This window comes from Actinoplanes sp. NPDC023801 (assembly GCF_040639655.1).
In the GTDB taxonomy this organism is placed as follows: domain Bacteria; phylum Actinomycetota; class Actinomycetes; order Mycobacteriales; family Micromonosporaceae; genus Actinoplanes.
Genome location: NZ_JBFAAI010000009.1, coordinates 55504 through 112419, shown reverse-complemented (window position 1 = coordinate 112419; position 56916 = coordinate 55504). Strand labels below are relative to the sequence as shown.

51 protein-coding genes and 2 pseudogenes (1 of these 53 only partly in view) are annotated in these 56916 nt (G+C 69.6%); 13 read left to right on the top strand and 40 right to left on the bottom strand.

Features of this window, described 5'->3' with window-relative positions:
* The 11 genes from AB0G04_RS18535 to AB0G04_RS18485 all read right to left on the bottom strand — a co-directional run.
* A protein-coding gene (locus tag AB0G04_RS18535; protein WP_360983560.1) for a C45 family peptidase crosses the window boundary here: on the bottom strand, positions 1–338 show its 5' portion. It extends 733 nt beyond the left edge of the window; 338 of the gene's 1071 nt are visible here — the first part of the coding sequence; the start codon lies at positions 336–338; the stop codon falls past the left edge of the window.
* A complete protein-coding gene (locus AB0G04_RS18530; RefSeq protein WP_360983558.1) occupies positions 335–949 on the bottom strand; it encodes a GNAT family N-acetyltransferase in 615 nt (204 codons plus the stop codon). The genes AB0G04_RS18535 and AB0G04_RS18530 overlap by 4 nt, the downstream gene beginning before the upstream one ends.
* 1 nt (position 950) lies before the next feature.
* The gene (locus AB0G04_RS18525) at positions 951–1211 is read right to left on the bottom strand and encodes a phosphopantetheine-binding protein (RefSeq protein ID WP_360983556.1); all 261 of its coding nucleotides are present in this window, start codon (positions 1209–1211) and stop codon (positions 951–953) included.
* Positions 1201–2739, bottom strand: coding sequence for an AMP-binding protein (locus AB0G04_RS18520; RefSeq protein WP_360983554.1), 1539 nt, complete (start codon positions 2737–2739; stop codon positions 1201–1203). The genes AB0G04_RS18525 and AB0G04_RS18520 overlap by 11 nt, the downstream gene beginning before the upstream one ends.
* Entirely contained in the window at positions 2736–4751 is a 2016-nt protein-coding gene (locus tag AB0G04_RS18515) for a class I tRNA ligase family protein (RefSeq protein WP_360983552.1), read from the bottom strand. The genes AB0G04_RS18520 and AB0G04_RS18515 overlap by 4 nt, the downstream gene beginning before the upstream one ends.
* Positions 4748–5824, bottom strand: a complete 1077-nt coding sequence (locus AB0G04_RS18510; RefSeq protein WP_360983550.1) for an FAD-binding oxidoreductase — start codon at positions 5822–5824, stop codon at positions 4748–4750. The genes AB0G04_RS18515 and AB0G04_RS18510 overlap by 4 nt, the downstream gene beginning before the upstream one ends.
* A 3-nt stretch (positions 5825–5827) precedes the next feature.
* Positions 5828–7123 carry a SidA/IucD/PvdA family monooxygenase gene (locus AB0G04_RS18505; protein WP_360983548.1) on the bottom strand — a complete coding sequence of 432 codons (1296 nt, stop codon included), beginning with the start codon at positions 7121–7123 and terminating at the stop codon, positions 5828–5830.
* Positions 7116–8333, bottom strand: a complete 1218-nt coding sequence (locus AB0G04_RS18500; protein ID WP_360983545.1) for an acyl-CoA dehydrogenase family protein — start codon at positions 8331–8333, stop codon at positions 7116–7118. The genes AB0G04_RS18505 and AB0G04_RS18500 overlap by 8 nt, the downstream gene beginning before the upstream one ends.
* Before the next feature lie 360 nt (positions 8334–8693).
* Positions 8694–9572, bottom strand: a complete 879-nt coding sequence (locus AB0G04_RS18495; RefSeq protein WP_360983543.1) for a 3-oxoacyl-ACP synthase — start codon at positions 9570–9572, stop codon at positions 8694–8696.
* A gap of 192 nt (positions 9573–9764) precedes the next feature.
* On the bottom strand, positions 9765–10214 hold the full coding sequence (locus tag AB0G04_RS18490) for an acyl carrier protein (RefSeq protein ID WP_360983542.1): 450 nt from the start codon (positions 10212–10214) through the stop codon (positions 9765–9767).
* A gap of 243 nt (positions 10215–10457) precedes the next feature.
* Positions 10458–11099 carry a GNAT family protein gene (locus tag AB0G04_RS18485; protein ID WP_360983540.1) on the bottom strand — a complete coding sequence of 214 codons (642 nt, stop codon included), beginning with the start codon at positions 11097–11099 and terminating at the stop codon, positions 10458–10460.
* A gap of 237 nt (positions 11100–11336) precedes the next feature.
* Here AB0G04_RS18485 and AB0G04_RS18480 point away from each other — a divergent pair, with 237 nt between their 5' ends.
* On the top strand, positions 11337–11735 hold the full coding sequence (locus tag AB0G04_RS18480) for a hypothetical protein (protein ID WP_360983538.1): 399 nt from the start codon (positions 11337–11339) through the stop codon (positions 11733–11735).
* A 200-nt stretch (positions 11736–11935) separates the two neighbouring features.
* On the opposite strand, the gene AB0G04_RS18475 is transcribed toward AB0G04_RS18480, so the two are convergent.
* On the bottom strand, positions 11936–13336 hold the full coding sequence (locus tag AB0G04_RS18475) for a GGDEF domain-containing protein (protein WP_360983536.1): 1401 nt from the start codon (positions 13334–13336) through the stop codon (positions 11936–11938).
* Between the two features lie 260 nt (positions 13337–13596).
* On the opposite strand from AB0G04_RS18475, the gene AB0G04_RS18470 reads away from it, so the two are divergent.
* Positions 13597–15093 (top strand): GGDEF domain-containing protein, encoded by a 1497-nt coding sequence (locus tag AB0G04_RS18470; RefSeq protein WP_360983534.1) that lies wholly within the window; start codon positions 13597–13599, stop codon positions 15091–15093.
* 27 nt (positions 15094–15120) lie between these two features.
* Here the strand turns inward: AB0G04_RS18470 and AB0G04_RS18465 are convergent, their stop codons facing one another.
* The 3 genes from AB0G04_RS18465 to AB0G04_RS18455 are packed head-to-tail and all read right to left on the bottom strand — an operon-like array spanning position 15121 to position 17770.
* A complete protein-coding gene (locus AB0G04_RS18465; RefSeq protein ID WP_360983533.1) occupies positions 15121–15780 on the bottom strand; it encodes a response regulator transcription factor in 660 nt (219 codons plus the stop codon).
* Complete coding sequence (locus tag AB0G04_RS18460) at positions 15777–16934, bottom strand: histidine kinase (protein ID WP_360983531.1); 1158 nt, start codon at positions 16932–16934, stop codon at positions 15777–15779. Before AB0G04_RS18460 ends, AB0G04_RS18465 begins: the two co-directional genes overlap by 4 nt.
* Entirely contained in the window at positions 16931–17770 is an 840-nt protein-coding gene (locus AB0G04_RS18455; protein ID WP_360983529.1) for a CPBP family intramembrane glutamic endopeptidase, read from the bottom strand. Before AB0G04_RS18455 ends, AB0G04_RS18460 begins: the two co-directional genes overlap by 4 nt.
* A gap of 258 nt (positions 17771–18028) precedes the next feature.
* Here AB0G04_RS18455 and AB0G04_RS18450 point away from each other — a divergent pair, with 258 nt between their 5' ends.
* Together AB0G04_RS18450 and AB0G04_RS18445 are read left to right on the top strand one after the other, a co-directional pair.
* A complete protein-coding gene (locus AB0G04_RS18450) occupies positions 18029–19273 on the top strand; it encodes a multidrug effflux MFS transporter (protein ID WP_360983527.1) in 1245 nt (414 codons plus the stop codon).
* A 139-nt stretch (positions 19274–19412) separates the two neighbouring features.
* Positions 19413–19505: pseudogene (locus tag AB0G04_RS18445) on the top strand (IS5/IS1182 family transposase); the annotation flags it as partial.
* Positions 19506–19542: 37 nt separating this feature from the next.
* Here the strand turns inward: AB0G04_RS18445 and AB0G04_RS18440 are convergent.
* The 5 genes from AB0G04_RS18440 to AB0G04_RS18420 form a co-directional block, all read right to left on the bottom strand.
* Entirely contained in the window at positions 19543–20427 is an 885-nt protein-coding gene (locus tag AB0G04_RS18440) for a UbiA prenyltransferase family protein (RefSeq protein WP_360983525.1), read from the bottom strand.
* 116 nt (positions 20428–20543) lie between these two features.
* On the bottom strand, positions 20544–23513 hold the full coding sequence (locus tag AB0G04_RS18435) for a hypothetical protein (protein WP_360983523.1): 2970 nt from the start codon (positions 23511–23513) through the stop codon (positions 20544–20546).
* Positions 23501–24505: a hypothetical protein gene (locus AB0G04_RS18430; RefSeq protein ID WP_360983521.1), complete on the bottom strand. Its 1005-nt coding sequence runs from the start codon at positions 24503–24505 to the stop codon at positions 23501–23503. Before AB0G04_RS18430 ends, AB0G04_RS18435 begins: the two co-directional genes overlap by 13 nt.
* 26 nt (positions 24506–24531) lie before the next feature.
* A complete protein-coding gene (locus AB0G04_RS18425; protein ID WP_360983519.1) occupies positions 24532–25461 on the bottom strand; it encodes a hypothetical protein in 930 nt (309 codons plus the stop codon).
* 131 nt (positions 25462–25592) lie between these two features.
* Positions 25593–26063 carry a DUF4352 domain-containing protein gene (locus AB0G04_RS18420; protein ID WP_360983967.1) on the bottom strand — a complete coding sequence of 157 codons (471 nt, stop codon included), beginning with the start codon at positions 26061–26063 and terminating at the stop codon, positions 25593–25595.
* 461 nt (positions 26064–26524) lie between these two features.
* Between AB0G04_RS18420 and AB0G04_RS18415 the strand changes: the two genes are divergently transcribed.
* Positions 26525–26881, top strand: a complete 357-nt coding sequence (locus AB0G04_RS18415) for a hypothetical protein (protein ID WP_360983517.1) — start codon at positions 26525–26527, stop codon at positions 26879–26881.
* Positions 26878–28443: a GGDEF domain-containing protein gene (locus AB0G04_RS18410; RefSeq protein WP_360983515.1), complete on the top strand. Its 1566-nt coding sequence runs from the start codon at positions 26878–26880 to the stop codon at positions 28441–28443. The genes AB0G04_RS18415 and AB0G04_RS18410 overlap by 4 nt, the downstream gene beginning before the upstream one ends.
* A gap of 24 nt (positions 28444–28467) precedes the next feature.
* Here the strand turns inward: AB0G04_RS18410 and AB0G04_RS18405 are convergent, their stop codons facing one another.
* The 7 genes from AB0G04_RS18405 to AB0G04_RS18375 all read right to left on the bottom strand — a co-directional run bounded on the left by AB0G04_RS18405 (position 28468) and on the right by AB0G04_RS18375 (position 39694).
* Positions 28468–32136, bottom strand: coding sequence for a SpoIIE family protein phosphatase (locus AB0G04_RS18405; protein WP_360983964.1), 3669 nt, complete (start codon positions 32134–32136; stop codon positions 28468–28470).
* Between the two features lie 56 nt (positions 32137–32192).
* Positions 32193–35291, bottom strand: a complete 3099-nt coding sequence (lanM, locus tag AB0G04_RS18400) for a type 2 lanthipeptide synthetase LanM (protein WP_360983513.1) — start codon at positions 35289–35291, stop codon at positions 32193–32195.
* A 5-nt stretch (positions 35292–35296) separates the two neighbouring features.
* Positions 35297–35965, bottom strand: coding sequence for a hypothetical protein (locus AB0G04_RS18395; protein ID WP_360983511.1), 669 nt, complete (start codon positions 35963–35965; stop codon positions 35297–35299).
* Positions 35917–36570, bottom strand: a complete 654-nt coding sequence (locus AB0G04_RS18390) for a cation:proton antiporter (protein ID WP_360983509.1) — start codon at positions 36568–36570, stop codon at positions 35917–35919. The genes AB0G04_RS18395 and AB0G04_RS18390 overlap by 49 nt, the downstream gene beginning before the upstream one ends.
* Positions 36564–37010 (bottom strand): hypothetical protein, encoded by a 447-nt coding sequence (locus AB0G04_RS18385; RefSeq protein WP_360983507.1) that lies wholly within the window; start codon positions 37008–37010, stop codon positions 36564–36566. The genes AB0G04_RS18390 and AB0G04_RS18385 overlap by 7 nt, the downstream gene beginning before the upstream one ends.
* Positions 37011–37160: 150 nt before the next feature.
* On the bottom strand, positions 37161–38747 hold the full coding sequence (locus AB0G04_RS18380) for a GGDEF domain-containing protein (protein WP_360983505.1): 1587 nt from the start codon (positions 38745–38747) through the stop codon (positions 37161–37163).
* Positions 38748–38893: 146 nt separating this feature from the next.
* The gene (locus AB0G04_RS18375; protein WP_360983502.1) at positions 38894–39694 is read right to left on the bottom strand and encodes a PRC and DUF2382 domain-containing protein; all 801 of its coding nucleotides are present in this window, start codon (positions 39692–39694) and stop codon (positions 38894–38896) included.
* Positions 39695–40056: 362 nt separating this feature from the next.
* On the opposite strand from AB0G04_RS18375, the gene AB0G04_RS18370 reads away from it, so the two are divergent.
* Entirely contained in the window at positions 40057–41037 is a 981-nt protein-coding gene (locus AB0G04_RS18370) for a hypothetical protein (RefSeq protein ID WP_360983500.1), read from the top strand.
* A 151-nt stretch (positions 41038–41188) separates the two neighbouring features.
* On the opposite strand, the gene AB0G04_RS18365 is transcribed toward AB0G04_RS18370, so the two are convergent.
* From AB0G04_RS18365 to AB0G04_RS18350, 4 genes are all read right to left on the bottom strand, one after another.
* A complete protein-coding gene (locus tag AB0G04_RS18365) occupies positions 41189–41725 on the bottom strand; it encodes a YsnF/AvaK domain-containing protein (protein ID WP_360983498.1) in 537 nt (178 codons plus the stop codon).
* A gap of 169 nt (positions 41726–41894) precedes the next feature.
* Positions 41895–42656: a PRC and DUF2382 domain-containing protein gene (locus AB0G04_RS18360; RefSeq protein ID WP_360983496.1), complete on the bottom strand. Its 762-nt coding sequence runs from the start codon at positions 42654–42656 to the stop codon at positions 41895–41897.
* Positions 42657–42799: 143 nt separating this feature from the next.
* Positions 42800–44041 carry a GAF domain-containing sensor histidine kinase gene (locus tag AB0G04_RS18355; RefSeq protein WP_360983494.1) on the bottom strand — a complete coding sequence of 414 codons (1242 nt, stop codon included), beginning with the start codon at positions 44039–44041 and terminating at the stop codon, positions 42800–42802.
* A 129-nt stretch (positions 44042–44170) separates the two neighbouring features.
* Positions 44171–45418 (bottom strand): PP2C family protein-serine/threonine phosphatase, encoded by a 1248-nt coding sequence (locus AB0G04_RS18350; RefSeq protein WP_360983492.1) that lies wholly within the window; start codon positions 45416–45418, stop codon positions 44171–44173.
* Positions 45419–45821: 403 nt separating this feature from the next.
* Here AB0G04_RS18350 and AB0G04_RS18345 point away from each other — a divergent pair, with 403 nt between their 5' ends.
* The gene (locus AB0G04_RS18345) at positions 45822–46025 is read left to right on the top strand and encodes a cold-shock protein (protein ID WP_360417608.1); all 204 of its coding nucleotides are present in this window, start codon (positions 45822–45824) and stop codon (positions 46023–46025) included.
* Here AB0G04_RS18345 and AB0G04_RS18340 read toward each other — a convergent pair whose 3' ends face one another.
* The 4 genes from AB0G04_RS18340 to AB0G04_RS18325 form a co-directional block, all read right to left on the bottom strand.
* Positions 46026–46352 carry an RCC1 domain-containing protein gene (locus tag AB0G04_RS18340; RefSeq protein WP_360983961.1) on the bottom strand — a complete coding sequence of 109 codons (327 nt, stop codon included), beginning with the start codon at positions 46350–46352 and terminating at the stop codon, positions 46026–46028.
* 234 nt (positions 46353–46586) lie between these two features.
* Positions 46587–46886 carry an ANTAR domain-containing protein gene (locus AB0G04_RS18335; protein WP_360983490.1) on the bottom strand — a complete coding sequence of 100 codons (300 nt, stop codon included), beginning with the start codon at positions 46884–46886 and terminating at the stop codon, positions 46587–46589.
* Positions 46887–46912: 26 nt separating this feature from the next.
* Positions 46913–47344: a hypothetical protein gene (locus AB0G04_RS18330; RefSeq protein WP_360983488.1), complete on the bottom strand. Its 432-nt coding sequence runs from the start codon at positions 47342–47344 to the stop codon at positions 46913–46915.
* A 111-nt stretch (positions 47345–47455) separates the two neighbouring features.
* Positions 47456–48292, bottom strand: coding sequence for an ATP-binding protein (locus tag AB0G04_RS18325; protein WP_360983958.1), 837 nt, complete (start codon positions 48290–48292; stop codon positions 47456–47458).
* A gap of 20 nt (positions 48293–48312) precedes the next feature.
* Here AB0G04_RS18325 and AB0G04_RS18320 point away from each other — a divergent pair, with 20 nt between their 5' ends.
* On the top strand, positions 48313–48585 hold the full coding sequence (locus AB0G04_RS18320) for a hypothetical protein (protein WP_360983976.1): 273 nt from the start codon (positions 48313–48315) through the stop codon (positions 48583–48585).
* Positions 48586–48973: 388 nt separating this feature from the next.
* Here AB0G04_RS18320 and AB0G04_RS18315 read toward each other — a convergent pair.
* Positions 48974–49336 (bottom strand): annotated as a pseudogene (locus tag AB0G04_RS18315) (GAF domain-containing protein); the annotation flags it as partial.
* A 413-nt stretch (positions 49337–49749) separates the two neighbouring features.
* On the opposite strand from AB0G04_RS18315, the gene AB0G04_RS18310 reads away from it, so the two are divergent.
* The 3 genes from AB0G04_RS18310 (at position 49750) to AB0G04_RS18300 (ending at position 51343) form a co-directional block, all read left to right on the top strand.
* Positions 49750–50091: an STAS domain-containing protein gene (locus tag AB0G04_RS18310; protein ID WP_360983486.1), complete on the top strand. Its 342-nt coding sequence runs from the start codon at positions 49750–49752 to the stop codon at positions 50089–50091.
* Between the two features lie 240 nt (positions 50092–50331).
* Positions 50332–50739 (top strand): response regulator, encoded by a 408-nt coding sequence (locus tag AB0G04_RS18305; RefSeq protein ID WP_360983484.1) that lies wholly within the window; start codon positions 50332–50334, stop codon positions 50737–50739.
* A 79-nt stretch (positions 50740–50818) separates the two neighbouring features.
* Complete coding sequence (locus AB0G04_RS18300) at positions 50819–51343, top strand: GNAT family N-acetyltransferase (RefSeq protein ID WP_360983482.1); 525 nt, start codon at positions 50819–50821, stop codon at positions 51341–51343.
* 67 nt (positions 51344–51410) lie between these two features.
* On the opposite strand, the gene AB0G04_RS18295 is transcribed toward AB0G04_RS18300, so the two are convergent.
* Positions 51411–52790, bottom strand: a complete 1380-nt coding sequence (locus AB0G04_RS18295; RefSeq protein ID WP_360983480.1) for a M20/M25/M40 family metallo-hydrolase — start codon at positions 52788–52790, stop codon at positions 51411–51413.
* 231 nt (positions 52791–53021) lie between these two features.
* Positions 53022–53981 (bottom strand): diacylglycerol kinase family protein, encoded by a 960-nt coding sequence (locus tag AB0G04_RS18290; RefSeq protein ID WP_360983478.1) that lies wholly within the window; start codon positions 53979–53981, stop codon positions 53022–53024.
* 555 nt (positions 53982–54536) lie between these two features.
* Between AB0G04_RS18290 and AB0G04_RS18285 the strand changes: the two genes are divergently transcribed.
* Positions 54537–54890 (top strand): hypothetical protein, encoded by a 354-nt coding sequence (locus tag AB0G04_RS18285; protein ID WP_360983475.1) that lies wholly within the window; start codon positions 54537–54539, stop codon positions 54888–54890.
* 248 nt (positions 54891–55138) lie between these two features.
* On the opposite strand, the gene AB0G04_RS18280 is transcribed toward AB0G04_RS18285, so the two are convergent.
* Positions 55139–55834, bottom strand: coding sequence for a cutinase family protein (locus tag AB0G04_RS18280; protein ID WP_360983473.1), 696 nt, complete (start codon positions 55832–55834; stop codon positions 55139–55141).
* Positions 55835–56205: 371 nt separating this feature from the next.
* Positions 56206–56442, bottom strand: coding sequence for a hypothetical protein (locus AB0G04_RS18275; RefSeq protein ID WP_360983471.1), 237 nt, complete (start codon positions 56440–56442; stop codon positions 56206–56208).
* Positions 56443–56916: the final 474 nt, after the last annotated feature.

The following is a 56916-nucleotide window of genomic DNA, read 5'->3' as shown; positions in this document are numbered from 1 at the left end:
GTGCAGTCGCCCCGCGCCGGGATCTTCCGGTAGCCCAGGATCTCCCGGCGCAGTTGCAGCAGCATCGCCTGGTCGCGGTGGATCCCGATCCCGTCGGCGAGTCCGGTGATCTCCTCGGCCAGCCGGGGCAGCTCTGCCGTGATCACCTTGTCGAACGCCGACAGCACCGGTTCGAGGCCGGCCATCGTGACCGGTTCGTCCAGAAGCAGGTTGAGGCGACAGAGCGAGTCGCCGACGAACCCACGCAGCGGACCGGCGAGAGCTGCCCCGTGCTGCAGGCCGACCTCATAGGGATCGCCGCAGAGATGCAGACGGGCGACGCCCGCTCCCCCGTTCACACCGCCATGCCCTGACGGGTGACCTTCGCATTGGTGGCCAGCTCGCCCTTGAGCCAGGACCACTCACCGCGCAGCACGCTGTAGTAGACAGCGTCCCGGCGCCTGCCGCCCGGCATCGGGTTGAAGCTGCGAAGGACGCCCTCCTCCACGGCGCCGATGTTCCGCAGACCGGCCCGGGCCTGGGCGTTGAGCTGGTCCGTCTTGAACTCCACGCGTTCGGCGCCCAGGTTCTCGAAGGCGTGCTCGAGCAGGAGGTACTTGGCCCAGCGGTTGATGCCACGGCCCTGGAAGGCGACGCCCAGCCAGGACCAGCCGATCTCCAGGCGCCGGTCGGCCTCGGCGAGGTTGCCGAAGCTCATACTCCCCGCGCATCGCCCCGTCGTCTTGTCGGTGATGTGGAAGACCACCCGCCTGCCTGCCGCATGGTCGGCGACCATGCCCCGGAAGAAGGCGTCGAAGTCCTCCTCCGTCTCGACCAGGCTCACGAAGTAACGCCAGATCACCGGGTCCATCGCGATGTCGTGGATCGACTCGCGGTCCTCCGGGCTGATCGGGCGCAGCCTCACGTGGTCGTTCTCCAGGGTGGCCGCGGCCAGCTCTGCCCAGCTCACTCTAGGAAGCCTTTCCGGCGTAGCGGGACAGTGTGTCGACGACATCGTGGAGCGTGCGCATCTCCGCGACGTCGCGCTCGGTCAGATGTGCGAGGTCGACCGCGAGGTCCTCGCAGAGCCGGGTCAGGAACAGGACCTTCTGCAACGAGGTCAAGCCGTAGTCGGTCAACTCGAGGTCGAGTTCGAGCTCGTGCGGATCCGCGGCCGGCTGGAGCGCGGCTGACAGGTTGTCCCGCGCGATGGTCTCGACGTCACTGGGCATGGATACCGTCCTGGTTGTTCATGATCTCCGCCTGGAAGGCGGCGAAGATTGCCTGTCGTTTCGGCTTGAACTGCGAAGTGAGCATTCCGTTGGCGATACTGGGCCGCGGGCTCGCGACCACGATCTTGCGAATCTGTTCGTCACGGCCGAACGCGGCGTTGGTACGGGCCAGTTGTCCGGCGATCGCCTCGAGGTCGGCCGGGTCGGAGGCCGGCGAGACCACCGCCACCAGTGACGTCTGCGCGGGGCAGAACACCACACACTCCTCGATCGCCGGACTCGTCCGCATGTGCTCCTCGATCGGCCGGACGATCACCTTCTTGCCGTTGCCCAGCACGATGACGTCGTCGGCGCGCCCTTGGATGAACAGGAAGCCGTCCTCGTCCACGTAGCCGAGGTCCCCGGTGCGCACCACCCCGTCCGCGACGAACATCCGCTCGGAGTCACCGGGGCCGGCGAACTCGTAGCGCTGGTTCACCGGGTGCTCGCTTCGTACCAGGATCACGCCGTCGGCGTCGAAGAGCACCTCCTTGCCCCGCAGAACCCGTCCCACGCTGCCCTGCCGGTGGGCGCCGGGATGGTTCTTGCTGACGATGCACGTCTCGTTCAGCCCGTAACCCTCATAGATGGGAAGGCCCGCGTCGGTGAGGTAACGCAGCACCTCCCGGTCCGCGGGCGCCGATCCCGTCCACAGGTAGCGGATCCGATCGCCGAACAGCCGCCGCGCGGCCGTGCGGCGAGCCGTGTCCGGCGCGATGCCGTCCGCGCGAGCGGCATCCCGGCTGATCTGCTGCCTGGCGGCTTCGAAGAACGCCGGTACACCCATCACCACGGTCGGCCGGGCCGTCGCCAGTGCGGCGAAGGCCGCCTCGTACGTGGTGACCGTCGCATCGTGGCCGAAGCAGAGGGCGGAGTAGAGCCAGTACCGCTGCTGCAGCAGCGACAGCGGAAGGAACACGAAGAGATCGTCGTCGCCGCGGTGCTCGAAGATCTCCTGGACAGCCTGCAGGGACGCGTCGATGCTGCCGACCGTGGCCCCGAGTCCCTTCGGCGCGCCGGTGCTGCCGGAGGTGAACTTGATCGTCGTCACCTCTCCGGGCTCGTACACGACGGGTCCGGGCGGGTCCGGCCACGCCCGTGCCGCTGCCCCGGCGACCTCGGTGAAGGTCCGGACAGCCGCCGGCGCGTTCGCCGGTACGTCCCGGTCGGTGAACAGGACCGTGAGCCCGTAACGTGCCACCAGCTCTGCGGCATCGGTGAACTTGCCCGGCTCGAAACCGGCGACCACCACCTTGAGCCGCAGCGCGGCGAGGTCCAGCAGAACCCATTCCAGGCTGTTGGCGGCCAGGATTCCGATGCGGTCCCCGGCCTCGACGCCGAGGCTGCGAAGGTACGCGGCGACGTGGCCCGACTGTTCGTACAGCTCGGTCAGGTCCAGGGTCCTGCGGCTGCCGAGCCGGATGAAGGAGATCCGGTGGCCGGGTGCCGGCGGCCCCGCCACCAGGCGGTTGATCACCGAGTCGGTCATGCCGTGGCTCCCCCGGCGAGCGGCCAGTCCGACGGCAGTGCCGCGAAGTAGGACTGTTTGTCGAGGCCGATCCGGGTGCCGGGGGTGACCAGCCCGACCTGGGAAGGCCAGGACGATTGGTCGGTCGTCCCCAGCGCGCGGGCGAGCCGGGCAGCGAATCGAGGCATGATCGGCGTGGCCGCGCGGGCCAGCAGTTGCGCCGCGGCCAGTTCCAGCGCGACGGCCGTCCGGGCTTCGTCCTTCCAATCGGCGATCAGCGCGGTCCGTGTCTCTGCTTCGGCGAACCGCCGGGTGTCGGTGACGATCCCGTCCAGTTCCGCGGCCGCACGGTTCAGCGAGAATCCGTCCGGCCCGAGGCTGTCGGCGACGGCGGCGAGACGTATTCCCAGGCGATTGAGGAACCCTGTGTGCTCAGGGGTCCAGACGCCGGCGTCGGGGGCGATCCCGCCGTACTGCCCCGCGACCCGTACGCCCAGGTCGTTGAGCCATGCCTGCCAGCCGTCCACCAGGACCCGCTGAACGGTCTCCCTGTATTCCTCGAGTTCGAAGTTGGTCCGCCGCCGTTCCGGACGCGTGAGCGACAGGTAGAAGCGCACCGCGTCCACGGTCTCCGGCCGGAGGATCTGCTTGCCCCAGATGGCATGGCGCCTGCTGGTGGAGAACTTGCCGTTCTCCAGCAGGTAGAACTCGTTGACGTGGTAATCGATATCGGGATTCCACCGCGGGTACGCCGACCGGTAGAGAGCCGGGTAGACCACGGCATGGTAGAAGCTGTTGTCGTAGCCGAAGAAGTGGACGAACTTCCAGTCCTGCTCGGGGGTCCCGGCTTGCCAGTCACGGCCCAGACGCCCGCCGAGGGCCTCGATGCCGTGGAGAAAGCCGTAGGACATCTCCGGCCAGACCCAGATCACCTGCCCGTCCACAGTCGTGTCCGCGGGCGCGACGCCCCAGTCCGAGGGGTGGGTCACGGGAATGTCGAGCCGGGTACGCGCGAACACCCGGTCGGCCAGTTCGCGGAGCCGGGCCGGGACCCGTCCGAGACGGTGGTGATCGGCGATCTCGCTGCCGAACTCGTGGAGGGGCAGGACGTAGCGTGCGACGGGCCGCTGCTCCGGAGGCGCCTGCGACCGGCTGCTGCGCGGGTCGACCAGGTCGACGCAGACGTTCGGTTCGCCGCACTCCTCGCAGATGTTGCCGCTGGTACCGCCCCCGCATCCGGGGCAACCGCCGGAGACGTCCACCTCGTAGAGGTAGGCGCCCGTCTCGGCGTCCACCAGGGCGGCCGTCTGCTGGACGGTGACCGCCCCCGAGCCGACCAGCTTCGAGAAGTATCGCTGTAGACCGTCGCGGTAGCCGGGGTCCTCGTTGGTCACCGTGTACTGGTCGACGTCGATGTCCATCAGCCGCAGCGTCGCGGCGATCTCGGCACTGTAGTGCCCGGCGGTCCGCGCCGGATCGCGCTCCTCACGGCGGGCGCAGTCGACCACGTAGCTCTGGAAGTCGTCGCTGCCGGTGAGGTGCCACACCTCGGTGCCCCGCATGCGTTGGAACCGGACGTAGGCGTCGGCTCCCAGGTAGGGACCGGACAGGTGACCGAGGTGGAGGTCGCCGTTGGGAGTGGGCGGGGTCGAGAAGACGAAGACCGGCCTCTCATGGAACCGGCGGCGCGTACCACCTGCCGCTGCGGCCTGGGCTGCGCGCGCCGGGTCGCGCCAGTACAGGTCGAAGAAGACCAGGTCGACGTCTCCGTCGTTCTCGACGACGTGGGTCTCGAAGGGCTCGAACTGGCACACCGTCCCCGGCTCCACCCGGACACGGCGGCCGTCGAAGGCCACCCATCCGGCTCCGGCGACGACGACGAACATCTCGATCTCGTCGTGCTGGTGCGGATCGGAGGTGACGCCCGGTGCGACCCGGCCCCAGCCGGCTCCGGCACTCATCTCCTCCACGGAGCTCATCTCGATGCCGAATGCCTGGTGCAGTTCCTCCGTGGAGAAGACGCTCACGTTCATCGGTGGCTCCCTTGGTCGGAAACTTTCTCAACGGAGGTACGGAGCAGGTGTGCCGCCTCGGCGGCGACGGCGGGTGCGAGCCGGTAGCCGGAGCCGTTGGCGGCACCCGCGAACACCAGTCCGCCCTCCTCGTCCAGAGCGCGCACCAGCGGCTCCCGATCTTGGCTGTACGCGTCGCAGAACACCCGTCCGCTGCGGGCGGAGCCGGCCAGGCCGGGAGCGCGCCGGTTCAGCACCTCGCGAGCCTCGGCCATGTCCTGCGGGGAGACAGCGCCGGTGAGCCGGTCGGGGTCGACGTCCCAGGTCTGACTGGTGTAGCTGAAGAGCCAGCGCCCCTGCTCGTGCAGCGGGAGCAGGAATGCGTCCTCGTCGTGGAAGACGACGACTCCGGCGCCGGCCGGCGGCGGCTGTTCGATGTGCAGCGCGACGACCTTCTTCACCCGGGCACCGAGGGGGATGAGCCGTTCCCGCCAGGCCGGTGCGGCCAGCCACGGGCCGGGTGCGAGCACGACCGAGCGGGCCGTGACGCGTTCCCCGGTGCCGAGCCTGAGTTCGTATTCGCTCCCGGCCCGGTCCAGCGAGTCGACGGAGACGCCTTCCCGGAAACTCGTCCGTGGCCGCAGCGAGCGCGCCAATGCCCGGGTCAACGCCCCGACATCGGCGTACTGGCAGCCCTCGCCCGTCCAGGCCGCCGTCTCGTCGGACAGTGGCGGCAGCCAGTCCGGCAACGCGTCCACGCGGGACAGGCCGGCCTCGTCGAGATAGGCCGTCTCCACCTGCTCCGCGGACCCCCGTGCGGACACCACCAGCATGGGGACCGGATGAATGGGCAACGCCGGATCCGCGTCGAGCAGCGCCCGGTAGTACGCCTGGCTGTAGCCGGTCATGCGGCGTACACGCTCGGTCGCGCCACGAGGGAAATGCAGACCGGCCGACCGGCGACTGGCTCCGGACCCGACGGCGTCTTTTTCAAGCACCAGCACGGAGGCGTACGGATGCCGGAGCGCCAATTCCCGCGCGATCGTGCACCCGAGGATTCCCCCACCGACGACGGCGAAGTCGACATGCGTCATGGTTCACCCCACGCTCTCGTCCGAGCTGAGCTTCGCCGACCATTCGATGAACGAGGGGGCCGGATCGTCACTGCGAACGCACCGGACGCGGTCGATGATGCGCTGGCTCCGCCAGGCGAGCAGACTGAGGTTCTTGTCCGCCAGCCCGCGCTGTTGCAGAGCCGCGTTCTGCAGGAAGATGTTCCGGTTCGACGGGCCGTCCCACCGCACGGCGAAATCACCGTCGATGCGGTACTCGTCGCCCTCACGCTCGAGCCGGTCCGCGATCGGCGCGAGAAAGTCGGGCGCGACGGTACGGAACCCGGTCGCCCAGACCACCACATCGGCGTCGACCTGCCCGCGGACCCCCGGATGGTTGCTGTTGTACAGCCTCAACGACCACGCGTTGTCGGAGGCGGAGACCGCCATCACGTTCCGGTTCGGGTACAGCGAGACCAGGTCGGTGTTGCCGTGGATGAACCGTTCGGCGTAGATACGCTGGTAGATCTCGCGGAGGGTGCCCTCGGAGATGCCGTCACTGGTGAGGACGTGTCCCCGGTTCAACGATTCGCGCGTCTCCTGGTCGAGCCGGGAGAAGTATTCCGAGTAGCCGGGCATGTAGAAGTCGTTGGTGAAGGGCGAGTCGTCGATGGGGTAGAAGTTGCGGCGGCGCGACACCCACGAGACCCGGCGCGGGCGCTCGGCGGACGGACGCGAGATGAGGTCGAGGAAGGCCTCAGCGCCCGACTGTCCGCCGCCGACCACGCAGACTCTCTTGCCCGCCACATCACGGCTGAGAGGTACGAACTCACTGACGTGGAACTGGGTGAGCCCGAGGTGGTCACGGGCCACCGCAGGCACCCAGGGATGCCGGCCGATGCCGATCGCCACGTTGTTCGCCGTGACGGTGCGCCGGTTGGTGCGCAGTACGAATGCGCCGTCGAAGTCGACGGACACCACCTCCTCGCCGAACACCACGTTGTGGTTGCGCCGGCTCGCCCATTCCAGGTAATTGCGGAACTCCTGCCGCGGCACCGCGCTGAACTGAGCATTGATGAAGTGGTACAGCCGCCCCTTGTCCTTCAGGTAGGACAGGAACGAGAAGGGACTGGTCGGGTCGGACAGGCTCACCAGGTCCTTGAAGATGGACACCTGGAGGGTCGCATCGGGGATCTGCTGTCCGTCATGCCAACTGAACACCTCACGCTTCTCAAGGAAGAGGTTCGGCAGCCCCGGACAACCGTGCAGCAGAGAGGCAAGACTCAGGTTCGCGGGGCCGACGCCTACGCCGACACACTCGTAGTGCTGTTCGTCACTCATGGCTCTCCCCGTGTGTGGATCGGCCCGTGCGCGGCCGTCGCCCCAGCGCGTCCGCGATGATCATCTTCTGGACCTCGGACGCTCCCTCGTAGATACGCAGGGATCTGACCTGCCGGTACAAGCGCTCGGGGACGCTGTCGGCGACCAGGCCGGCTGCCCCGTGGATCTGAACGGCGGCATCGACGATCTCCTGTGCGGCCTCGGTGGCGACCAGCTTGGCGATACTCGAATGTTTCGCGTAACCGGGATTGCCGTGGTCGAGCTCCCACGCCGCCCGCACGACCGACATCGCCGAACAGTTGAGCCTCGTCTCCATGTCGGCAAGCGCACCTTTCACCAGCTGGAGGTCCATCAGCCTGCCGCCGTGGATCCGTCGCTCACGGGCCCGCTGGACCGCCGAGTCGACCGCGCGCCGCGCAAACCCCACCGCCGCCGCCCCGACCGTCATCCGGAAGCGCTCCAGCAGGTCCGTCGCGATCACGAAACCCTGTCCGGGACGTCCGAGGACGCTCGACTCGGGGACCAGGCAGTCTTCGAAGGCCAGGTGTCCGAACGATCGTGGAGCAACCAGCCGCACCTCCTCCAGCACCCGGACTCCAGGCGTGCGTGCCGGCACCAGGAACGCCGTGAGCCCCAGCGCACCGGGTCCGCCGCCCGTTCGCGCGATCACGCAGTGCAGATCCGCGATGCCGGCATTGGCGATCCAGGCTTTCCGGCCGTTCAACAAGTAGCCGCCGGACACTCGGCCGGCAGTCAGAGCGACCGCTGAGATGTCGGAGCCGGCCTCCTCCTCCGAGATCGCGAACGATCCCGCGACCTCGCCCGACGCCATTCGCGGCAGATATTCCCGCTGCTGCGCACTGTTTCCGTATCGGACGATCGGGGTTGCTGACAGCGCTTGGATGGAGAAGGCGAAATCCGCCAGATCGTCGGCGTACGCAAGAATCTCCCTGGCCAGACAGATAGAGCGGTAGTCACCCGCGGTGGACCCGTTCGCGGGATCGAGGAATCCCAGCCAGCCGGCCGAGCCGAGCGCACTCAATATCTCCCGGCCCGCCTTTTCCGGGGTCTGCTCCAGAGGTCGTGACCACAGCCCGGCGTGGCCCGCGCACCAGTCGGCGAGTTCCACGGCCAAGGTGCGGTGCTGCTCCTCGTAGAACGGCAATGCCAGGATGCCCTCATCAAGACCACCGAAAAGCGCGTAAGTCATATCGACCTTTCAAATCCGCAGGTCAGCATCGGTCGAGACGGCCGCGAGCCCGGCGGTACCTTGATCAGGCGATGCTCGATAAAACCTAAGCGACCGGGGCACAGCCCCGCCAGATCCGCCGCCCTCCCCCGGCGCCATGCCCATTCCCCGCGCTGGGACGGGCCTTGCACCCGTCCGGAAAAGACATGGTCGTGGACTCATGGGCATGACAAAAGGCGCAATCGCCGACGTCGATTCCACATGTCGTGACGGCGATCCGCCTGCCGTTGTCGCCATGGGCCCGCTGCACGTGCCGGCCGGCGATTGTCTCGCCAGCGAGACAACGCCGCCGACGGCCATTCCGTGATGCCGGTTCGAGTGCTAGCGATTCTGCTTGCGCAGGAGAACCCCGTACCGCGCTCCGGGAACCGACGCGGCCAGCAGGTAATGGCCGTTGTCGCGAAGGCGGCCGGCTGCTGCGAGGTCCGTCAGGTTGATGATCGGGTCAGCGGCGAAGCAGTGGCCCACCCGCGCGATGTTGCCGGTGTACAACTGCGCTGCGGAGAATCCCGCCTGAAACTCTTTCATGACGATGATGGCTTCGAAGATATTGGTGTGCATGAGGATGTCGACCTGGTCGATTCCCATAGCCGCCCGTTTCATCAGCTGCGTGTTCACGCGACGGGACAGGTCCGGACTGATCTGGTTCGACCAGTCCAGGTCCTTCATCTCGTGCGCGGCGGCACTGGCGACGATCTCGTACTCCCCGTCGCCGTCGGACACCAGCACAGCGGCCGCGCCGTCGCTCAGCAGGGCGAACTTGGCCAGCCTTTCCGCCTCGACGGTGACTCGATCGGTGGTGACGACCAGAACCCGGCGATGGATTCCGGCAGTTACGAACGCCTCGGCGACTCGCAGGCCCGCGAGCATGTTCGTGCATCGATCGAGCGTGATGCCGAGGAAGTCGGTCTCGCCCGTTCCCAGCCCTTCCGAGATGGCCCGCACGAAACTGCCGTGGCTGTCCGCACCCCCGGGAAAACTGGTGCAGCACAGCACCAGTGCGTCGACGGAGGACGGGTCGACGCCGGCGGCGCGGAGAGTCGCCTTGCCCGCCTCGATCGCCAGGTCCTCCAGCGACTTGCGGCTGCGATGCACATGGCCCCATCCCCAGAGGTCCGGGGCATACGGCAATCCCAGCTCACCGGCTCGCACCTCCAGCTCCGGGGTCTCACTGTGGTGCGACGCGGTCTCTCCCAGCACGTACCGTGGTCCGCTCAGGAAGATGGAGGAGTAGGTCATCGAGGCTCCACAACGGGGTGTGTGATTGGCCGTCAAGCCACGGCAATGGCCGGCGCGGCCCGGGCACCCGCCGCCGATGCGCCCGGCCGGGCCGGGCGCGCGGCATTCCCTGACCCGGGTGCCCGGTCGAGGATTCTCAGGAGGAGGACGAGCTCAGTCCGCGGGCGTTGTCCCGGGTCCGAGTCCGGCCGCCAGACGCTCCATACCCGCGTCGTCCAGGCCGTCGAGGGCCGCCAGCAGCTGAGCGGCGGCCTCCGGAGAGGCGTCGTCGAGGTCAGCGGCAGGTCCGCCGGCTACCGGTCCGGAAGCGGACGCGGCGACAGACCCGCCCTCCGCCAGCACCCGGGCCGTGAGGCCGTCCAGGGTCAGATCCAGCAAATCGCCGGCCGGGACGTCCACACCGAGGTCGGTCCGCAGCCGGGCCCACAGCTCGATGGCCGCGAGCGAGTCGAACCCGAGCGAGACCAACGGGACGTCGGCGCTGAACGGGCTGGTCAGCCGGGCCCGGATCAGCCCGTCGAGATAACCGCGTACGGCCGGGATGCCGTCGCCGATGCCGGTCGTCACTTGCCCGCCGCCCCTCTGCCGCGACTCATCGGGCATCTTCCTGATCTTCGAATGGGTTCGCCACGACTCTCCTGTGCACACCATCGACAGTCGACTCCGACCGGCGGCCGACATCAGCCGGCCGCGGCCCGCGAATACTTCGCAGGCCCTCCCCATGCTGTGGCTGTCCCGCCAGCGAGACAACACCGCGCGGACCATCCCGGCGGGTGGGCTCGGCGGCTCCGGCGCGTTCGCCCAGGCGAGGCGCCCTTCAACCTCGGTAAGCCGCTGAGCGCCTAGTCAGATCCCGAAACAGGAGCGGCAGGCATCCACCCCGTCGACGGTGACCGGTGGGTGTCGCTGCTCCTGCCATCGCTCCCGGGTCAGGCGGAGCCGATCGGAGATCAGCGCCTCGGTACCGCGAGCGTCCACCGAGATGCCGTCCGGCTGGTAGCCGAGTTTGCGGGACACCCCCTGCGAGGCGTGGTTGTCCTGGAACACCTCGGTCCGTGCGGCATGTGCACCGAGGTGGTCGAAGGCGAGCGTGAGCAGGCCGATCCTCGCCTCGGTGCCGAATCCCTTGCCGTGGTGCTCCAGGCCGAGCCAGGAGAAGGTGGCCACCTCCCGTACCACCGGGAAGTCCTTGGCCCGCAGCGCCACCATGCCGAGCGGCTGCCCGGCCCGCAGCACCGCCAGTTGCAGACACCACGACGAGACGGTCCACTCGGCCAGGTCGGACCAGTACCCTTGCAGCACGTCGCGGGCACGGTCGGTGTACGTGCCATCGGTCCACGGGGTCAGAAACGGTCGCTCGCCCGGCGGGTGCACGCCCCGTCCGGCCAGGTCGGCCAGCTCGGCGAGCTCCGCTTCGTGGGGCAGCCGCAGTTCCAGGCGCGGCGTGGTGATCAGCAGTCCGTACGGTGGCCAGAGCTCAGCAAGCATGCGTTGGATCCTGTCAATCCCGGCTTCGGCGTCAACCGAATTCCGGGCTCGGCCAACGAGCACGCGCATCACCCCAACTTGTAACTTGATCTCATCAGGGTCATCGCGGACGTGCAGCCGAGCGCCTCACCTGGAGGCCTGGGCGGCTTTCCCCACCGCGCGACCGGATGAGTGGAGCAGGAGGCGACAACCGCGATGACGACGGGGAACAGCCGGTTCGGACCGCAAAGAACCCTCGTGGCGCGGTTCCTGGAGGAGGTGCGAACGAGGCAGATCGACTGGGCCGCGCATGCGGAGCTGGTGGACAACCCCGGGCTGTTGCCCGCGATGACGGCGATCGCCGAACTGCCTTGGGCGCCCAGGGTCCTGGATGCGGTGGACCGGGCCGGGCTGCAGACCTTCGGCTCGCTGGGACTGGCACGCTCCGACTTCGATGACCCGCTGTCCCTCGGGGACGTGAAGGTGAGCGTGCTGTCCGCGGTGAAGGCGATCGCGGCCGGCGGCCAACTCGCGATCGAGCATCGGCGGGTGCTGCTCGAGCCGTACGTGGCAGCGGGTTTCGAGTCGGCTGCCACCGCCCTGCACGAAGGCCCCGGACCGCAGCCGCTCGCTCCGCGATCGGATGAGAGGCGTTGAACGAGACGCTGGGAGAACGCGGCGCGCTCGTCGCACGATTCCTGAACGAGCGCCGCCGGCGGCACGGTGCGTCCCGATGCACGGCGGGTGCTGCTTCAGCCGTTCGCCGAGGCGGGGTTCGAGGCTGCCGGGGACGCGCTGCGCGAGCCGGCGGGTACGGGGTGACGGCAGGTCCGCATGAGCGCCGCTCACCTCGGGGATCAACCGTGGTGGACTCGACCGCGTCCGGCGCCCTTGGCGGCGTACATGGCGGTGTCGGCGCGACGCAGCTGGGCGTTGGGGTTGTCGCCCTGGGCTGCGGTGATGACGCCGATGCTGGCACCGATGTACACGGTTCGTTCGCCGAGCTCGAACGGCCGTGCGAGTTCCTGGACGATGCGTTCGGCGAGGACACCGGCAGTCCGGTCGTCGGTCCAGGGCAGGATGATCGCGAACTCGTCTCCGCCGAGGCGGGCAACGACGTCTCCGGCTCGTACGACTCCACGCATGCGATCAGCGACACCGAGCAGAATGCTGTCGCCGGCGTCGTGACCGAGTTTGTCGTTGACCGGTTTGAAGCCGTCGAGGTCGATGTACAACAGCGCGGTAGGGCCCACCTCGCCCGTCAGGGACTGCTGCCAGCTGGTGTGGAAGCGGCGGCGGTTGGCCAGCCCGGTCAGCTGGTCGGTGCTCGCCTGCACCTCGGTCGATCGCAGGGTGTCCGTGAGCAGGACGACCAAGCCGTGCAGGCGGGTGATGACCAGAAGGAAGAGGATCACACATCCGGATACGATCACCGGGATGTCGATCTCGGTGCCGCGCAGCCATTCGATCAGGAGCGCCGCGGGAGCCATGAGGCTCGCCAATGCCAGCGCGATCAGCCGCCGCATACCGATCGGGCCCTCGGCCACCGGGGTCGACAGCCGTGACAGGTTGCTCATCGTGGGGTGCAGCGCGGCCGCGCCGGCGAAGGCGTACATCAGCATCCAGGCCGCATCGATCGGGTCGCCCGCGTTGTAGCCGATCGTCAGCTCCATGAACCCGTAGACCACGTCACCGACGAGCATGGCGGCGATGGCCGCCATGAGGAGCCAGTACGCCGGTGGCTGATCTCCGCGTCCGGTGGTCAGCCGCACCAGCACCGCTACGAGCAGCAAGTCCGCGACCGGGTAGGCCAGCGATACCGCGCGCGCCCAGACATCGAGGTCGCTGGCGTGCACGTACGGCTCCATCAGGAAGACCCACGAGAGCATGGCGGCGCCGGTGGACAACACCAGTGCGTCCAGCAGCCCGGGCCGGTCCTTTCCGGGCCGGCGTGCCCGCACCAGGCCGAGCAGGCCCGCCGCGAGGAACGGGTAGGACATCAGGTAGAAGCCGTCAGCGATCGACGGGAAGGCGTCGCGGCCCAGTACTGAACTCAGAACCCAGTAGACGACGTCACCGGCGGCGAACAGCAGCCAGCCGATGGCCATGCAGTACCAGGGCCAGCGCACCGCCGGCCGGTGCCTTGCCACGCCCACCACGGTCGCCACCGTTCCGGCGACGCCCAGGAGTCCGGACAGAACCATTTTGACCGGCTCCCACGGTGCCAGGAAGACCGCCCCCATCACCAGCACACTCACCGTGAGGAATACGGACCATGCCTGACGAGCGAACCGCAGCACTTTGACCCCCGAAACCAGCAGACCTTTCCGGTTCGATCGGAACCAGGTGCGCTGATCTGAGGCATCGCTGGGCTTCAGTGGCATTCGTCGCAGCCGTGCCACCGGACCCGAAGCACCCTTGCCGGCCGCCACCTCGGCACACCGCGGCAACGAGCCGCCGCCGCGGGCGGCTCTCAAGTCTGCAGCCATGGTGCCGATAGGGTGCGCGGAGGATGCCCATGAGTTTCCGCATCTGGCCCCGGCTGGCCGCCGTCGCGGTCATCGGCCTGGTGCTTCAACTGGTACTACACCGGGTCTCGTACCGCGTCGGCCTGGTGGTGGGAAGTGTTCCGGTCGCCGTGGCCGGTTTCTACGCAGTAGGGGGATTCGTACGGCTCGCTTACCGGGAGCGTGGCCGCATGCTTGCCGGTTGGGCGGTCGGTGCCCTGTCCGCCGGTCTGCTGGGTGTGTCGTACTCGCTGTACACCGTCGACGCGATCCTGGCCCGCGCCCCGTCGACCCCGAATGTGGCCGACCTGCTCTCGCTCGGCGCGGCGGCCGTCGCGATCGCCGCACTGCTGCTGGTCTCACCGCCCCTGTCCGGCGTGGTCGCCCGGCTGACGCTCGTCGTCGATGTGGCCACCGTCGGCGGCGCATTGCTGGTGCTGGCCTGGCAGCTGGCCCTGTCCGAGGTGGCAGCCGCCCTCGACGCGGCGACCCGGCTGATGTTTCTGACGACCGCCGCACTCGAGATCGGCGGCGCGGCGGTCGCCCTGGTCCTGATGTCACGCTCCGCGCCCACCGCCAACGGTTATGCGCTGCGCCTGCTCTGCGGCGGGCTGGGGATCTTCGCGGCGACGGCCATCGTCGCGGTGTACAACCGCGCTGAGGGCTTGCCGTGGTACGCCACCGGCGCCGGCGCCGGCTATCTCACCGCGGCGCTGCTCATCGCGCTTTCCAGCCGCACGGCGCTGCCCTCGGCCGACAGCACGGGGCGGCGGGCCATCTCCGGCATCTGGCCGCTGCTGCCCTACATTCCGGCGGCCATCGCCATAGTCGAGGTGATCCGGGTGTACCGGCGTACCGGCACGCTCCCGCCGCTTCTCATGTGGCTGCTGTTGTCGGCGATCACGATGGCGATGTTGCGTCAGGTTCTCATGCTGATCACCATTCGCCGGCTGATGGCGGGGTTGCACCACCAGGCCCACCACGACGTCCTGACCGGCATGCCCAATCGGGCCGCGTTCCAGGCTGTGGCGGGCCGTGCACTGGCGTCCGCGCCGGACGGCCGGTACACGGCCATCCTTCTCCTGGACCTCGACGGTTTCAAGACCGTCAACGACACGCTCGGGCATGCCGCAGGCGATGCTCTGCTGGTCACGGTCGCCGCCCGCTTCGGGCCGGCACTCGGGTCCGGGGACACGGCGGCCCGCCTCGGCGGCGACGAGTTCGTGGTGCTGTTGCCGGGGCTTGCCGCGGCCGCTCAGGCCGACGAGGCCGCCCAGCGGATACTGGACGGCATCGGTGCGCCCATGACGCTCGCCGGCCGCGAGTACCGGGTGCGGGCCAGCATCGGCATTGCCGTGTGCCACGGTCGTGGCCATGACCTCGACCGGCTTCTTCAGATCGCGGACACAGCGCTCTACCGGGCCAAGAACGCGGGTAAGGGCACCTTCCGCCGACACGAGGCAGAGACATCCGGTGAACCCGGCACCGCGGAGGCCGCCGCCGCATGAGCATGGCCGGCGATCGAAGCCGGACGTTCAGGTCACCAGGCCGCGGCGGTACGCGTACACCACGGCCTGCACCCGGTCGCGCAGGTCGAGCTTGGTGAGGATGCGGGACACGTACGTCTTGACCGTCTCCTGGCTGATCACCAGCGCCGCGGCGATCTCGCTGTTGGACAGGCCCTCCGCGATGAGCCGGAGCACCTCCAGCTCGCGCCGGGTCAGTGCGCCGCGGTCCGGGTTGCCCTCGGCCGGGCGGATGCGGGCCGCGTACCTGCCCACGAGCTGCCGGGTCACCTCCGGAGCCAGTAGCGCGGCGCCCGTCGCGACGGTACGGATGCCGTTGAGCAGCTGCACCGGTGGGGCGTCCTTGAGCAGGAACCCGCTGGCACCGGCGCGCAGCGCCTCGTACACGTACTCGTCGAGGTTGAACGTCGTCACCACGAGGACCTTCACCGGCTCGGCGACCGCGGCGCCGGCCAGCAGGCGGGTCGCTGCGATGCCGTCGAGCACCGGCATCCGCACGTCCATCACCACCACGTCCGGCCGGAGCCGAGCGGCCAGGGCGACCGCCGCGCGCCCGTCGCCGCACTGGCCGACGATCTCCATGTCGGGCTGGGCGTCGATGATCGTCGCGAAGCCGGCGCGGATCAGCTCCTGGTCGTCGCAGACCAGCACCCGGATCGGCGTGGTCACGACGGGTTCCCGGCCGGAATCCGGGCCCGCACGAGGAAGCCGCCGCCGGCCTGCGCTCCCGCACTGAAGTCGCCACCGAGGACGGTGACCCGCTCGCGGAGCCCGGCGAGGCCGCGCCCGCTGCCGCCCGGCGACGCGCCACCGGATCCGGAACCGTCGGTGCTGACCTCCACGGTCGTCGCGCCTTCCCCGTGGTGGACGTGAACCCTGGTCCGGCTGCCGTGTGCGTACTTCAGCGCGTTCGTCAGCGCCTCCTGCACCACCCGGTACGCCGCCACCTCGGTGCTGCCGGTGGCCGCCGCCGGCGTGCCCTCCCGGACGAACTCGACCGGCTGCCCCGCCTGCCGGGTCTGGTCGACGAGTGCCTCCAGGTCGCCGGCGGCGGGCGTACGCTGGTCGGCTGTGCTGTGATCGGGGTTGAGCAGGTCGAGCAGCTGCCGCAGGTCGCCGACCGCCCGGCGGCCGGTACCGGTGATCGCGGTCAAGGTCTGGTCCAGCCTGTCCGGGGCGCTCGTCAGGTAGCGTGCCGCCTCGGCCTGCACGACCATCGCGGTCACGTGGTGGGTGACGACGTCGTGCAGCTCCCGGGCGATGCGGGTGCGCTCCGCCGTACGGGTGGCCTCCTCGACATGGCGGCGGCGTTGCGCCTCGGCGGCCCGGGTCTGCCGCAGCCACGCCCCGACGCCCCACGCGAACGCCAGCAGCAGGTAGAACGTGGTGAACCCGGCGACGCCCTCACCCGAGCCGAGCCGATCGAGGGAGATCGCCAGGGCCAGGTACGCCGCCGAGGCCAGGCCCGCGACCGTCCAGCGGCGCCGATGCACGTAGGCACCGGCGCTGACGAGCGCGACGGCGAGTCCCGTGCCCGCGATCGTGTGGTACGCGCGCAGCTGGTCGACCGCGAAGCCGAGTGACACCAGTGCCAGGCAGACGGCCGGCCAGCGGCGGCGGACGGCCAGCGGCAGGCACTCCAGGGCGACGACACCGACGGTCAGCGCGTCGTACGGGCGGTCCGGCAGGTCGCCGAGTTGCGTACCGTGCCGCTCCAGCGCCGGGACCACCACCGCGACGGCGAAGGCGAGGGTGAGCGGGAGATCCCGGACCGTGGTAGGCAACTGCCGCCACAGGTCCGGAAGCCTCCGGAGCTTGATCACGGGGTGACTGTAGCGGTCGCCGGAGCCTGCGCCGTGTGCCGGCCGCGACGCGGGACGATGTGCCCGCGACGCCTCGCCAGCCACAGGAACACCACGGTCAGCACCACGCCGGCCAGCACCGTGTACAGGCTGCCCTCCGGCCCGAAAGCGCCGCCGCTGAGCGCTACCGGTCCCGACGTCGAGGCCTCGAGCAGCCCCTCCGACTCGCCGTTGCCGGAGACCGCGACGCTGAAGATGCTGCCCGCGGCGAAGTTCCAGCCGAAGTGCAGACCGATCGGGACCCACAGGTTCCGGGTGGCGGCGTAGCAGGCGGCCAGCATGAACCCGGCCTCGATCGCGATGGCGGTCGCCCCCCACAGGGTGGCGTCCGGGTTCACCAGGTGCATCGCGCCGAACACCACGCCGGTCAGGGCAAGAGCGATCCAGGTGCCCGTACGCTCTTCGATGATCCGGAACAGCACTCCCCGGAACAGCAGCTCCTCGGTGACGGCGGCGGCCGCCATGAACCCGAGCAGGCCCAGTGCTCCCGCCGGCGAGCCCCAGCCGTCGACGTGGTAACCGCCGAGGAACGCGATGTTGGCGATGACGGCCGCGAACATGGCGAAGCCGAGGAGCGTCCCGCGGCCCGCCTTCCGGCCCCAGCCGTCCCGGTCGAGCTCGGTCGGCTCGCGGCGCTCGGTGCGCCGTACCACCCACCGGTAGACGACCACGCCCAGCACCGCCGTCGCAGCGCCGATCACCAGGGTGAGGAGGAAACTGCCCTCGACGGCGGCGGCGCATTGCCCGCCGACGAGCGCGACGGCGACGATGGCAAGAAGCTGTTTGACGAAGCGCATGACGACTCCTCCGCAGGCCGCGGCCGGAGCGCCGCGGACAGGAAGAAACCTATGAATTCCCGCCGCCACAAGCGTCACCTCGCAGTGGACACTTGTGGGTAGCTCGCACGGGGGACAAAGCCGCTCCCGTCGTATACCGCGCGCTGCGCCCACGAAGGGTCACGGAGGTCTGCACCGCACCGCTGACCTGGCATGTACTGCCGGTACATCCATCATCGGGGACTTCTCCCCACCGCGCGCCGCGTGTGTGATCGGGGCATGACCGCAGCTCTCGTCGAAAAGCCGGCACCGGATCAAAGGCGGCAGGCACGGCTCACCACCACGCTGATCGCCACGGTGATCTTCCTGACCGGGATCGCGCCGCTGGCCACCGACATGTACGTTCCCGCCTTCCCGGGTGTCGCCGATGACCTGTCGGCGACGGCCACGCAGGTCCAGCTCACGCTGACCACGTTTTTCGTCGGCATGGCGCTGGGCCAGCTGATCGGTGGGCCGGTCTCCGACCAGTACGGCCGGCGCAGGCTGTTGCTGGCCTCGGTGGTCGTGATGACCATCGCGTCCGTGGTGTGCGCGCTGACCCCGTCGATCGGCGTCATGATGGCCGCCCGGTTCGTGCAGGGCTTCGCCGGCGGATGGGCGATGGTCATCGGCCGGGCGGTGATCGTGGACCTGGCGCGCGGGGCCCGGCTGGTCCGGGTCCTCAACGTGATCGCCGGTGTCGGCGGGTTCGCGCCGATCGCCGGGCCGCTGCTCGGCGCGGTCATCCTGCAGCTTTCCGGCTGGCGCATGTCGTTCTGGACGGTGGCGGCCCTGGGCGTGGCGATGGTGGTGGCGGTGCTGGCCGCGGTACCGGAGTCGCTCCCGCCGCGGCGCCGGCACGGCGGCGGCCTGCGCGCGTTCGCGGTCGCCGGCCGTCACGTCCTCACCCGGCGCCGCTACGTCGGATACGTGCTGGTCAGCGGCTCCGGAATGGGCGCGATCTTCGCGTACGTGGCGACGTCGGCGTTCGTGCTGCAGTCGATGAACGGCCTGTCGCCGGTCGCGTACTCGATCGACTTCGCCGCCAACGCCGCCGGCATGACCCTCGCCGCTCTGGTCGCTGCCCGGTTCGCCGGCCGGGTCGCCACCCGCAAGGTCATCCTCGCCGGGCAGGTCGCCGCGCTGGGCGCCGGAGTCGCGATGCTGGTCGGCGCGCTGTGGTTCGGCACGCCGCTTCTGCTGGTGATCGTCTGCTTCTTCGTGCTGATGACCGCGCAAGGGCTGATCGGTCCCAACGGCGGCGCGCTAGCATCGGCCGAGGTGCCCGAGCACCCGGGTACCGGCTCGGCGATGCTCGGATTCGTCACCTGGGTGGCCGCGGGCGTCATCGCGCCGATCGCGGGCCTCGGCGGACAGGACACCGCCGTACCGATGGCGGTGCTCATGATCGCCTGCACGGTGTTGTCCGTGGCCGGTCTGATGCTCGCCCGGCCGGCGAAAGCCCCGCCCGTCGCACCGAGCTGACCGATCACCTGCTGGACTTCCCCGGAATCTCATCCCCTTCGACCGGCTGGACGAATTCTTCACCACGAACCTGGCCTGACTCGGGAAGTACCCCGGCAGGTCAGGGGTGCTTCCGGCCTGCCGGGGTACTTGAACAACGGAAGCGGAGCCCTCCGCTGGGGTGCATGACCAGTGGGCCGATCAGGGTGTGGGCCGGTCGCGGGGTGGGCTGACGACCAAGGCGCACCTGGCTCGCAGCTCATCGCGATCCTGTGTCGGATCCGGGTGAGCTATCCGACGTAGGCATATGCGAAACCCGCCGTCGGAATTGCGAACAGGACCGAGACTGCCGCCATTCGGGGAATCGACGGGTGGCGTGTGAGCATGGCGTACCCGGCCAGCAGAACCGGTGCGGCGATCAACTGCGGCACCAATGTCGATCGCGGCACCACCACGTCAGACGCTGCGCACAGCAGGGCCACGGCAAGAGCCGAGGCCCAGAGCCCCACCCCGATGCGGTACGCGAGAGGCGCGCCGAACCGTACGGCGAATGTGGTGTCGCCGGCTCCCGAGTCCGCGGCGAGGTCGGTGACGGTCGTCGGCACGTACAGCGCCGCGGCGAACAGCACGCCGATCAGCCCGAACTGCCACGGGAACGCCCACGGCGGGTCGGTGATCGCCCAGCCGGCTGCGGGCGACACCAGCCCCACGACCAGCGCGTTCACCGCGACGTCCCAACCCGGCCGGGTCTTCAGCCGCAGCGGCGGCACGCTGTATGCCCAGCCCAGCGCCAGCACCCCGGCCACACCTAGTACGAACAGCGGCCCCACGTACACCGCGGCCCCGACACAGGCTAGCGCCGCCACCCGGTACCAGTTTCGCAGCCGTGCCGGCGACAGCGCCCCGGTGACCAGCGGAGCGGCCGCCTTTCGTGGATTGTCGCGGTCGCTGCGCAGGTCGTGCAGGTCGTTCTGGGCCAGTACCGCCGCCCAGATCAGCGGTCCGAGCACGAGCAGCGCCACGGCGGCTCGGGGTGCATCCGCGCGGTCCGGCAGCCACGAGTGTCCGGCCAGGACGGTCCCGAGGTAGGCGGGCACCCACGAGACCGGCCAGAACCACGGCCGTGACATCGCCAGCAGCGCAACCGCCGACCGTCCGGGCAGCGTCGTCGTCATGACCGAATCCTCACCCGTGTCGGCTGTGCCTCTGCTGAGAGCGCGGCCGGTTACCAAGGCGGGTCACCGTATTCACGTCACATGGTCACGTCGGTCCGTCCGCGGACCGGCCCGTCTCAGTAGGCCGGTGTGACGATGTAGGAGACGGTCGCGGCGTAGGAGCCGGGGGCGAGGAGGCTGTTGATCCGTATGCGGTGGGCGAGGGCCACCACGTCGCCGGTGACCGAAGTGGGTCTCGTCGCCGTCACGACGGTCTCTCCGGCCGGGGTGTGGCCGGCGTAGGCCCCGCTGAGGGCACCTGCCGCGGTGCCGGCTCCGCTGCCACCGACACCGGTGACGGTGTATCCGATCCGGTTGACGCCGAAGGCCGCATCGGCGACCGCGGTTGCCTGTCCGTTCGAGACGGGAAGAATGGTGCCGGCTGTTCCGGTCAATGCAGTTCCACGTATGGAGAGTGTGTAACCGCGCGTGGCGTTCGTCTGGATGGTCAGCGGCGTGGCAGCGATGGTGTCGCCGCCGCCGAGCATCGGGTCGACGTAGACGGTCGTGGTGCCAGGTACGGTCACCAGTTTGTTGGGGTTGGGCAGGACCAGTACCGCCGAGGTGGACGGGGCGAACGCGACCGCGCCCGAGGACGAACTGTTCACGGTGGCGCCGCCGCTGGTCAGCGTGCTGATGGTGCTGTAGTGGTTACCGGCGGCGGCGGTGTTGGTGAGGCCGTTCACCGACAGGTACACGTGCTGCCCCACGGCAAGGCTCACATCCGACGACAGAGTGTAGGTCAGTAGCCCGCCACTGAGCGAGAGTGTGCCGTCGGTCGGCAGGTCCACCGCGCTGACCACATAGAGACCGGTGGCGGTGGCGTTGGTGGCCGACGGGACGGTGAAGGTGATCTTCCGGAACGCCGTGGTGCTGCGGGACACGAACTCCCAGCCGTAGGTGATCCCGGTACCTCCGGTGGCGGCGCTGGAAACCCAGAAGGTCGGCGCCGCGGTCTGGACGGCGAGTTCTCGTACCCGCATCTCACCGGCTGACGGGATGTAGAGGTTGCCGGTCGAGGCGAGGGCCATCCGGGCCGGGGTGAACAGCCGGGAGACACTGGCCGCGCCCGGGCCGCCGTCACCGGCCCACGAGGTGCTGCCGACCCGGCCGGCCAGATGGTGGATGACCCCGTGCCGGCCGACTCGGCGGACCGTCTGGTTGCCGGTGTCGGCGACGTAGAGATTGCCGTCCCGGTCCACCTCGATTCCAGCCGGGCCGTTCAAGGTGGCGGCCACGGCGAGACCGCCGTCGCCGGTGCTGCCGGAGACGCCGGTGCCGGCCACCGTGGTGATCACGCCGTTGCGGATCCTGCGAATGCGGTGGTTGCCGGTGTCGGCGATGTAGATGTCGCCCGAGGCATCGACCCGCACGTCGGTCGGACTCCTGAGCACGGCGCCGGTGGCGAGACCGTCGTCACCGCCATAACCGCCCGTGCCGTCGCCGGCGATCGTGCTGACCGTGCCGCCACGGATCCTCCGGATCCGGTGGTTGCCCTGATCGGCGATGTAGATGTCGCCGTTCGCCGCGGCGAAGATCCCGTAGGGGTTCCGGAAGCGTGCCGTTGCGACGGGGCCGTCGGCCCACCCGGCTGATCCGGTGCCGGCGGTGGTGCTCACTAGGCCGGCGGAGACCCTGCGGATCCGGTGGTGTCCCGTGTCCGCTATGTAAAGGTCACCGGTGCCCGCCACCGTTATGGCCTGCGGGTTGAAGAGGTTACCGGCGGTGGCCGCACCGCCGTCGCCGATGTCGGAGACCGCGCACCCCCCGGTGCAGGGAAGTCCGTTGCCGGCCACCGTGGTGATCGTGCCGGCGGGCGTGACCCGGCGGATGCGGTTGTTGGTCGTGTCGGCGATGTAGAGGTTGTCGGTGGAGTCGACGGCCACTCCCCCGGGGTGACCCAGTTGGGCGTTGACGGCCGCGGCGCCGTCGCCCGAGTAACTACGCCAACTGTTCCCGGCGACCGTGGTGATGATTCCGGTGGCGCTGATCCGCCGCACGGCCGCGGTGCTCGCGGTCGAGGTGCCGTCCATGACGTTGCCCTGGGCGACGTAGAAGTTGCCGGCCGCGTCGCGGGTGAGGTCGGTCGGCCGGTCCAGCCTGGCAACCGTCGCGAGGCCACCGTCGCCGGCGAGCCCGCTGGTGCCGGTACCGGCGAACGTGCTGATCGTTCCGCCCACGGTGAAGGTGCGGATCCGGTTGTTGGACGCGTCACTGAAATGGATGACGTCGAACGCGTCGATGTGAATCCCGGCTGGACAGGCCAGGCGCGCGGCTGTCGCGGGCCCGCCGTCACCGGCGAAGGCGTTCAGCCCGCCGGCGCCCGCCACGATGGTGCCGACGCCGCCGGCCGCCGGATAGCGGATGATCGTGTTGGCGGCGCAGTCGGTCACCAGGACGTTCCCGGTGCTGTCGAAGGCAATGTTGTACGGCTTGGCAAGACCGCTCGCGAAGGTGCTGATGATGCCGGTGGCCGCGGTGACTTTCCGGACCTGCGCGTTGTCGGTGTCGGCGATGTAGTAGTCACCGTTGGGCGCAACCGTTACGGACGCCGGGTTGTTCAGCGCGGCCGAGGTCGCCGGCCCGCCGTCGCCGGAGTTGCCGATGCTAGTGCCGGCCACCGTGGTCAACACTCCGCTGCCCAGGGCGACCTTGCGGATACGGGCGTTACTGGTGGCGGCGATGACCAGGTCGCCGTTGCCGTCCAAGGTCACGTCGGAGGGGTTGTTCAGGCCGCCGGAGGTGGCCGGGCCGTTGTCGCCGGCGTTGTTCGGGGCACCCATGCCCGCGACCACCGTCGCGATGCCGGTGGTGAGGTCGACCTTGCGGATCGCGTTCGAGTCGGCGTCGGCGACGTAGAGGATGGTCCCGCTGACCGCGACACCGCGCGCTCCGATCGCAAGCGAGGTGGCGTTGGCGCTGGGCACGACGCTACCGGCCACGGTGGCCAGGTCGCCCGGCGCGGCCTGCGAGGGGGAAGCTACGGCGGTCACGGTGGCCGCAAGGATGACGACGGCGGCGAGGCACCGCCCGGTCAGCCGGCCCACGTGGTCCTCGCCGCACGGTGCCGGGCGACCGGGCGCCGGTCGGCGGCGGCCTCGGCCGCGCGGCGCGCCTTGCGGTGGCGTCGCGACCAGATGAGGTATGCCATCAGCAGGGTTGCCAGCACGCCGAGGAGGATGAGGGTCATCCACGGGATGACCAGCAGGGGACGGCCGTTCGACGTGATCGTCTGCAGGGTGGGTGAGCCGTCGCCGTACAGAACCTGGGCCTGTGGCCGGGCGTACAGGAAGAAACCGGGCACCGCGTAGCTGAAGCTCACGTTGCGTTTGGTCCCGGCCGGGAAGAGTTGCATCTCGTCACTGGCATGGACCATGCCGACAGCTTCGTGGGTCAGCCCTGAACCGATCATCACCTGGCTGCGGGCGAGCGCTCCGGCGTCGCCGACGTTGCGCACCTCGAACTCGCCGTCGAACGTGGAGCCGATGCGGATGAACCCACCCGGAAGGGCACGGACCTCCAGGCGCCGCTCGCGTGCGCCACTGATCTGGACGCTGATGAGCGCGCCGATGCGGTGGTAGATGCGCACCGTGGCATTCGGGTCGGTCGGCTGGGCCTCGGCAACGAAGCCGAGCAGGTAGATGTCCGGAAGCATCCCGGACGGCACCCGGATCTCGACCGGGACACTGCGATAGGTGGCCGCGGCCAGCCGGAGGCTGGGGGCGACGGTGATTCCCGGCGACCACACCGGGTCGCTCTGCTCGCTGAAGTCGACCTGGCCGCCGTCCTTCGCGCGGGCACCGACCGATCGCAGGGTGACCGTGAGGTCGTGCGCGCCGTTGTTGGCGACGGTGAGCTGGGTGCGTACCACGCTGTCCGCACCGGGTGACACCGGTGCTGCCGCGGTGCTTACCGAGAAGTCGGCCGAGCCGGCGGTGACCGGGCGCGGGGACGGCGCGGCGTGGACGCCGGCCGGAGCAGCTGCCACGGCGGCGAACACGGCGGCGAACACCGCGACCCGGCTCAGAAAGGTGCGCACCGGCGGCTCTCCATCCCTATCGTCGGTCAGTAGTTCGGGGTCACGGTGTAGGTGACTGTGGCGCTGTAGGCGTCCGGGCGCTGGTTATGGTTGATCTTCGCTCGGTTCGTGATGACCACCGTGTCGCCGCTCGTGGGTGCGTTCGCGCTGACGACGTTGTCACCGGCCACCCGGTAGCCGACGTAGTTGCCGTTGGACAGCGGCGTCGACTGCAGGGAGCCGGCGCCGGTGGCGGTCATCGTGTACCCGAAGGTGCCGTTGGCGAAGGCGCCCGACGCCACCCCGGTGGTCATGTCGGCCGTGGCCGGCGTGAACTGGGGGTTGCTCAGGTGCGCTCCGGTGAGCGGTTGGTTCGTCTTGACGTTCAGGGTGTACCCGCTGGCCGCGTTGGTGGCGATGGTCAGGTTCACCGCCTGCGATTTGTCGGCCAGCGCCGGCACGGACGGGTCCATGTTTATGTTCAAGCTGGTGGTGTCGCTGGTGAACGCGGTGGACCGGGCGACCACCACGGTCACCGTGGTGCTGTTGTTGCTGATCGTGACCGCACCGCTGGCGCCCGTGTCGGTGTTGACGCCGCCCACCACAGTCGTCACCGTGCTGGTGTAGGCATTCGGGGTCGCGGTGTTGGTGAAGCCGTCGATCGAGATCAGGATGGAGGACCCCGCCGCCACCGGGCCCGGGGTGGTGACCGTGTAGGTGACTGTGCTGCCGGCCAGGACAGCGTTGCCACCGGTCACGCCGTACGCGTCGGGGACGGTGAGCGCGGCACCGGCGGTGGTGGCCGGCACGGTGAAGGTGATCGCCTGGATGGTGCCGCCGGTCGGAGTGGTGAAGGCCCAGGTGTAGCGCACGCCGATGGCGCCCGGCTGTGGGTTGGACATCGACCAGGTCACGTTGGTCAGGGCAGCGGCGTGGGCAGGGCCGGCGATGCCGAGGCAGGCGGCGACGGCCAGCACGGCCGCCAAGGCAAGGCGGGGTCTCCAACTGCGCAACATCATGAACTCCGTCCACGGGACATGTGACGTGGTTACAGGTCGGTTCGCGTTAGCCGTAGTTGAGCTATGTGCCGCTTCGGTGGTGAATCGCTTCATGGCTGACGGCCCAGGGGAACCCTGACTTCGCCGTTGCCCCAGAGATCTCCGATGACGATCGTCGCGTCGGACAGGGTGCTCGACGGGACCTGGAACGCCAGACTGCCGCGGTAGGGCCGTCCGGGACGGACCTGGGCCATGTCAAGCGAATCCACGGTGCCCACGACGGTGCCGTACTCGATCCCGGTCGCGGCGAGAATCTTGGCGGAGTTCTCCAGGAACGTCCGCGGTTCCCGTCCGACGTTGGTGACCACCACACCGACGACTACGAGCACGTCGCCCGATCCTGGCCGGATGTGCTGGCCGCCATCGGTGAGCAGGGAGTCCTTCACCGCGATGCTCTCGACGAGATAGGTCATTCCGGCATTTGTCACCGGTGTCCCTACGCGGCCCGGCACTATCGTGGCGCGTCGGGCCTGATATTCCGCCTTGACCTGATCAGCGACCAGAACCGCTCCTCCGCTCATCGCCGCGCAACCGCCGAGCAGGGCGACCACCGACATCAGAAGCCGGCCGGCAGTGAGCTGCCGGCTCCGCCGCCGTCGGTGACCCATCGCCGTTACCTCCGGCGACGACCCGGAACACATAGCCCGCGGGCCGTGCGGCGAACCGTTGCCGTCCGCCCAGGTGCCGGCCGGCACCCACATAGCCTCATGGTCTGCGCTGATCATCCGGGTCCGCTCCAGGGTCCGCGTCATGGTGTCGGATTTCCTCCGCAGCATCGGCAGCCAGCCGCGCCTGTCAAGGCTTTGTTCAGCCTGCTCACGCGGGTGCCGATACGAACGGAGTGCCTCACATAACGGTTTCACGCAGCGGGGTCGGCCGGCCCTGGCGGCTTCCGTCGGCCGACAACAGGCGCACGGCATGGCTGCCGGTGGCCGCCGGTGGCCGGCTTCCACTGATCGCTGCCGGCGTGCCCGTTGCCGCCATGACGGTGGTCCTGGCCACCGCACTCCCGGCCACCGCATCACCCGCGACGGAGATCCCGCCGTCGACCGGCACCGGGAGCGTTGCCGTCGACTACCTCGCGACCCGCACGGTCGCCGCCGTCTTCGAGGCGGTCGCCGCCAACATCGGGCACCTGGTCGTCCCGCTGCTCGCCCTGCTCGCCATGCAGGTCTTCTTCGCCGTGCAGAACCGGATGGACCGCCGGGACCCGAAACTGGCGGCCGCCCCGCTCACCCGCGACCGGTTCATGTATTTCGACGAGCACGGAACCTCGGCCGCTCCGCTGAGTCCGGTCGGCACCGGCTCCGGCGGAAGACACCGCATCGGTGCCCGATGACGTCGCGATGGAGAGCAGAGGAACTCGCTCCCGTCATCGACCGCTACCACTGGACGCTGGCGTCGCGCGCCCTCGTGACAGTGGTCCTGGCGATCCTCCTGCTCACTGCCGAACGCGACGGTGCCGACCACCTGGCGCTCATAGCCGAGGCCGCCGGCTGGCTGATGCTCACCTATGCCGCTGTCCCGCTGGTACGGCGATGGCGGCGGGTCGCCCTGTTCGCGTTCTCGCTCGGGCTGCTGGGTGACGGCGTCCTGCTCGCCTGGGGCTGGTGGTCGCTGGGTGCGGCGGACGGCAGGATTCCGCTGCTGGTGTGCGCGCATGTTCTGGGTGCCACCCTGCTCGGGTCGTTCCGCACCGGCATCAAACTCGCGCTTTGGCACAGTGTGCTGGCCTTCGCCGTCGTGGAGATGACCGTAGGGTTGCAGCCCCTGTCACCGATGCAACTGTCCGACCTTGCCTGGTACATCGGGGGCCTGTGGTCGGTCACCGTCCTGACCGCCGCCTTCGCTGCGGTCAACGAACGGGAACTGCGGCGGCGCCGGTACGACAGCGAGAAGCTCCGCCTGTTCGGCAGCACACTGACCGGCACCCAGTCTCCGGCGGACGTCGTCCGGCGCCTGGCCGGGTTCGCACGCGACGACATGCTCGTCAACCGGATCGCCGTCGTGGTCTACCCCTTGGGCGGTGAACCCGCGCCCACGGGATTCGGGCTCATCGCGGGGCCGGACGGGGAGCGGGTGCTCAGTGGTCTGCCGCTCGACGCCATGGACGAGTACGTGCGCTCGGCGACAACCGACACTCCGGTACGCCTTCTCCGCCGGATCGATGCCGTCGGCAACCCGGAGCTCGCCGGCTGGCTGCCTGGCGCCCGGAACGTCATTCTTCTGCCGTACGTCATGGACCAACTATGTGGCGTCGTCGCCGTCAGCCACGACCGCTGGCGCCGTCGATCTCCCCGAGTCGAGCGTCGAGTCGTGGTGGCCCTGCACCAGGCCACCATTCAGGCCGGTGTCGCGCTGGGGCGGGAGCTGTTGAACGCCCAGGTGCGCCGCGCCGCCGAACGGGATGCGCTGACCGGCCTGTCGAACCGGGGAACCTTAAACACTCACCTGGCCCGCGCCGTGGCCCAGGCCCGTGCGGGCGGCCCCGGGTTCAGTCTGATCATGGTCGACCTCGATCATTTCAAGTCGCTCAACGACACACATGGGCATCAGACCGGTGACGAGGCGCTGTGCGCAGCAGCCAGAACGCTGCAAGCCCGCTGCGGACCTGCGGATCTCGCGGCCCGGTACGGTGGTGAGGAATTCGCCGTCATCCTCGCCGGCCCGAATCACGAGCAGGCCAGGGCCGTCGCCGAGCAACTCCGGCACGACATCGAACAGACCGCCTCGCCGGTACCGATCACCGCCAGTCTCGGCGTAGCGATGTTTCCCGCACATGCCACCGACGTGCGATCCGTGCTCGCCGCAGCCGACGCGGCCCTCTACCGCGCCAAGGAAGCCGGCCGTAACCGGGTCGCCTATGCGAACTCCGCGGTCTCTGCTCACGAGGCCGCCTGACGACAGCTACGGGCACGGCAGAAGTCACCGGCTCGGGGACTGCCAGCGGCGTTCGATGGTGACGGTGGTCCCGGTGGCGGTCGGGACCACCCGGACGTCACCGTAGGCGCTCATCAGCAGGGCGCCGCGGCCTCGATCACGGACCGCCGGCCGGGCTCGCCACCCTCCGAAGTCACGCACCACGATGAGGACCGTGCCGTCGCGGACCCGCAACTCGACCTCCACTTCGGGCCGGCTGGGCTGCTGTGCGTGTTCCACCGCGTTGTTGACCGCCTCGGTCGCGGCCACCTGCAGGTCGTACAGCAGGTCGGAGTCGATGTTGTGGTCAGCCAGGGCGGTGCGCACGTCCCGGCGCAGCATGCCGGACGCCGACGGGTCCAGCGGGTACGTCCACATGACGTGCAGGTCCGGCACCTCGGCCACGGGTTGTGCGTCCGGAGTCCGGTGTCGGCGCAGGACAAGCGCCGCGATGTCGTCGCGTTGCGGGTCGGGTACGTCGGCCAGCAGGGTGTCGAGCAGCGCGGCAGGGGACGCGCCGGCCGCGTGCAGTTCCTGACTCCGCCGCTGCAGCCGGTCGAGTCCGACGTCGATGGAGGACGGGAAGTCCTCGACCAGGCCGTCGGTGTAGAACAACACCTGGGCGCCGGGCGGCAAGGAGCCGTCGTTCTGCCGGTACGACGCCCGGCGCAGGCCGAGGGGCGGCCCGACGATCCCTTGCATCAGATGGGTGTCCTGCCCCGGGCCGGAATACACCGGGGTGGGATGCCCCGCGCTGCACCAGGCGAAGTCCCCGGTGCCCGGCCGCAGGTGAAGCACGAACAGCGTGGCCATCCTCGGCGTACCGAGGCGCGACATCAGTTCGGCCACCCGGGTGACGACGGTGGCAGGCGCCGCGTCCTCCACCGCGTACGCCCGGACCGCGTTGCGCACCTGGCCGGTCATCACCGCGGCACCCAGCCCGTGGCCGGCCACATCACCGATGCTGAGCACCGCGCCGCCGTCCGGCAGCACCACGACGTCGTACCAGTCGCCTCCGACACGCCCGGCGGCCGGCCGGTAGGCGGCCTGCAGTTCGAAGCCGTCGACGTGGGGCAGATCCTCCGGGAGCAGGCTCTGCTGCAGAGTCAGCGCCAGCTGGCGGTCGTGGTCGAGTTGCCAGCCGGTCTGTGCCAGGGAGGCGAGCATGTTCGCCATCGGCTCGAGCAGGTTCCGGTTCTGATCGCCGGCCCGGCGCGCCGGGTCGGTGAGCACGGTGAGGGTACCGATCTGCTCGCCGTACAGACCGCGGACAACCGCGCGGACCGTGCCGGGCTCCCCGGCGCGTATGCGCTGCGCACCGGAGGTGAACCGCAGCGGGGGACGTTCGTCGTCGCCGGCGACCACGACCTCGGCGGCGACGCCTTCCAACAGGGCCCGCGCCTGCTCGGTGACGGCCTGGAACGCCTCCTCGAGAGCGCGGCCGGACGCTATCACCGCAGCGGTGTCGGCGAACGCGGACAGCTGCCGGGTGTGCACGGCGCGGACCCGCGCCGATCGCAGGGTGTTGCGGACCCGCGCCAGCAGTTCCGCCGCTGTGAACGGCTTGACCACGTAGTCGTCGGCACCGGCCTCCAGGCCCTCGACGCCGGACTCGTCGCCGGCTCGGGCGGACAGCATGACCACCGGCAGCGCCCGGGTGGCCTCGTCGGCCCGTACTGCCCGGACGAGGGCGAAACCGTCCATGCGCGGCATCATCACGTCGGTGAGCAGGAGGTCCGGCGGGAACCGGCGGATCGCCTCCAGCGCCGCACGCCCGTCCGCGGCGAGTTCCACCTGCCAGCCCTGGCCGCTGAGCAGCCGCCGCAGGTAGGCCCGCATGTCGCTGTTGTCGTCCGCGACGAGGATCCGGGCCACGTCCGCCGCCGGCCGCGAGGACTCGGCCGTGGTCTGCGCGGCGTCCAGCCAGCCGGCCGCTTCCCGGGCCGCAACCTGCGCGGCCGACATGTCCGGCAGCGGTTCCGCGGCCGTGGCCGCGACCAGCGGCGCGGTCACCGTGAAAGTGCTGCCGGCACCGGGGGCGCTCTCGACGGTGACATCACCGCCGTGCAGCCGGGCCAGCTCGCGGACCAGTGCCAAGCCGATTCCGCTGCCCTCGTGGCTGCGGGACTGCACCCCTCGGACGCGGTGGAAGCGGTCGAACAGCTGGGGCAGATCCTGCGCGGCGATTCCGATGCCGGTGTCCGCGACGGTCAGCCGTACCGTGGTGGCGTCTACCTCCAGCCGCACCCGGATCTCACCGACGAAGGTGAACTTGAGGGCGTTCGACAGGAGGTTGGTGACGATCTTCTCCCAGTTCAGCGGGTCGACGGCCACCGTGTGCGGCAGCGGTGGGCAGTCCACCACCAGGCGCAGGTCGGCACGTTCGACCGCCGCCCGGAAGACACCGGCGAGCTCGGCGGTGTAGCGGGCGAGGTCGATCGGTCGCGGGTGGTGATCCGCCCGGCCGGCCTCCAGGCTGGAGAATGTCAGCAGATCGTTCACCAGCGACAGCAGCCGGTCGGCGTTGCGCAGGGCGATTTCCATCCGGTCCCGCTGGGCCGGCCCGAGCGGCTCGCCGGTATCGGCAAGGGCGTCGGCCAACGGACCCATCATCAACGTCAACGGGGTACGGAACTCATGGCTCACGTTGGTGAAGAAGTCGGTCTTGACCCGGTCCAGTTCGGCCAGCGCCGCGGCGCGGTCCCGCTCCTGCTGGTACGCCTGGGCGTTGCGCACCGCGACCGCTACCTGCTGTGCGAGGAGCTCGAAGAACGACCGGTACGTCTCGTCCAGGCCCCGGCTGGGGCTGACGCCGGCCAGCAGCACACCCAGCGGCTGGGACCGCTCGGCGGACGGCAACGGAACCGCGACGGCGGTGCGTACCAGGTCGTCCCAGGCGCCACCGGTGATGGTCAGCCGCTCGGTGACCTCGTCGACGTCGACGCTCTCGCCGCCGGCGGCGACGTGCAGGCGCCACCCGTCGTCGGCCGGGGCGACGACGGCCGGCAGCACCCGGTCGGCGTCGCTCACCCCGACGGCTGCGGCGCGGCGCAGCAGGGCGCCGTCGCGCAGATAGATGGCGGCGAACGGTACGTCGATCCGGTGCTCGCCGATCACCGCGCAGAGCTGCGCACAGACCCGCTCGACGTCGGCGCTCCGGCCACCGGCCGGCACGGCGAGGTCACGCAGCAGCCGCAGCCGGCGCTCGCCGACCACCTGCTCGGTGACCTCGCTGCACACGGCGAGAATGCCCACGGTGGCGCCGTCGTCGTCGCGGGCGGGCGCGTGGGAGACGCTGAAGTACGCCTCTTCGCGGTAGCCCGACCGGTCCAGTGCCAGCTGCAGCGCCGGCACCCAGCTGGCCACGCCGGTCGCCGTGGCGTCGACGATCAACGGCTCCAGAACGTCCCAGCCCTCGGCGAGCGTCACGCGGACATCGCCGCCGAGCGCATCCGGATGTTTGTCGCCGATCAGCGCGGAGTAGGCGTCGTTGTAGAGCTGGGTGTAATTCGGTCCCCACAGCAGCAGCATCGGATAGCGGGAGGACAGCACAATCCGGACGGCCGCCCGCATACTCTGCGACCAGGTCTGTACCGGACCGACATCTGTGACCGACCAGTCGAGCTGGCTCATCAGGCGCCCCGTGGCACCGCCGCCGGCGAAGATATCGTCCATCACGGGGTAACGCTACCCACGTGGAACCGGGGAAATGCTGGCAGGGCGAGTGACGGTCAGCCGGCGGGGAGGTCCCACAGGGCGAAGCTCGGGTGGCGGGACGGGTCGCGGGAGCGCAGCAGGCCGTAGGCGATGCCCGGCCAGCCCTGGTAGAGGCCCGGATGACAGACCGCGTTCGTCGATGTGCCGAGGTCGTACGTGCCCGGCTCGCGGGACAGGACCGTGGCAGACAGCAGGGTGCGGGCCTCGTCGGGCAGGCCGGCGGCCAGGAACAGCTCGGATCCGCCGACCGCCCCGCAGCAGAACGTGTCGGTGCCGGTGGTGTGGCGGCGGGTGGCGTCGACGGCCCGGGTGAGGTCGTCACCGATGGAGGACTCGGTCCAGCCCGCGCGGATCAGGCCGGCTCTGGCCAGGCCAATTCCGGGGGCGCCGTGGCACCACGAGACGCCGTGACCTTCGGTGTCCGGGGTGCGCCGCCAGGTTCCGGTGCGGTCGTCGAAGCAGGCCGCCTCGAACCGCAGGGCCCGCTCGACAGCTCGGCTCACGCGGGAGCCGGACGGTGCCGCCTCGGCCAGGGCGTACATGATTCCGGACGCGCCGTGGGAGAAGCCGCTGATGGGCGGGGAACTGGTCGTCTGCCACCCGCCGCTGCCGGGACACTGGGTGGCGAGCAGAGTCTCCGCGCAGACGTCGGCGCAGTCCCGCAGGCGCGGCCAGCCGAACACGTCCGCGGCCCGGGAAGCGGCCACCAGGCCGGACGCGCACCCGAACAGCACGTCGAGATGCCGGTCCTGGCGGATGACCGCGGGGTCGATCGCCGCGACCGCATCGGCGAGTGCGGACGGGACGCCGACACCGCAACGGTGCAGCCACGCCGCCGCGTAGGCCAGTCTGAGCAGCGACAACGCGTGCGCGCTGGGGGTCAGGTCGGAGGCGGCGGCCAGGTGTTCGCTGCTGTGGGTGAGGGCGCGTTCCGCCAGGTCGCCGTGACCCGCCGCGGCGAGGAACACGGCCGTGCCGGCACTGCCGCTGAAGACGCCGTGATCGGCCAGCCGGTAGTCGTATCGTTCGGTCTGGGCGTCGTACGCCAGGGTCAGCCATGCGATGCCGCCGCCCACTTCGACGGCTTCCTGTTCGAGACGCTTCGTGACCGTGCCGACGTGGTCGGTGGCGTCGGCCGGCGGTGTCGTCGCGCGAGCCGGTGCCGTGCCGGTGCCGGGATGCGGGGAGTTGCCGGCGGCGCGGGCCGCGAACGACAGGCGGATCATGCGGCTCTGCAGAGCCAGGTCGGCCGGTGCGAGGGTACGGAGCTTGGAGTCCAGGGCCGCGAGCGGGGTCTCGGCGAACCAGGGTCCGATCAGCTCGTCGCCGTGGTGCAACAGCAGCTCGTCGGATCGTACCGAGAACAGGGGTATGTCTCCCCGGTCCAGCGCCCGTGCCTCCGCCACCACCACCCGGGGCCACAGGGTGGACCGGCTCATCCAGGGCTGGTGCAGGGCCTGCAGTGTGTCCGCGGTCCGGCGGATCCCGGACGTCGCCCGGCGTGGCGCCAGAAGCAGGGCGGCCGTTGCCGCGTAACGCATGGTGGGGCGCAGTACCTGGCGCACCAGGCGTGGCCGGGCGGAACAGAGGCGCAGGAGCAGATCACGGTCGAGGCAGCGGTAGCCGTCGGTGAAACCGGCGATCACCGCGTCCACGTGGTCGGTGGCCGCCACCTCCTCGCCGTCGCACAGCGGGATGCTCGGCGCGGGACCGCCGGTCACCGTCTCCTCGCGCAGGCACAGGCGCATCGTGCCGGGGTTCTCCACGACGAGGCGCTTGGTGACGTGGACGTCGTTGCCGTCGGTGTACGCGCCGATGCCGCTGTAGTCGATCACCCGGTCGTCCCATGCGGCCCAGTGCGGCAGGAGCCCGGTCGACGCCACCGAGTGACCCTGCAGGTAGGTCCAGCCCTGGGTGGCGGCGAACAGGCTGGTCCCGGGGAGTTCGGTCACGGCGGTGGGGGCGTCCAGCAGCGTCTCCAGGTCGACGATGACCGGATGCCCGTGGGCGGGGACCAGGTTCTCCAGGTGCCCGTCGGTGCCGTTGACCGCGTAGCTCAGGGCCAGGACCGCGCCCAGTTCCCGGTGGTACGGCTCGACCCGGGGACGTTCCAAAGGGGTCCGGGGAGCTTCGGCGACATATCCGTATCCGCGGCGGACCAGTAGGGGTGCGGCGGCCAGAGCGCGATGGTACGGGCCTCCGGTCAGTTCGCCGAGCAGGTCCAGCCACAGGGCTTCGCCGTCGATCGAGCGCGGCTTGTAGTAGAAGTGCCGGCCGGCGGCGGTCAGGCGTACCACCTGGCGCCCGTGATGGTGCAGGTCGGACAGGCCGAACACCGCGTCGTCCAGAGCGGCGCACGGGTCGAACCGGAACGTCGCCGCGAGCCGCGCCCAATCCTCGTCCAGCCGGTCGAACAACTCCGACATCGCCGCGGACCAGCCCGCGATCCGCTCCCCCACCAGCCGGAACAGCACCGGATAGTCGGCCGCGACGGCACGGCCGCGCCCGTCACGGAACTCGAGGAGCCAGCGCCGATAGGCGTCCTCGCCGTCGCCGCCGAGGAACCGGGGCGCCGACTCCGCCCGGTACGCCTGGAAATCCGCGGCAAGCAGGTCCTGGAGCATTTTTCCGAGGTCGTGCCAGAGCGTCACCCGGGACCGGGCGAGAGCCTCGGCGAAGCCGGACCGGTCCGGCACCGTCACCCGCCGGGACGCCTCCCGCACCATCGGCGCGGAGATCTCCGGGAACAGGGGCAGCGTCGTCTCCGGTGACGGCGTGAGGACGCGCGGTGGCGTGCTTTCGAGTACGTCCAGCGCGTTGCGGGCGCACCAGGCCCAGGGCAGTGCAGCGACGTGGCGGGCCACGCATGCCGTTGCCGCCGGTTCGCCCGTCGCCAGGACCGCCGCGATCCCCCGCTCGGAGACACCGGCATGGGTCAGCCACCGCTTGGCGGGTTCGGTGCCGCCGAGCGCGTCGATCACCGCGGCCAGCTCCCCGGGTCCGGCGCCGAGCCCGCAGGCCGGTCGGCAGTCGCAGTGCTCCAGCGCGTCCAGGCGTTCCCACAGTGATGCTCCGGCCGTCAGCCATCGACCGGTGCGCGCGTCCACCGTCACGCCGGTCACTCGTCGAGCAGGTCCGAGGTCTTCTGCACCGAGGCCGACGGCCCGGTGGTGGGACCCTTCTGGATGGTGCAGAAGGCACCGGTATCGGTATTCGAGATGGTGCATGGGCACTGATGGGTGAACGTACAGTCGGCCGGGCAGATGTCGGCGATCGTGACGTCCTCCGGGCACAGGTCGACCGTGACGCCCTTGGGACAGAGCTTGATCCTCTGATTGTCGGGGCGGTCCTTGTCCGAGCTGATCGCACCGAACTCGTTCCACGGGATCACCAGCACCCGCTGGTCCTCGCGCTCGATCCGGACGACGACGTCGATGTCCGGATCGATGTCGACATCGAAGAGCTCCTCGAGTTTCGCCTTGGGCGCGCGGACGAACCGCTCGAGGGCCTCGGTGCCGGCCGTGTCCACGAAGGTGAACAGTGGCTGAAGTACCGTTTGGGCCTCTCGTTCGGACCGCGAGACGGGCACCCGGAGGAACCGTTTCGTCGCGGTCTCCTCGACGACGTCGAAGTCGATGGCCGGCACGGGCTCACCGGCCCGGGCCAGCTCGGTCCGCATCACCTCGTCCGGGTTCTCCAGAAGCGTCCGCTTGTACTCGGCGTCGCCGATCGCCCGGGTCAGTACCCGTCGCACCACCTGGCTCGCCACCGGAACGTCTCCGGCCATGTCCACCGCCTCCTCCGAACGTTGCCCCCGCGCGGCCCAGCGTAGGGACCGATAGAACATGATCGATACGTACGTCCGGGCGGACAGGTCACCCGGTCGGCTCGACCCGGCGGCATGATTCGCTTACCGGTTGCCCTCAGCGTCGTGGCGTGGCATTGGCACGCTCTTGCCGGCCGCCAGCCCGCATGTCGGCAGATGGTCGTGGACCGAACCATCCGATGAACGCCCGTCTGCTCGACGTAGAAGACCTCCTTGGCACCGCCACGGCCGGCGAAATGGCCGAAAGCCAGGCCCGCGCCGAACGCGGCGACGAAGCCGTTGCCGCCGAGCCACAGCGTTCCGGTGTAGGAGGCCAGTGCGAGGGCGAGCACGGCCGGCCCGGCGAAGTCCTCGGACGCCCATCCGCGCCGGCGGGCGATCCGCATGCCGTGGCCGCCGAGCAGGCCGGCGACAGTCCCGGTCGCGACGCCGACGGCGAGATCGATCACGGCGCCGCCCAGGCTCGCCGCGCCCTGCACGGCCTCGGCCGCGGCGGCACCGGCGATGGCGATGGTCACCACCGGGGTGACTATGCCGTCGTTGAGTCCGCTCTCGACGTTCAGCACCCTTCTGCGGTACGGCGGGGTTGCTCATCACCGCGGCACCCAGCGCCGCGTCGGTCGGCGCGAGGGCGGCGCCGATCAGCAGCGCGAGCCACACACCGAGCCCGTCGAAGAGCAACGCGGCCAGCAGCGCTCCCCCCGGCGATGGTCAGCGGCAGCCCGACGGCAAGCAGCCGGGTGTACAGGCCGAGGTCGGCGCGTACCTCCCGGGGCCCGACCCGGGAGGCATCGGCGAACAGGACCCAGACGAGGGTGACCTCGGCGAGCAGCTTGACGATCTCCTGCGTCACCTCCGGGTCGACGACATGGGCGCCGTCAGCGAACAGCAGTCCGAGCAGGACGAAGACGATCGGGGCGCTCAGGTCTGCCCGGCTGAGCTGGGCCGAGACCAGACCCCAGCCGAACACGGCAAGCATGACCAGGGTGACGGCAGCCCCATGCATGATCAACTCCTTGCCGGCGTACGGCTGGACGCAAGGTGCTGTGCGTCGCGGGCACACCGGAGCCGATGTTGCCGGTACGGCTTCCCGACGGCACCACCCGCACGGGGTGAGAGACCGCCGAACAACGGCGTGAACCAACCTCCGCCGGGGTTACGGCGCCGTGATCGCTCGCCGGCGGTCCTCACCGGGCTGCGGACCGTCGTGCCCGGCGGCTTCGCTGGTGCCCTGTCCTTCGTCGACCGGGTCCGCACCGTCGCGGTGGCTCTCGACCGCAGTGGCGTAGCTCCGTACCACGCCCTTGCCGGCCGCCTTGGCCTCGTACAGGGCGGCGTCGGCCTGTTCCACCAGCTCGAGCGGCTGATACCGGCCGCCGGGGCCCACGGTCGCGCCGACGCTGCCGCGTGCGGTGAGCAGGGTGCCGCCCACGTCGATCGGCTCGGTGAGCTGTTCCAGCACACGGGCGCCGATGTCCGTCGCGTCGTCGGGGTGATTCAGGTGGGGCAACAGCACCACGAACTCGTCGCCGCCGAGGCGGGCCACCGTGTCGCCGCCGCGTACGCCCGCACGGAGCCGTGCCGCCACACCGACGAGCAAGGCGTCTCCGGCACCGTGCCCGTAGGTGTCGTTGACGGCCTTGAAACCGTCGAGGTCGATCAGCAGGACGCCGGTCAGGCCGTCGGGGCCGGCCGTCGCCAGCGCCGCGTGCGCCTGTTGCTGGAAGCCGGCGCGGTTCACCAAGCCGGTCAGCGAGTCGTGGGAGGCCTGGTGGGCCAGCTCAGCGCGCTGGCATCGCAGGTCGTCGGCGAGCCGTTGGATGACGCGCACGTTGAGGAACTGGCGGACCAGCACGAGACTGGCGGTGGACAGCAGCAACCAGAACAGGACGACGGTGACGTTGCCGGTGCGGATGAAGTGCCAGGCCGCGGCGCCGAAGGCGAGACTGACCGGCAGGTACGGCAGCAGCGCCCACCTCCCGTCCTGGCGCGTCCGGCCGGTGAAGGTCTGCGCCGGCAGCGGCGCCCAGCTGGCAAGTGCGGTCAGCAGGCCCGCGATGACGTAACCCGCGCCGACCCCGGTGGCGTACCAGGGCAGTTCCTGGGCGAGGTTGTGCACCGCGAGCAGCATCGTCGCCGCGAACGCCATCAGTGCCGCCGCGAGCAGGCTCAACGCCACATCACCGCGGCTGGACAGGCTGCGGGAGAGCAGAACGACCGCGTACGCCGCACCGATCAGCTCGGGAAGAACGACGAGGACGATGAGCGGGCCGGTGCCCTCCGGAAGGCGCGCATAGGCCGGGCCGAGAACGAACTCCCAGGCAAGGAAGAACAGTGCGCCGGCAACCGTGGCGACGTCGAGAAGCCGGGGCAGCCGGCTGACGAGATCGCCCCTGGCCGCGGCGCCGAGTATCACCAGCGCGATCGGTGAGCAGATCGCTGCGCCCACCGCGAGTATTTCGTCAAGCATCGTTTCGGTCGACGTGAAGACGTCCGCCGTGTCGATCAGGCTGGACAGCGACCAGAAGCCGGCGGCGACGGCGGCCAGCCACCACGCACGACGCCGCCGCCCCTGGGACAGTCTGGCCTGCCTGACGTGACCCAGCGTGGTGACCAGTGCGATCAACGCGAGGAGAAGGTTGTCGAACACGACGGCGGTGCGGGACTCCAGGAGCGGCACAAGACCCTGCACGGCCAAGCCGGCGGCGATCGCCCCGGCTACCCAAATCCCTACTCGTTGCATGTGCCTGCCCTCCAGCAGGCATCATCGGCTCTCCGGCGAAGGACTTGAGCGGTAACCGATCCGGCAGAGGCGACGGTCACGAGGGACACACCGGTGCCCCGCCTCCAGGAAGGCGGGGCACCGACAGGTCCGACGGGGGTTCAGTTTCAGCTGATGGTGCGGCGGCCGTCCTCGTCGGGCAGGTCAGCCTCGATGCGCTCCTTGCGGACTTCGCCACCGACGGTCTGCTGCTCGGTGACGGTCTCCTTGCCGAGCTTGACCCGCTCCACCGGGACGGTCTCGGTGGTCAGCACCGGCCGCTCGGCATGCAGGGTCACCTCGTGCTCCGACTCGGTGAGATCCGGGCCGGTGTACGCGGCGTCGCGGTTGGCGCCGGTGATCGGCTCGCGCTCGAGCCGCACCTCTTCGCGGGTCACCGGAACCGACACCTGCTGCTGCTCGGACACCACGTACTTGCGCAGCCGGGCCCGGCCGGTCTGCTCACGCTCGGTGCCGACGTTGAGTCGCTCCTCCGAACGGGTCATGGCGTCGCCGGTCAGGCCCTCGGTCTCCCGGCCGGCGGTCGTCGTGGTGCCGGTGTAGGAGGCGTCCGCCGTAGCGGCGCCGTCCTGGTAGGACCGGTAGGTCTCGTCCCAGTTGATGTTGTAGTGCTGGTAGAGGCGGTCGACCTCGTCCTGGTTCAACGGCTCGTCATGGTCGGCGTCGACGTTGGGGGCGTCCTTGACCGTGGCCTTGTCGAACGGCACCACGAGGTGGTCGCCGCGCAGATCGGCGTTCTGCAGCGGGAACAGCGACTCGTTCATGCCGAACAGTCCGGTCCGGACACTCGCCCACGTCGGCTTGCCGGCGCCGTCGGTCCATACCGCACCGATTGTGCCGATCTTGTCGCCGTCGTTGTCGACGACCTCGAGGCCGCGAAGCGAACCGAACTTCTCCTGCGTGATCATGGGGGATCTCCCTTTTCTTCGGGGGGTCAACGGCTACGACGTGTTTGCTACCCCTCGATAGCGGACCCATTCACGACAGATGTCACCACATTGAGTGGCCAACATCGCGTTTCAGCTGGTCAAGGGGACGGCGTCGGAGGATTCCGGCCATTGCCTCCAAATTCTGCACACCGGCGAGAGTCCATTTCTCCCGCCGTTTCACCCGGCTCGGCACGGGTATTCCGGGTATCGGTTCTGATCCGGGTAAATGCCACGGTGACGCCACCGGACTCTCGACGGTCCGCGCGGCCGGCGCTCAGGGCGGAGGCCGGTGCAGGTGATGCCGGTACGCGGCCGGGGCACGGTCCGGCACGATCTAGTTCATGATCGTGTTGTTCGACGCTGACGTGCCGGTGCACTACGGGTTCATGTTCCTGACCTGCGGTGACGAGCACCCGGACCTGGGTGGCACGTGGGCGGGTCAGCAGAACGGGCTCGCCGGCGCCGCGGTCCCCGGCGTCCTGTCGATGATCACCGGGTTGCACACCGGCCGGGTGCCGCTGCGTATCGAGTGGCACGCGACGGCACCGGAACTCGGCGCCGGCTGGGAGGAGATCGTCGACGTGCCGTTCACGCCGCCGTCGGTGGACATGTGCGTCCGGTCGTTCCAGGACTCGTTCGACGTCCGGATACCCGGCACCGGCCTGCTACGCGCGCGGTACTGCGCCGCCGGGATGGACGCCGCCCGGGATGCTGACACTGTCATGTCCGGAGAACCGACCGTGGACCGGTATCTGGTGCAGCTGTGGCCCGACGATGAGGCGGCGGAGACGATCGTGCGGCAGACCAGCGCTATCGCCGCGTACTGGCACGGTGCCGCCCGGGAAACACCACCGGCGGCCGCGCACACCGGCGACGAAACCGGCGAGAACGGCGACGACGGCGATCACGACGGCTGGGACGAAGGCGGCGAGGAAGACTGGTACGACGCCTGGGCGTGGGGCGACCGGCCGCCGTCGGATCGGCTGCGGCAGGTACGCGGGAACGTGCTGGCTGTGGCCCAGCATCACCGGGACCTGCTGGACGTCTTCGACGGATGGGATCCCGCGGTGCAGCAGGCCGCAGCGCGGTGGCTGGCCCGCCGAGCTTTCGAAGTCGCCGGGATGGACGAGATCGGCTGGGTTCGTCCCGCGCTGACCGCCATGGACCGCGGTGAGCCCCTACCGGAACCGTTCACTTCCCCGGAAGCGGTGTTCCCGCTGCTGTGGACCGGGTTCGACGGGTCCGGGCCGGTGCCGTTCGAGGCGTCGCAGGGAGCCAGGCACCGGCCGTCGTTCGCGTTCCGGCGCTCTTCGCCGCAGTGAACGACGATCCGCTGGAGGCGGTCCTCGACGCGTTCAGCCACGCGGAGGCGACGTGCGACGGTCGGGCAGACGACCTGCTCACCGGCCTTCGCAGCCGATTCCCGTTCCCGGACTGACCGGCGGCCACCCGGGCCGGCGGGATCTTGCCGGCTCAGATGAGGGGCTTGGGCGGCTCGCCGGGAAGTTCCGCCTCGATCTTCTCCTTGCGCAACTCCCCCGAGACGACGTGGTCGTCGGTCTCGACCACCTTCGTGAGCCGGATCCGTTCCACAGGCACAATCTCGGTGGTGACGACCGGCCGCTCCTCGTGCAGGGTCATCTCGAAGACAACTCCCCCGTCCTTGCCGGCGAACACCTCCGCGGGCCCGAAGACATCCGGATCCGGTACGGCCTGCTGGTCGCTCTCCGCGATCGGTTCACGTTCCAGCCGGATGCCCTCACGACGTACCTGCACGGTGATCTGGACGTCCTCGGTGACCACGAACTTCCGCAGCCGGGCCCGGCCGGTCTCCCACACCTCGGTGCTGACCAGCAGCTGCTCCTCCGAACGCGTCATCGCGTCGTCGGTACCGGCCAGGACCGAGATCAGCTCCTGACGATCCATGTGATCGGCATCGGGCACGCCACGGCCCCGCGCGCTCTCACGCAGTTGGTCGTTCGTCATCGCGCCGAACTCGGTGCTGGTCACGGTACCTCCGGTAGTTCATCGTGTGTCGCTCTGACGTACCCACGGACTGCCGTGGCTATCCTGCGAGCCGTAGCCGTTCGGGGGAACCTTCGCCACGCGTGGTGGGCTCCGGCGCGGCGGAGCCACCGCTCCGCCCGGCCGGGATATCACCTGACCGGTGAACCGCCCGTCAGCCGATGGCGCGGCGGCCCCCGTCGGGCAGGTCGGCCTCGATGTGCTCCTTGCGGACCTGTCCCCCCACGGTCTGCTCCTCGGTGACCGTCTCCTTGGCGAGGCGTACCCGTTCCACCGCCTCCACCTGCGTCTCGACGACGGGGCGTTCGGCGTACAACCGCACCTCGTGCTCGGATTCGGTGATGTCCGGGCCGTCCAGGGCGCGGGCCCGGTTGGCCTCGGTGATCGGCTCCCGGTCGATCCGGACCTCCTCATGGCTCACCGGCACCGTGACCTGTGCCTTCTCGGCCACCACGTACTTGCGCAGCCGGGCCCGGCCGACCTGTTCGGTCTCGGTGTCGACGGTGAGCCGTTCCTCCGACCGCGTCATGGCGTCGTCACGGAGGCCGTCACCGTCCTCACGGACGTATCCCCCGCCCCGGTACGCCTGGTGTTCGTCGGACCAGTTCATCGAGTAGTGCTCGTACAGCCGCGTCACCTCGTCGCTCGTCAAGGGCTCGTCGGATTCGGCGTCGATGTCGGGGGCGTTCTTGATGTGCGCCTTCTCGAACGGCACCACCACCCGGTCGCCCCGCAGTTCCGCGCCCCGCAACGGCACCAGCGACTCCCTCAGCCCGAACCAGCCGGTCCGGACACTGGCCCACGCCGGGTTGCCGCTGCCGTCGGTCCACACCGCGCCGATGCTGCCGACCTTGTCGTCGGTGCGGTCGTACACGTCATATCCGTACAGCGAATCGATGTTGTCGTGCGTGATCATGGGGCCTCCATCACGAGCGGTCATGGGCAGACAGCTACCCGGTCCGCCGGCGGACCCACCTCGGCTTCGCCCAGGTCACCCCATAGGAGGCGAAGCAACACCTCGCATGCGTGAAGAATGCCCTCCCCCGTTGCGCTCTGCTGCTACCGCGCGGAGTCGTACCCCGGATCGCCGGTGGGGACGGTGATGCAGACGGTGGTGCCGCCCCCTGCCGTGTCGGTGATGTCGAGCCGCCCCCCGTGGGTGTGCACGATGCGGCTGCAGGTCGACAGTCCGATGCCGTGGCCGGCGCTGTGCTCGGGGGCGAGACGGGTGAAGGGCCGGGTCGCCAGTTCCCGTTGCTCGGCCGGGATGCCGATGCCGTTGTCGGCGACGCAGACGCGGTACCAGCCGGGCTCGGTGACGGCGGTGACGGTGACCCGGCAGGACCGGTGGGGGTGGCGGTACTTGATCGCGTTGCTGATCAAATTCTGCAGCAGGATGCGCCATTGGGTGCAATCGGCGGTCACGGTGGGCAGTTCGCCCGTGGTGACCTCGGCGCGGGCGTCGGTGATCTGTACGGCGAGATCCTCGAGGACCTGCCGGGTGAGCTCGGCGAGGTTCGCCTCGGCCGCGTGACCGGCAGCGGCGGCCGTGGCGTGTTCCAGCACGTCGTCGATGAGGGAGCTCATCCGCTGAGCGGCGGCCGAGATGCGGTCGGAACACCAGGAGACGTCGGCGTCGGCATTGACCGTGGGCAGCTGGTGCAGCTCGGCCGAGAACGCGAGGATACCGGTCAGCGGGCTGCGCAGGTCGTGCGCGAGCTGGGCAGCGAAGTGCCGCAGCGTTTCGTTGGCGCCTTCCAGCGCGGCCCGGGTGCGATGCTGTTCGCGGAGCAGGTCGGCGACGAGGAACCCGTGCCGGCGTAGTTCCAGCACGTCGATGGCCATCCGGGCGAGCCGGTCCAGGCCTTGCCGCTGTTGCTCGTCGAGTACCCGCGGAACGTTGTCGAACACGCACAAAGTACCCAGCACGAACCCGTCCGGGGTGCATAGTTGGGTCGAGCCGTAGAAGCGGAACCGCTGGAACATCCCGGTGACGAAGGGATTGGCCGCGAATCTCGGATCGTTGCGGGCATCCTCGACGTACATCGGTTCGGGGGCTACCAGAGCCACCGAGCACATGGAGTCCTCCCTCCGGCACACTGCCACGTCGATGCCGACGGCAGCGACCTGGTGCTGGCGGTCGTGGTCGAGGACGAACAGCACCGAGATCGGGACCTGGCACAGTTGAGCGGCCAGCTCCACGACCGTCTGCAGCTCAGGTTCGGGCGGGCCGTCGAACAGGTGGTAGCGCGCCAGTGCCGCTGCCTGTGACTGCTCGTCCGCGGGCCGTACCGGGATCATCGCTGTTGCCTTCCGCCAGGCCATATGTCCGGAACACCCGGGGGAATCTTTACCGTACGCCGGGCCCGGCTCCGTGGCAGGTAACCGCTCGATGCGGGCGGCGGTGCAGGAGTACTTGCTGGATCCGTGTCATCCCACGGCGTCCAGGGGCGCCCGGTTGTCGGATTCCGGTAGTTCGGTGTCGGAGTCCGCCGGTGCCGGGCTGGTCCACTGGGTGAGCAGCACGGTGGCGTCGTCCTGCAGGCAGTCGTCCTGATGCTCGAGGATGGCGTGGACCAGCCGGCGGGTGGTCTCCGGCAGCGGCAGCCGGTCGGCGATGGCCTTGACCGTGAAGTCGATGAGCCGGTCGATGCCGAACGGTTCGCCGTCGCGGGAGCGGGCCTCGGTGATGCCGTCGGTGTAGAGCAGCACATGGTCGCCGGGCTCGAGGGCCTCTTCGACGACGACCGGCGGCCGATGGTGGCCGAGAGAGACCGGAAGCGCCGTCGGGGTGGGCAGCACCTTGACGGCTTTGCCGCGGCGGATGACCACGCCACCGGGATGCCCCGCGGAGATCGCTCGCAGCGACCCGGTGCGCTGGTCGAGCTCGGCGAGCACCGCGGTGATCATGCCCAGCCGGTCATGGGCCTGGACTGCCCGGTCGATGTGATGGTAGGTGTCGATCAGGTTGAATCCGACCCGGCGGGCGTTGCGGTAGGCCGCCAGTGCGAGGGAGGCCAGCATGACTGCTCGCATCCCGCCGGCCGAGCCGTGCCCGACCGCGTCGAACAGCGCCATGTGCGCGATGTCGCCGTTGACGGCGTAGTCGAATGCGTCACCGCCGACGTCGTAGCACGGCTCCAGCACTCCGCTGATCATCAGATGGCCGGTGGAGAACGTCAGCGGCGGCAGCTGGGCACGCAGCATCTCCGCGGCCAGGAGCATCGGCTCACGGCGGCGCAGCCGTTCGATGGTGTCGCTGTAGAGGTCACGGGTCACCGCCAACTCGGCCAGCAGCGCGGCGACCGTCGCGCAATCCTCCACGACGGTATCCCCCGCCGGGCCGTCCAGGACGACCTCCAGGACGCCGAGGCGCTCGGCACCGTTGATCAGCGGCACCCACAGTCGGACGCCGTCGGCCTCGGCGTCGCTCACGCAGGCGGCGACCGTCGTGAACGCGCGCCCTGCCAGCGTTCCGTCGATCATGAATGGCTCACGACGTGGAGCGTCGCCCGCGACCAGGGGAAGAAGCTCACGCTGCCGGTGATCCACCAGATACATGATCATCGCGTTGGCGCCGACCAGCGGGGCGGCTCGCATCGCCATCTGCGGCAGGTCGTCCGGCCGGGCATGGTGCGACTGCCGCAGCAGCCGGCCAAGGGCCTCGATCGCAGTCACGGCAACCTCCTCATCACGCACGCCAGAGGAGTGTGGCGCACCCGGAGCGGACACGACAGCGCACGGCGGCGGAGATCACCCCGGCCGGCCGCCGTCTGCTGCTCACGCCCACCCCGCCGACCAGTGGACCATGACCGGGATCCGCGACGACGACTCCGTCCCCCCTGCCGATCCGACGTGTGCGCCGACGCCACCGGAGCGCCAGCAACAGATCTCATCGATGTTGTGCTAGGGTGATCTTGTTGCAGTTTTGATTTCCGTAGACGTCTTGGGCGCCTGTTGGGGTAATCTAAACCCACCTAGGTGCTTTTCGTTTTTTGGTGTCGTTTCCGACGCTGGTGATCAACGCAGCGGCGTGCGAGACCGCACAGTGCGGTCTCCGACAGCCTGCGAAGGAGCAGACATGACTACAGGTACCGTGAAGTGGTTCAACGCCGACAAGGGCTTTGGCTTCATCACCCCCGACGACGGCGGCGCCGACGTCTTCGCCCACTTCTCCGCGATCGCGACGAGCGGCTTCCGCAGCCTCGACGAGAACCAGAAGGTGGAGTTCGACATCACCCAGGGCCAGAAGGGCCCGCAGGCGGAGAACATCCGCCCGCTCTGATCAACGCTTGACGAAACGGCGGCCCGGCTGGTTCAGCGGGCCGCCGTTTCGTGTGTCCGAACGGGGCACGAGTCTCTCCCCGGCACCAGAGACCCTTGCGGTGGCGATTGCGCATGAGGTGTGAGCCTCGATCCGGATCAGGGCGGCCGTCGTGGCGGATTCTCCGTCGAGCAGCCGGACCGGCGATGCCGACGTCGGGGTGCCGAGCTGGCCGTAGGAGTCCGAGCCCCAGCACCACAGTTCGCCTTGCGACCTCGCGGGCGCAGCTGTGCGATACGCCGGCGGACAACGCTGACCACTTTTGGCAAGGTCACGCCGTGCCTGAATGGGCTCGTGGATCGGCCCGAACTCGCGGTTACCCGGCGCCGGCGCGTGGCTGCCAGCGACGAGGACTGGAGCATCACGATGTCAGAGGGCGGCCTCGACTGGGCACGCACCCTGACGGCCGTGGTGGTCCATGGCGACCGGTTGCGACGTTCGCCACTCGAGCGGACCCCGGAGCGACCGGAAGTTCGTGCCGGAACACCTCCGGCAAGAGGTCTCCATGCTCCCGGAAGGGCCTCAGTTCTCCGGGTGGGAGTGGGGCGCGGTTGCGCCGTCGAGTATGGCGGAGGCGGTGTCGGCCAGTGAGTTGCCGGTCTCGGCGGCTCGAAGCCGGAGTTGCCGATAGGACTCAGTGGCGTTGCGGTCGTTACGGGCCATGAGTACGCCGATAGCCTGCTGGATGGTGGCGCGCACAGACAAGGCTCCCGCAAGTCCGGCGAGGAGCTGCCGGGCACCGTGGTCGATGTCCGACCGGTTGCCGTCCGGTGGCGCCTGCCCGGTGTAGACGGTCCGGACGCAGCCGATCAGAGGAGCCATGGCAGCGGTGTCGCGGCCATAGAGATTCAGTACGGCGATCGGTGTGCCGCTACGGCGAACAGCGGTATCGACAGTGAGGTGTGCAGTCCCAACCCGTGTGCGGCGCGGTAGAAACCGGGCCATGACATGGTCGCCGCGATGTCGGGCACCCCGACCGGCGCGGCCGTCCGAAGGGAATGCAGACAGGGCCCGGCCTCGTCGGTGTACTGCGCCTGGTCGACCGCCGAAGCCAGTTCGCTGCTGGCGGCCACGGTGGTGTATCCCTGTCCTCGCCACGCTGTGATCGACGCATAGTCGACGGCGGCGAGCGTGTCGGGGGCCAGCCGGGCGATGTGGGTCAGGTGGACATCGACGATGGAGGCGTCGTCGGCTGTCGCGGCAAGTGCCACGAGGGTGCCCGCGAACGAAGCCGGCGCCGTCGGCCGGTCGGGGACGTCGGGGTGCTGCGAAATCGGCATTGTTCGCCTTTCTGGTCCCGGCCCGCACCGGGTATCCCGCCATCACGCCGCAGCATGAGCCGCGAGACCCCCGTAACGGCAGGCCGGTGAGTTGCTTCCACGACGCAACGCTCAGGAGCTCCTGCCCGGTACCGGTGCCGGCAGCCGGTAGCGCAGCATCAGCCGGGCGCCGCCTGCGGGAGCGGAGGCGATGGCGAACTCGCCGGCGACCTGGCCGATCAGCCAGAGTCCGCTGCCGTTGCCGAGGTCGTCAGGTGCGACAGCCGGCACGGTGACGTGCGCGGGCAGTCCGGGGCCGTCGTCGCTGATCTCGCACCACAGGTCTGCGGCGTGCGACCACAGCCACAGCCGACCGGAGCCACCACCATGTCGTACGGCATTGGCAGCCGCCTCATGAATGGCCAGTACCAGCTGGAGCCGCGCCGCTCGGGGGAACCCGTTGACGGACAACCAGCGGCTCACCGCGGTGCGGAGCGTGGCAAGGGAATCGAGGTCGAAGGACCGGATCAGCACCATCGGACCGGCGATCGCATCGACGTCGGCTCGGGCGGTCGCAGGGTCACCGTCCAGGACGGCGCGGGCGAACTCGCCGAGCGGGTGGCCGGTGCGTTCACTGTGCCGCAGCAGCTCGTCCGAGGCGGTGTCGATGTCGACGCCCAGGCGTTCGGCGACGACCCCCTTGGCGTGTTCGATGAGCACCCGGGTGTTCAGCACGTGCCGCAACTGCTCGCCGAGAACCAGCCGTTGAGCAACGGTGCGGTGCTGGAGCAGGCCTACCGTGGTCACATTGGCCAGCGCCTGCCCGAGACGGACTGCGTCGTCGTCCAGCGGCTCAGCCTGCTCGCGGAGCAGGGCGAGGACTCCGATGACCTCGCCGCGCAGGCGCATCGGCAGCGTGTACACCGAGCGGAATCCGTCGGCGTACGCCTTCCGGCGAACTGCGGCCACCGTCCGCCAGGGGTGTCCAGGTGGCGGACGGCGAGCGGTTCGCCGGTGGCGAAGCAGTCCGCGCACGGCGCCACCTCGATGTCGAACAGCTCCAGCATCCGGCCGTACTCCGAGGACGACGCCGTCAATCTCAGCACCCCGTGCTGGTCGGCGACGAGGACGCCGGCCAGCTGCACATCCAGGAGCTGCACGCACCGGCCGGTGAGCAGGCGTACGAAATCCCCGACATCGATATCGGCGACCAGCGTGTCGGACAACTGCACGAACGCCTCGGCAACCGCTTGCTCCCGTGACATGTCTATCCAGCTCCATCCTTGTCGCCGGCAGTGCGGCCCGGCTCACCGTCGACATCGCCGAAACGCAGCCGGCGGGCCACCACGTCGGCCACCACTGCGTCCAACTCTCGGTCCACGGCGAATGCGTAGGCCCGCAGCCGGGCGAACGCCTCGTCGATCCTGCCTCGAGCTGCACACTGATCATGCCGGTGGCCTGGTGCACCACCGCCCGCTGTGCAAGGTAGCCTCCGATACCGGCGTCGTGGTCCCCGCTGTCGTCGCCGGGCAGACTTTCGGCGAGAAGCAGGTCGGTGACCGCGTCGGCGAAGTCCAACGCGTCCGCCAAGTCCTGACCGGCCAGGAAGCCGGGACTGTCGCGGTACAGATCAAGGACGCCGACTCCCAGCGTGCCGGCGCGCAGCGGCAGCGCGAACACCGCCCGCGCCCCGGCCTGCAGCGCCGCCCCGGCGAACGCCGGCCACCGCTCCCGCCACGTCGCAGCCTGAAGATCATCGGCCAGCACCGGGCTACCCACGTCGAAGGCATCGCGGCAGGGGCCTTCCCCCAGCAGCAGCTGTAACTGTTCCACCCCCTCGCTGACGGCGTCACTGGCATAGCGCACCTGCTGCGCCGTGCCGGTCATCACCGCGACCCCCACACCCTGTAGGTCGGGGAAATGCGCCACGCACGCCCGACACAACTCGTCCACCTGTGGACCGTGCTCTGCCACCCGCTGAGCTACCCGAGGCCGCCGGCCATCGCTATCCATCGTGACCACCGCCGGCCCGGTCTGTGCGCACACATCGCTTGGCCACCATGACGGCAACCTCCGAGCCTGCGCCGGCGTATCCGTACGAATTCGGACCCGGCGTCACGGGAGCCGGCATCCCACCGAAACGGCACCATCCGGACCTACGGCAGATCTGCCCCAACCGTACGCCTCTGCACCACCGCAGAGTGTCGCGGCCGACCGATGCCGATCTGCGCAGAGTCCCGAGAGAGTGATCCGGCCCGGCCGGGGCCACGATCGGAGAGAATCCGCTTGAGCCTCGGAGACCCGGCCGAAGACTTCCGGATCGAGTTCTCGGTCCACGTCGAGGCCTTCGGATCTCGCCTGGCAGAGGGCTGCCGCTTCTGCGCAACGACGTCGAAGTCGGCACCCACCACAACTTTCTTGTGGAGATGACCATGTGGGCCAGGGGACCCAGGGTTTACACCGTCACGAGCCGCGATCACGGTCATGTGCATGTCGCCGTGGTGCGCGACATCGACCGGGACACCGTGGGCGCGCTGGTCGATAACCTCACCGGCGAGCTTGGCGGGCGCCCCGCTCCGGTATTCCTGTGTGTCGATCTTGCCGACGTCACCTTCCTCGGTGTCGCCGGCATCAACGCGCTGCTTGCCGGGCAACGCCAGGCACGCCGGTGTCGCGTCACCTATCAGGTGATCAACGCGGCCGGCATCGCCCTGTACGCACTACGGGCGTTACGCCTGGAAACTGTGCTGCTCACCCCGCGCCGATAGCCGTGGAATCGCACGCTCATCCCTGGCGATCAGCGGTTCCTTTCCGCAGCCCCTCTCGTCGTGGTACGAGTAGCGGACCGAGGTGCGACCATATCTGCCCTTACATACATTGGGTCGGGTTTAACCTGAGTATGCTTCGCCGCCCACTGACGGCGGGATCTCCGGTGCAGGGATCAGGGTTCATGGTCACCGTCGACGCCGAGCAAGTCCACCGGCCGCCCCACGCTACGGAGGTCCAGTATGGCGAACATCCTCATCAGCGAAAACGAGCCTGACATCCAAGACATCCTGGTCCGGATCTTCCGCCGTGACGGCCATGACCTACACGTCACCGACAACGGCGACGACACCCTCAGCCATGCGCTGGGCGCACGTCTCGACCTACTCGTCATGAACCCGGCCCTGCCCGGCCTGGACGGTCTCGACGTGTGCCGCAAGCTCCGCAGCGACCCCCGCACGCAATCCCTGCCCATCCTGCTGCTCTCGGTGCACCAGTACCCCGCCGAGAAGAACGCCGCCTACCAGGCGGGCGCCGACGACTATCTCGGCAAGCCGTTCGACCTCTACGATCTGCTCGCCCGCGCCAACACCCTGCTCACCCGAAACCGCCCACCCGAGCAGGCACAACCCGCGCAGACGTCGGCGTGAGAACGAGGGCCGCCGGTTCGCCGCGTCATCGGTGGCACGAGCGCGTGCCGAGGACTCAGCGGTGTTCCAGAATGCGACCATGAGAGACAACGTCCCTCCCCTGGGGGACCTTCTGATCCGCCGCTACGAGGCCACTGACGCCGGCGATACGTGGGAGGTCTTCCGCGCGGCCGTCCACGGCACGGCCAGCCGCGACTACACCCCTGAGCAGATCCGGGCATGGGCACCTCCCACCGTCGACGAGGCCCGGTGGCAAGGACGTCGCTCGGCAGCGCACACCTACGTCGCCTGCCTGAACGGAGCGGTCGTGGGCTTCAGCGATTTCACGGACGACGGCCTGCTGGACATGCTTTTCGTCGACCCCGACGTCGGCCGGCGCGGGGTGGCTCGCGCGCTGATCACCCATATCCTGCGAGAGGCGGCAGCCGCCGGTCACCAGCGGCTGCATGTGCACGCCAGCCTCACCGCGCGACCCGCCTTCGAGCGTTTCGGCTTCACCGTCGACGCAACTCGTCTGGCCGAGATACGCGGGCAGCAGCTGCGAAACTTCGACATGAGCATCACCCTGAAGCCGCACGCCAGAACTGAGCAGGCCGTCAGCTGAGCGATGAGGCGGTCACGAGACCAAGTGGTCCGGACCAGGAGTTCCTCCTCGGCCCCGGCTGTCCGGGTCACACGGAGGGAAGCCGGTCCCAGAAGGTGGCAAGGGTGGCGGCACCCGCGAGCAGCACGTCGATGGAGACCCGCTCGTTGCTGTCGTGCCAGTGGTCTTCGGGCAGACCGGTGCCGAAGTACACCACCGGCGCCCCCACGCGCTCGGTGAGCCAGACCGCCGGGCCGCCGCCAGCGTTGCCCATCCGGCCGGCGGGACGCCCGAAGCACTCGCCCATGGCCTCCGCAAGAGCGGTGACCGCGGGAAGGTCCTCCGGGGTCCGGTACGGGTCCTGCGCGGTCTCCGGCGATACGGTGAGCTGGTAGCCGAACCGGTCGCTGACAGTGTCGGCCAGCCACCGCCGCAACTGGTCGGCGATCTCGGCGCCGGTCTGGTCACAGACGTACCGGATGCTCAGATCGGCCGTGGCAACCGACGGCACCGCCGCCCGCGACGGTCCGATCGGGTCACCGGCGATCATGCTGGTCACCTCGATCGCCGGCCGCGTCCACAACCGTTCCAGCACCGTGTACCCTGCCTCGCCACCCACACTGCGGGTCAGCGAACGCTCCAGCCAGTCGGCGTCGCTGTACGGCAGCGCGGCCAGCTCCTCACGGAACCGCTGCGACGGCTCCACCACACTGTCGTAGAAGCCGGGCACCGTGATCCGCCCCTTGTCGTCGTGCAACTGCCCGAGCAGCCGGCTCATCTCCAGGACCGGATTGGGTGCCGGCCCGGACACCGCTCCGCTGTGCACGTCCTGCAACGGCCCCATGATCTCCAGCTTCGCCAGCATGGTGCCGCGCATACTCACACACACCGCCGGATGATCCGCACGCCACAGCAACGTGTCGGAGAAGACGATCAGATCGGCGCCGACCCGCTCCCGGTTGTCCTGCAGCAGCTGCCGCAGATGCGCCGACCCGGTTTCTTCCTCCCCCTCCACCAGCAACCTCAGATTCACCGCCGGATTCTTGCGGCCGGTGGCGGCCAGGTGGGCGCGGACAGCCCACACGTGTGCGAGGGCTTGACCCTTCGCGTCCGACGCGCCACGCCCGTAGAGGTACCCGTCACGGACCTTCGGCTCGAACGGCGCGGTCTCGTCCCACTCCTCGTCCTTCGCGGCGCGTACATCGTGGTGGCTGTAGATCAGGACCGTGGGAGCGTCCGGGTCGGTGCACCATTCGGCGTACACGGCCGGACCGTCCTCGGTGTCCCAGACCTCCACCGACGGAAAGCCTGTCTCCCGCAATGCCGCCGCCAGCCAGTTCGCCGACCGTCGCAGATCGACCAGATGCTCCGGTACCCCGGCGATCGACGGGATCCGGACCCACTCCGCCAGCTCGGCGACCATGGCATCCCGATGGCCGGCCAGAAAGTCCCGCACATTCGTGGTCACTGCTGGTCCCCCATCCGCCCCGCCCGGGGCCACTGCGCCTGCCGTCCAGGCCCGACTACCCCCGAACCGGGTCGCTATGCCCGCCGGATACGGCCATCGCCGCAGCACCGGACAGGCCAGCGGCGCAGCGGTGCCGGCATCGCCTCGTGGGCCGCCCGGCCTTGCCGCCGGCGTCCTGGAGGTGGCCGGCTCCGGGGCTCCGCGCCGCTGCCGGTCCGTGACGACTGCTGATCAACGCACCTCGTGGGCGTCGCGCTCGACCGCCGCCGCGTCGTGGGTGAGGTCCGGATCGGTGGCGGGTTGAGGCACACACAGCAGCAGAGCCTTCGGCCGTACGGTGACGAGAAGGTCCTTGCCCGGGTCGATGAGGTCGCCGTCGAGTTGGCGGGGCTGGACGCGCCGGCTGCGGATCCGTACGCGGGTGGCGGTGTAGGTCTCCATGCTCGGCACGCTCTGTTTGCGGCGCAGAACGCCCCAGCCGAGGGCGGCCCAGTGGCGTAGGGTGCGCGGGCTGAGGATGGCTACGTCGAGCAGGCCGTCGTCGGGTTGCGCCTCGCTGAGCAGTCGCATGCCGCCCTGCAACCGGCCGACGTTGCCGACGATGACGGTGCGGGGCCGGCGGGTGAAGGACGGCTTGTCGTCCAGGGTGATGCGCAGGTGCATAGGGCGGTCACGCAGGTGCTGGACGGCTCCGGCGACGTAGGCGAGCCAGCCGATGTGCTTCTTGGCGGTGTCGTTGGTGGCGTCGAGCATGTGGGCGTCGAAACCCATGCCGGCCATCACCGCGAAGCTCTGCTCGCCGACCGCGCCCACGTCGATACGGCGGCGTCCGCCCTGCAGGACGACCTCGAGGCCGGTGGCCAGGTCGCCGGAGAGGCCGAGGTTGGCGGCCAGCAGGTTGCCGGTGCCAGCGGGCAGCACCGCCAGTGCGACGTCGGAGCCGGCGAGGGCGGTCACGCAGGCCATCACGGTGCCGTCACCGCCGCAGACGAGGATGATTTCGGCGCCGTCGCGGACGGCTTGGGCGGCCTGCCCGGCGCCGGGGTCGTCGACGGTGGTCTCGAGCCACATCGGTTCAGGCCAGCCCTTGGCGGTGAGTGCGCCGGTGATGGTGCGGCGCAGCTCGTCGAGGTCGGGCACCTTCACGGGATTCACGACGACGGCTGATCGTAGGGGGCCTGTATTGGTCATGACGTCCACGGGAAACCCTTTCCATGCGAAAAGCGACCGCCGCCAGCCCTGTCCGGGGTTGGCGGCGGTCGTCAGCGTTCGTCAGGCGTCGGCATGATGGCGGCGGCCGGCTTCACCAGGCCGCGGCTGACAAGGTGACTGATGGACAAGTTCGTCGCGCAACGGTCATCCGTTGCTCTCGTGGACGTATTGCCCTCCAGTGGATTCCGCCAAACAGGGCGTATGTCACCGTCGGCAGAACACCTTCGAGGCTGGGTGCGCGCCCTCGCGAGCGCCGGAGGCACCCTGCGCCGGAGCTTCCGTTGGCGGGCTCGCCCCTCACCTGTGCATGGGCGACTGCGCGGCCGTGTCGCCCCGCGCTGACCCACGGACTGTTCTGCACGATCTGCTGGTGAAACACCCGAAAGAGTTTCTCCCGGTAATCCGATCATGACGTTCTCGAACGATAACGACTCGCCGGTGAACCGCGCCTGGTTAGCTTCCCGTCGAATGTCGCCGTGAGAATCGTGAGGAAAAAGAATGGCTCGATCGAGTGTTCTGTCGCGGAGTCGGCAAATGGGGGGCGGGGCGCTCGTAGCGGCGTTCAGCGCCGGCGCGGTCGCCTTCGCGGGGTCGCCGGTGTCGGCCGCTGCTCAGGAGGATGCCAACTACTGGTGCTACGGGTGTCGCGTGCTCGCTGCGGGGCCGCTGGCCGACACCGGGAAGGTCTTCGTCCTCCTGCGCGATCCGAAAGGAGAGTTCAGCGACGACTGGTTCGACGCACGGAAGAGTCCGGACCGGATTCTCACCACAGCTCTGGCGGCGCTGACGTCCGGCAAGACCGTCACTGTCAACTTGGCCGATACGACACAGTTCAGTGCCATCGACCGCATCTACCTGGAGCACGAGCCCGGAATCGCAGGGAGTTAGTACTCCCCACCGCAGGATCCGTTCGGCGACGCCATAAAGCCATCTACGGCCGTCGACAGCGGAGCAGACACCGTCACGTGACGTCGTCAACGGTTACGCACATCTCAGCCGCCGTGGCGGTGGCCGCCGCCGGCAAGGGTGAGCACCCAAGGACACCTTCGGGCCGGCAGGCAAGGAGCGGTCCACGGCAGTGATGAGGGCTGCCGTGGACCGCGCCGTTCTGCCCGGCGAGAACCGGCGATGCCGTATCAGCCTTCGTTGATCTTTCCGGCGGCGAATTCGGCTGCTTCCTGGACGCTGCCGTTGCGGGGGTACGCCAGATGCGCGGCGAAGTTGTTGCCGCCACCGCATACCGGGTCTCCGGTGTTGCAGAACTCCTTCGCTTTGGGCCCGAACGCGGGGCTGTTCTGCGCGATCGTCTGCCGCCGCAGGCCCAGGGGGTTGCCGAACACCACGACGGCGGCGACCCGGTCGTTCAGGTTCTCCGGAATCGCCTCCCCCGCGGTGCCGGCACCACGGATACCGATCGCGATGTCGGTCACGCTGGCGCCCTGCGAGTACCCGCCGATCACGAACCGGGTCTGCGGACAGTCCGCGGCCACTGCGGCAATGTGCTGACTCATGTTGGTAGCGCCGGGACCGGCGCTCCTCTGGTTGGAGGCCGCCGCATAGACGACGGCGAACGAACTCACGCTCTGGCCGGGCAGTTCACTCGCGAGTGCCTGCGCCAGCGGCCGGCCGACGATGCCGAGGCCCTGAGGCTCGCCTGTGCCACGGGCGAAGACCAGTTGCACGTCGCTGCAATCGCCGCCGTTGTCCACCGGAGCCCCGCCGCCGTTGCCCCCTCCCGCGCCGTTGCGGTTCCCAAAGCCGAAGAATCCGGCCCGGGTGCCGCCGTCGCGGCCGAAGCCCGGCAGCGTGCCGGCGAACGCCTGCGGCGTCACGATCGCGCCGGCTCCGACGACCGCCGCGCTGATCCCGAACAGAACGACACGCCGAGCCCTACGACTCTGCCTACGGTGACTGAACATGTGCCTCGCCCCTTCCACCATGCGGTTGCAAGCCGGAGTACGGACGCGGACCGCCCAGGGGTCTGCGACGGCCGTCTCACAACAGTGGAGCGGACAGCCCTGGCGGTGCAGACATGCTCGACGGCAACGTGGGGTCCCCGTCTGCCGAACAATGCATGAGGCGAATTCAGTCGGCGACCGGCACGGCGGGCAGGTCCGGCAGGGGTGAAGTCGCTCGAAGGATCGCCGGCCATCGGATCACCTCAACGATCGGTGGCTCCCCGTCACCGACACTCTGGCGGCCATCAGATGGTCGATTCTGCCTCGAGCAGTTCCCGCCACACGCCGCGCGCCATCAACCGGTCGAGACGGTCGCACGCACCGCGTTCGTCGTAGAACCATGCCGGGCCTCGTCGGGAGTGCCAGGCGACCCAGCGGCCGTCGGCGCACTCCCCCAGCCTGATGGTGGCCTGTGCGGACGTCCATGCCCGCAGCCACGTCACACCGTCCAGATCCTGTTTATGTGCCCGTTCCGTCCCCATGCTCGCGCAGGCTAACCGCTGTGCGGTGCCGGGCTCGGCATTTCGCGTACTGCAGCGCGCCCTGGCCGGTACGGATCCGGCCAGGGCGGGCGCAATCGGTTGTCCGAGGGCGGGGTCCCGCCGAAACGCCGGTGCCCGCCCGCCGCCGCTGCTGTCAGCGACAAACTCACAAGGACGAGGTGGATTCCTCAGCCGGCGATGGGGCCTGCGCCGAGGACTTGGGGCAGAGGCAGAACCCTCTGTCGAGGAGCAGCCGGGCGCGTGCCGCCGTGTACTCCGTCTTGTTGCGCGCGGCCACCGGCCGGCGGCAATAGTCGCAGAGACGAACGCCGCTCACGTCAGAGTTCACCGGACCGGTGTGGTAGTTGATTCTCATGTGCGGGCCTTCCTGTCGTCCCGGAGCTGATGTCGGGCTCTGTTAGTGCCCCGGGTACGGCCCGTCAAAGCGGTTCGGACTGTGACGGGCCCCATCCC

Excerpts from the sequence above, each read along its gene's own strand:
- AB0G04_RS18470 (WP_360983534.1), top strand. The coding sequence starts at position 13,597 with ATGAGTTTCCGCATCTGGCCCCGGCTGGCCGCCGTCGCGGTCATCGGC.
- AB0G04_RS18515 (WP_360983552.1), bottom strand. The coding sequence starts at position 4,751 with ATGAACGTGAGCGTCTTCTCCACGGAGGAACTGCACCAGGCATTCGGC.
- AB0G04_RS18505 (WP_360983548.1), bottom strand. The coding sequence starts at position 7,123 with ATGAGTGACGAACAGCACTACGAGTGTGTCGGCGTAGGCGTCGGCCCC.
- AB0G04_RS18510 (WP_360983550.1), bottom strand. The coding sequence starts at position 5,824 with ATGACGCATGTCGACTTCGCCGTCGTCGGTGGGGGAATCCTCGGGTGC.
- AB0G04_RS18520 (WP_360983554.1), bottom strand. The coding sequence starts at position 2,739 with ATGACCGACTCGGTGATCAACCGCCTGGTGGCGGGGCCGCCGGCACCC.
- AB0G04_RS18360 (WP_360983496.1), bottom strand. The coding sequence starts at position 42,656 with ATGATCACGCACGACAACATCGATTCGCTGTACGGATATGACGTGTAC.
- AB0G04_RS18405 (WP_360983964.1), bottom strand. The coding sequence starts at position 32,136 with ATGGACGATATCTTCGCCGGCGGCGGTGCCACGGGGCGCCTGATGAGC.
- AB0G04_RS18300 (WP_360983482.1), top strand. The coding sequence starts at position 50,819 with ATGAGAGACAACGTCCCTCCCCTGGGGGACCTTCTGATCCGCCGCTAC.
- AB0G04_RS18290 (WP_360983478.1), bottom strand. The coding sequence starts at position 53,981 with ATGACCAATACAGGCCCCCTACGATCAGCCGTCGTCGTGAATCCCGTG.
- AB0G04_RS18485 (WP_360983540.1), bottom strand. The coding sequence starts at position 11,099 with ATGCTTGCTGAGCTCTGGCCACCGTACGGACTGCTGATCACCACGCCG.
- AB0G04_RS18285 (WP_360983475.1), top strand. The coding sequence starts at position 54,537 with ATGGGGGGCGGGGCGCTCGTAGCGGCGTTCAGCGCCGGCGCGGTCGCC.
- AB0G04_RS18375 (WP_360983502.1), bottom strand. The coding sequence starts at position 39,694 with ATGATCACGCAGGAGAAGTTCGGTTCGCTTCGCGGCCTCGAGGTCGTC.
- AB0G04_RS18355 (WP_360983494.1), bottom strand. The coding sequence starts at position 44,041 with ATGATCCCGGTACGGCCCGCGGACGAGCAGTCACAGGCAGCGGCACTG.
- AB0G04_RS18385 (WP_360983507.1), bottom strand. The coding sequence starts at position 37,010 with ATGCATGGGGCTGCCGTCACCCTGGTCATGCTTGCCGTGTTCGGCTGG.
- AB0G04_RS18450 (WP_360983527.1), top strand. The coding sequence starts at position 18,029 with ATGACCGCAGCTCTCGTCGAAAAGCCGGCACCGGATCAAAGGCGGCAG.
- AB0G04_RS18380 (WP_360983505.1), bottom strand. The coding sequence starts at position 38,747 with ATGCAACGAGTAGGGATTTGGGTAGCCGGGGCGATCGCCGCCGGCTTG.
- AB0G04_RS18415 (WP_360983517.1), top strand. The coding sequence starts at position 26,525 with ATGACGGTGGTCCTGGCCACCGCACTCCCGGCCACCGCATCACCCGCG.
- AB0G04_RS18305 (WP_360983484.1), top strand. The coding sequence starts at position 50,332 with ATGGCGAACATCCTCATCAGCGAAAACGAGCCTGACATCCAAGACATC.
- AB0G04_RS18440 (WP_360983525.1), bottom strand. The coding sequence starts at position 20,427 with ATGACGACGACGCTGCCCGGACGGTCGGCGGTTGCGCTGCTGGCGATG.
- AB0G04_RS18500 (WP_360983545.1), bottom strand. The coding sequence starts at position 8,333 with ATGACTTACGCGCTTTTCGGTGGTCTTGATGAGGGCATCCTGGCATTG.
- AB0G04_RS18275 (WP_360983471.1), bottom strand. The coding sequence starts at position 56,442 with ATGGGGACGGAACGGGCACATAAACAGGATCTGGACGGTGTGACGTGG.
- AB0G04_RS18345 (WP_360417608.1), top strand. The coding sequence starts at position 45,822 with ATGACTACAGGTACCGTGAAGTGGTTCAACGCCGACAAGGGCTTTGGC.
- AB0G04_RS18420 (WP_360983967.1), bottom strand. The coding sequence starts at position 26,063 with ATGAGCGGAGGAGCGGTTCTGGTCGCTGATCAGGTCAAGGCGGAATAT.
- AB0G04_RS18330 (WP_360983488.1), bottom strand. The coding sequence starts at position 47,344 with ATGCCGATTTCGCAGCACCCCGACGTCCCCGACCGGCCGACGGCGCCG.
- AB0G04_RS18395 (WP_360983511.1), bottom strand. The coding sequence starts at position 35,965 with ATGGCCGGAGACGTTCCGGTGGCGAGCCAGGTGGTGCGACGGGTACTG.
- AB0G04_RS18490 (WP_360983542.1), bottom strand. The coding sequence starts at position 10,214 with ATGCCCGATGAGTCGCGGCAGAGGGGCGGCGGGCAAGTGACGACCGGC.
- AB0G04_RS18410 (WP_360983515.1), top strand. The coding sequence starts at position 26,878 with ATGACGTCGCGATGGAGAGCAGAGGAACTCGCTCCCGTCATCGACCGC.
- AB0G04_RS18525 (WP_360983556.1), bottom strand. The coding sequence starts at position 1,211 with ATGCCCAGTGACGTCGAGACCATCGCGCGGGACAACCTGTCAGCCGCG.
- AB0G04_RS18335 (WP_360983490.1), bottom strand. The coding sequence starts at position 46,886 with ATGGCTCCTCTGATCGGCTGCGTCCGGACCGTCTACACCGGGCAGGCG.
- AB0G04_RS18370 (WP_360983500.1), top strand. The coding sequence starts at position 40,057 with ATGATCGTGTTGTTCGACGCTGACGTGCCGGTGCACTACGGGTTCATG.
- AB0G04_RS18455 (WP_360983529.1), bottom strand. The coding sequence starts at position 17,770 with ATGCGCTTCGTCAAACAGCTTCTTGCCATCGTCGCCGTCGCGCTCGTC.
- AB0G04_RS18310 (WP_360983486.1), top strand. The coding sequence starts at position 49,750 with ATGACCATGTGGGCCAGGGGACCCAGGGTTTACACCGTCACGAGCCGC.